We start from the raw sequence: 56,850 nt of genomic DNA on the forward strand, positions 1-56,850 counted from the left end.
ACAAAACGACCTGCGCGATGTCTTCCGGTTCCATCATGGCGTTGCCATACGGGCTCGGTGAGTTCGCGGTGCGCTTTGCCATGGATACTTCCTGCTCCGGCGTCAGCTCGTCGCCCGCGAAGCCGAGCATGGGCGTTCGCACCGAACCCGGACCGACACTGTTGATGCGAATGCCGGTGCGGCGGAGTTCAGGTGCCATGGTTCGGGTGAAATGCACCAGCGCCGCCTTGCTAGCGGCGTAGACAGCGCAACCCTCGACCCCCAGCTGTGCGGCGGCCGATGCGATGTTGACGATGGCGCCGCCGTCACCGCTCTTACGCATGAGCGGCAGCGCCGCCTGCACCATCGAGATCGCGCCGAGAGTGTTGACAGCGAACATCAGGTCGACGTGCTGCGTCGGCATTTCCTGCAGCGGCGCGCGAAAGAAAACGCCCGCGCAATTGACAAGGACGTCAAGCCGTTCGTGCGTTTTCTCGACGGCCAGAAGTGCCGCGGTGATCGAAGCTCTGTCGGTCACATCGCAGGTGAGGGCGGTTGCGTGGCCGCCACTCCCGGCGATGTCGGCGCAGACCGCCTGCATGGCGCTGGCTGGTTTTTCTGAGAGCACGAACACATGCGCGCCATTCTTCGCCAACAGCTTGGAAGTTGCGGCGCCGATGCCGCTGGCGCCGCCGGTGACGATCGCGATCTTATCGTTCAGCATTCAGGCGTCCTCCCGGATGCGGCCCGCCAGATGGCCCTCGCGTATGGCGATGAGCAGGTCGCGCGGCGCCTGTGCGTCGCCGATCAGGTGCAGCGCATATGCCGGTTTTTGGCGCAGCCCTCCGCCCAGCGCGCGATACAAGTCCGTTTGCGGTTCGTTGTAGGTGACGAGGACGACCGTGTCAGCGGGTTCGCGCCAGACTTGTTCGCCATCGATGTAGCCGACCTCGCAGGCGTCGGCGCCGATCGATACCAAGCGCGCGCGCACGTGCAGCGTAAAATCGCCTTGCCGTAGCCGGCCCAATGCAGGATCGCTGCGCACCATGGCCTCGATGTGGGGCGCGAAGGAGGAATGGCGCGTCACGAATGTGACTTTCAAACCCTGTGTGATCAGATGCTCCGCCACCGCTATCGCTTCGTAGTGTCCGACATCGTCCAGCACGACGGCGCTCTTCCCAAGCGTGTCGCGCGGACGCTGAAACACGTCGTGCGAGGAGAGCACGTGGCCGCGGTCGAAGCCTGGCACTGGCCGTTCTGGACGCTGCACTTGGAAGCCGTCCATGCGGGGTAACGAGCCGGTGGCGATGATGACGACATCTGGCTTCTCTGCCAGCACGTCTTCCGCTTCGACATAGGTGGACAGCCGCACGTCGACACCAAGCGTGTAGATCTCTTGCTCGAGCCAATAGATGATGTCGCCGATAGTCTGCAGCTTCGGCGCTTGGCGCGCGATTTGAATGGCGCCGCCGAGCGCGGCCTGCGCTTCCAACAGCACCACCTTGTGACCGCTGAGCGCTGCAAGACGGGCGGCCTCCAGGCCGGCGGGACCGCCGCCGACAATGACGACTTTGCGCGGCGATTTCGCGGGCTTGATCAAATCTTCCGAGAGCGTTGCCTCGAACCCGACGGCGGGATTGACGGTGCATAGCATGCGCTGCAGCGACGTGCGGATGCCGGCGACACAGCCTTGATTGCAGGCGATGCACGGGCGCACGCGGTCGGCTTTGCCGGCGACGGTCTTTGCGATCAGATCGGGCTCAGCGATCATGCCACGCACGAAGCTCACCATGTCGGCGCTGCCTTCGCGGATGGCTTGGTCGCCTTCTTCCAAGGTCCGGTAGCGCCCGGCGATCATCGTCGGCACCGTTGCGCGCGCGGCGATCGGACCGGCGGAGGAGAGCATGTAGCCCACGGGCATATCCATGGCGCCCAGCATCGAAGCGATGGAATAGGGGCTGCCCATGGAAGCGCTGACATAGTCAACGTGCCCTTCGGTGCAGAGCCGCGCGACGACTTCGCCGGCTTCCTCAAAGGTGAACCCGCCGGGGACGTTGTAGTCGGAAATGCGGATGCCGATCGGAAAATCGGGGCCGGCGGCTTTGCGGAGCGCGATCAGAATGTCGCGCGTGAGGCGCATCCGGTTTTCGAGCGAGCCACCGTATTCATCGTCGCGCTTGTTAGTGAGCGGGCATAGAAATTGGTGCAGCAGATAACCGTGCCCGGCGTGAAGTTCGACGCCATCGAGGCCAGCGGCTTGCACGCGCAACGCGGTCGCGACGAAGGCCTCGGTAATCTCCTCGATCTGATCGTGCGTCATCGCAAACGGCGTATTCACGGCGCCGAGCGGACACGGAACGGTTGACGCCGAGAGTGGCGCGCGCCCATCAGCGGGCGCCCAACGGTGGCCGCCGTGCCAGAGTTGCACGAACATCCGCGCGCCGTGCTTGTGGTGTGCGTCCCCGAGCGCGGTGAACCCCGGAATAATGCTGTCATCCCACGCCGCCACGGTGTGCGTGTAGGACGACGGATGCACCACCGTGGCTTCGAGGATGTTGAGGCCAAGGCCCGCTTTTGCGCGCGCCTCGTGGTAGGCGATCAGATCCTCGGTTATGCCGCCTTTGCCGTAGCTGGTGCCGTGGGCCGCGCGCGCGATGCGGTTCTTGACCTCAAGCTTGTTGATGCGGATAGGTTCGAGGATGTGAGTGAGCGCCATGATTTCGCGCCTCAGGCTGACCAGACGATCTTCTGCGAAAGGAGAGAGTCGATTTCCGCGGCGTCGAAACCAGCTTCCGCGAGGAGTTCGGTTGGACCAGCGTCGCCGATGGGGGAGAGGTTCACCAAGTCGGGATGGTTGGAGAGGCGCGGCGCCGGCGCGGATACCTTTGCGGCGCCCGACGTCTGCACGGTTCTGCGTTCGGCCAAATGCGGATCGTGCGGCAATTCATCGAAATCGAGCACCGGGGCGCCGCAGGCTTCAGCGTCGGCGAACAGCGCGGTCCATTCCGCTTGCGTGCGCGTCTGGATGACAAGGGCGATGCGCTGCTTCAGCGCCGGCCACTTTGAATGATCCATCTGCGCGGGGACTGAGGAGTCGACATCGGTCAGCCCCAACACGTTCAGCATCGATGCGTAGAATTTCTGCTCGATAGCGCCGACCGAGAAATAGCGGCCATCCGCGCACCGATAGACCCCGTAGAACGGCGCAGCGCCCGAGAGCAATTGATGGCGCTTGTCGCCGTCCCAAAGACCGAGCGCCATTTCACCGAACATGCCGTTGAGCATGTAGGCGGCGCCATCGGCAATGGCGGCGTCCACCACTTGGCCACGGCCCGTCGTCTCGCGCTCGTGCAGCGCCAACAACACGCCAATCACCAACGGATAGGAGCCATTGGCGAGATCGCCCAACAGAGCAGGCGGCGCAACCGGCGTCGTTTCGCCAATCGTGCCGAGCGCGCCTGAAATCGCGAGATAGTTGATGTCATGCCCAGCGCGACGCGCATACGGGCCGGTTTGGCCCCAACCGGTGAGGCGGGCGTAGATCAGGCGCGGATTGGCCTCCAGCAACGCTTCGGGTCCAAGCCCCAGCCGTTCCATCACGCCGGGGCGAAAACCTTCGACCAACACGTCGCTGTGCTTTGCCAATCTGCGCGCGACGGCCTGTCCTTCCGCGCTGCGAAGATCCAGGCCGATCGATTGCTTGCCTCGCGCCATCGCCGCCGCGGGATCGAACGGCATGGGATCAGGACGGCGAATGCTCAGCACCTTTGCGCCGAAATCCGCGAGCATCATCGTTGCGAAGGGGGCTGGGCCCAATCCAGCCAAGTCGAGAACGCGTACGTCCTTGAGTGGGCCGCGCGAAGGCAGCGGCTTTGTCACGCGCGCGCCGCGCGCGGTTCAGGCGCATCGCTGACCAAAGGGATTACCTCGCGCCCGAGAATTTCGACCATCTCCACATATTCTTCGCGCCCCACGCCGCCCATGTCCATCTTGATCAGATTGAGGTCGCTGCCGACGAGGGCGGAGACCTCAAGCAGACGTTCCGCAAAGCGTTGTGGTCCGCCGACGATGGCGGGACCGGCGGACGTGAGGAAGTCGTAGTCGAACGCCGCCGTCAGATAGGCTGGCGGATTCGGGTTGACGCTCCGGATCACGCGCTGATTGAACGCATGATAACCTTCGTACCGTGGCTCGAACCGTTTGCGCGCAATGGCGTCGTTCTTTGCGACCCAGCCGTGCCAACAAGCGCCGACTTGAGCCGCGTGTTTATGCCCAGCGGCGGCGAACGCTTCGCGGTAGACGTCGGCCATGGGCGCGAACTTGTCGGGCCGGCCGAAGGCGCTCGGCAGCATGAGCTTTAAGCCAAGCCGGCCCGCGAGCTTGGCGGTGTCGGGCGACGAGCCGCCGCCAACCCAGAACGGCAGCTCACCTTGCTGCAACGGCGTCGGCTGCAGGCGTTGACCGTTGATCGGGGGCCGGAACGCGCCGATCCAATGCACCGGCTCACCTGGCCAGAGCTTGCACAGGAGCTCCATCGACTCGCTGAAACGGGCAGGAGAATCAGACACCGACTGGCCAAACAGTGTGTAGGTGCCCTCAAAGAAGTTGCCGCGGCCCGTGACGAGATCGAGCCGGCCGCCCGAAATAACGTCCACGGTGGCGTAGTCCTCGGCCAAGCGGAAAGGGTCGAGATTGGCGGCCAACGCCACCGCTGTGCCGACGCGCAAATTGGTTGTCCGTTCGGCGATGGCGCTGAGCAGCACTGGTGGGGCGGAAAACGTGTAATCAATACCGTGGTGTTCGCCGATATAAATCCCGTGCAGGCCCACCCGGTCGCCAACTGCGGCGGCCTCGATCGTCATGCGGTACCGTTCTTGGGCTGAGAATGGGCGGCCCGTAACCGGGTCGTCCATGATGTCGCCCAAGGACATGAGGCTGACTTTCATACCCGCCTTCCCGCGCTGTTACCCGCGATGTCTTACACTGTATGTTTTATGGAGGCAACCACAGGCCATAAGGATTGGCGGGATGCCCGCCTCAACGGGTTCCTAGCCGCAATATTAGCCGTTGCCAGGCTAATTCGTACGATGTTAGTTTATCCAACACGGTTTTGTTTCGCGGGCCGAGCAAAGGGAGCCGAAATGATCCATCACTTCGCAATCGCCGTGAAGGATTTCGACACCTCACACCACTTCTACACCGAGGTCATGGGCTTCAAGCTTGTCGCCGGCGTGAAACGCATGGCGCCGGGCGGCGGCTGGACCAAGCACATGTTTTACGACATGGGCCGCGGCAAGTTCATGGCCATCTGGGACCTGAAGGGCATCGAAGGCGTACAAGTGCAGCCTGACGAGTGGCGCAGCGCGATCTCCAAGGGCCTGGGCCTGCCCGGTTGGATCAACCACTTCGCGTTTGAGTGTTCAGGCGAAGAGGAAATGCAAGAGCGTAAGCAACGTTGGCTCGACGCCGGCTATCACGTCTCGGAAACCGATCACGCCTTTATCCGCTCAATCTACACCTACGATCCGGACGGCAATTGGATCGAGTGGACCTACGATACGCGGCCGGTCAACGAAGCTGACCGGATTGAAGCTGAGGAAATCCTCGCGGACGATACGCCGTCAACGATCCCGGATTACGAGGGAACGTTCACGCGCTCGACGGCGCAAAAATACCGTGCGCCGCCGCGCCAACCGGCCAGATGAGCGTGACGAAGGCCGCCGAGAAGAAGGCGTCGTCGAATCGCCGAAGCGCGGAGTTGCTCGACCTTTACGAGCGCATGGTGCTCATCCGCGAAGCTGAGCGGATGTGCGGCGTGCTGTTTGCAGAAGGCGAAATTCCCGGCTTCATTCACTTAAGCGATGGGCAGGAAGCGGTCAGCGTCGGCGTCATGGCGTCGATGACCGCGGAGGACACCATCTCGTCCACGCATCGTGGCCACGGTCACGCCTTGGCGAAGGGATTGGCGCTCGACTCCTTCTTCAAGGAGCTGATGGGAAAAGTTGACGGCGCCTGCAAGGGGCGGGGCGGCAGCATGCACGTCGCTGACTTGTCTGTCGGGATGTTGGGTGCGAACGGCATCGTGGGCGGCGGCGTTGCGATCGCGGTTGGCAGCGGCCTGGCCCACAAGCTGCGTGGCGGAGACGCTATCGCGGCATCTTTCTTTGGCGACGGAGCGCTGGCGGAAGGCGTGTTCCACGAATCCCTCAACATTGCTTCGTTGATGCAGATTCCGGTGCTGTTCGCGTGCGAGAATAATGGCTGGTCGGAGTTCAGCCCGACCAGCACGCAAATTGTGTTCTCGCTCGAAGATCTCGCGGCCGCGCACAAAATCGACTACCGCCGCGTCGACGGCAGCGACCTCGAAGAAGTCTCGGCGGTTGCATCGGAAATTATCGACGCCATGCGTCGTGACCGGCGCCCCAGAGTGCTTGAGTGCATTACGGTCCGCGCGCGCGGGCACTTCGAGGGCGACGCGCAACGCTATCGCGGCGCTGGACCGGCGCCCGTCGATCCGTTGGCAAAAACCCGCTTGTTGTTGGAGGAGGCCGGCGCGTCAGCCGGCGACCTCGATCAATTGAGCGAACGCGCACGCACCCAGGTCGCGGCTGCAATCGAGGCCGCGCGCCGCAGCGATGAGCCGACGCTGCAATCGGCGGCGGAAGAAGTTTACGCGCAAGGGGTGAAGCCATGAGCGCGAGCGCCGTTCGATTGGGCCACGTCATCAACCGGGCCTTGGATGATGCATTGGCCCGCGACTCGACCGTCGTGCTGATGGGCGAAGACATCGGCAAAGCCGGTGGTTCGTTTGCCGTGACGCGCGGCCTTCAGGAAAAGCACGGGCGTGCGCGCGTCATCGACATGCCAATTTCGGAGAACGCCATCGCGGGCATGGCCGTGGGTCTGGCGCTGAGCGGCTATCGGCCCGTTGTCGAAATCATGTTTATGGATTTCATCGCCCTGGCGATGGATGCCGTCGTCAACCAAGCCGCGAAACTGCACTTCATGTTTGGCGGGCAGGGCGCGGTGCCGCTCGTCATCCGCACGCAACATGGCGGCGGCCTGAACGCCGGCCCACAGCATTCGCAGTGTCTGGAGGCGTGGTTCGCACACATACCCGGTTTGAAAGTTGTGTGCCCGGCGACTTTGGACGACGCGTATGCGCTCCTGCAGGCGTCGATCGATGATCCCAATCCCGTGATCTTCATCGAGCACAAGTCGCTCTATGCGATGAAGGGCGAGTTGTCCGCGCCGCCGCCTGAGGCGCGGCTCGGCGTTGCGAACATCGTTCGCCCAGGGACGGATGTAACGATCGTGACCTACGGGGCCATGGTTCAAAAAGCACTGGCCGCGGCGGATCGGCTCGCGCAGGAGTCCATCGACGCGGAAGTGATCGACCTTCGCACTATCCAGCCATGGGACGAAGCGACCGTGTTGGAATCGCTTTCGCGCACGCATCGGCTTGTGGTGGCGCATGAGGCGGTCGAGGCGTTCGGCGTCGGTGCCGAGATCGCCGCGCGGATGGCGCACGTTGGTTTTGACGAACTCGACGGTCCGATCGTGCGCGTAGGCGGCGCCTTCATGCCGGTGCCTTTCGGGCGCGGGCTGGAAGCGGCGTATCTCCCCGGCGAAGCACAAATCGTTGAAGCCGCGCGGTCGACCTATGGATAGTGCGCAATCCTTGGATGCCGAGCTTCCCATCGTGATGCCCAAGCTGGGGCTGACGATGCAGGAAGGCGTGCTAGCGGAATGGCGCGTCGAGCCTGGCGACGAAGTCGTTGCGGGCCAGATCATATTCGTCGTCGAGACCGATAAGATCAGCAACGAGATCGAAGCGCCCGCGGCAGGACGCATTACGCGGCTGCTGGCGGAGACCGGCGCGACGATCGAGGTCGGCGCACCGGTTGCGCTTTGGACCGGGCAGGCGCAGCGCGCCGCCGATGCAAGCAGTGCGGCGGTGCAAGCTTCGCCGCGCACCGGCATTGAGCGCGCTCCGTTGCGTACGGCCGCCGAATCCGGCGGGCGCTTGCTCTCGACACCGATTGCCCGGCGCATGGCCGCGCTGCACAACATCGCGTTGGCGAGTGTGACGGGCACAGGCCCGCGTGGGCGCATCCAGGCTCGCGATGTCGAATCCGCAATTGGTCAACGCGGCGCCATTGTGACCGCGCAGGTTGCACGCATTCGGCCCGATTTGACGCGCGAACAGGAGATGCGCCGCCTCATCGCTCAGCGTTTGTCGCGGAGTAAGGCGGAGATACCTCACTTCTATCTCTCGGCGGACGCCAAGTTCGATGCGTTGGCTGCGCTACGCGAGGATTTGGGAAGGGACCCGGCCGCGCCGAAACTGAGTGTGACGGCGCTTTTTGTCGCCGCCATCGCGCGGGCGTTGGCGGAACATCCTGATGCCAATGTCGTATGGCGCGGCGACATTGCCACGCCGCTGGCCGCGATCGGCGTGGGCGTTGCGGTCGAAACGCCGCTTGGCGTCATGGCGCCGGTGCTGCAAGACGCCGATAAGCTTGCGCCGCGCGAGCTCGCGGCGGCGATGGCGGGCGCGATCGAGCGCGCGAAGGCGGGAAAGATGCGCCCTGGCGATGCGGCGCCCGCCGCGATCAGCATTTCCAATGTCGGCATGTTTGGCGTGCGTTCCCTCACGCCGATCATCGATCCTGATCAGACCTACATTCTCGGCGTCGGCGCCCCGCAGCATGTTGTCCGGCCCGACGCGCGCGGAAAGCCAAGCGCCGTCCGCGAAATTACGCTGACACTCGCGTGCGATCACCGCGCCGTCGACGGCGCGCCCGCGGCGCGGCTGCTGTCGACAATCGTCAGCCTGATTGAAAGCCCGTCGCGTCTGCTCATTGCGCGCGCTGGCGCTTAGGGCTTGTCCGCGAACACCCAGTAGAGCGGATCCTCGGGCACGGAACCGCCTTGCGTCTTGATCTTGGCGTACGGACCATTGACCCAATCGGCAGTGCTCGGTCGCATCGAGTACATGTCGCACGTGAGCGTGCGCTCGATGATGCGCCATTCTTCGCCGCGCTTCTCGAAGCGGTCGAGATAGCGGCCGTGGATGATGAAATCCTCCCGCCCGGTCACGACAGTGCGTTCGTGCGCCGCGATATAATAGGTTTCCGCGTGCGCCGCGCTCGGGCTCGCGAACTCCACAAGGATGTTGCCGAGCATGTGATGCGTGCGCATGTCGGCGGTGAGCGCCAGAGAGAAATCGAAGAAGTCCGAGACCGGTCCTGAAAAGCTTAGGTGATTGTCAATGGCCTCAGGCCAGTAGGCGGTCGCTAGAATAGCCCGGTCGCGCCGATCCATGCCGCGCGAATAGCGCATGAGGCATTCGCGGATCGCTTCTTTGTCCAGCAATTGCTGCAGCGCGCTGTGCTCTTCGGTCGCCATCTTATCCTCGATTATTCGATGAACCGGACGACTTCGCTCAAATCCGTGCGCGTCGTGCGGAAGCTGTTGGCGGGATGATCGGGGTCTTCATAGCCAAACGAGACTGCGCACACGATCTTTCGGTTGGCCTGAATGTCGAAATAGTCACGAACAAAATCCGCGCAACCCGCCAGTGCCGCTTGCGCAATCGTGGCCAAGCCAAGGCTCTGCGCGGTCAGCATCAGGTTGGCCAGATAACTTCCGCAATCGATGGCGCCGTAGATTCCCAAATCCTCCTCGGTGGTGAGAATCATAACGTGCGGCGCGCCGAAGAGGCGGAAGTTTTCCAGGACCTGACGGCCCGAACCTTCGCGATCGCCCTGAACGACACCCACGCTGCGGTAGAGCGCCCAGCCGGTTTCGCGCTGACGCTCCTTGTAGACGCCGACATAACGAAGCGGGAATGGGAAGTCCGGTTCCTCGCGACGTTCGCGCTGATCGGCCCAGTTCGCTTGCGACGCGTGCGCGTAGAGCGCGTCGCGGAACGCGTTGGTGGCGTCGCCCTCGGTAACGATCACTTGCCAAGGCTGCGAGTTGCACCACGAAGCCGCGCCCTGGGCAGTGCGCAGCATCGTCTCGATCACCGCTCGCGGCACAGACTGCGGAAGGAAGCCACGGCAAGAGCGGCGCGCCGCGATGAGCTGCGCCAAGACTTGCGCTTCCAGACCGTTAGCCGCGCGGTCGCTTGGGAGTGGCTCAATCATACCATATAACATACAGTGTTTGCGGCAACGGGCGATAGCGCAGCAACTACTCCCGCACGGCCTGAAGCGTTGGAGGCGTTGATCAGCCTATCAGTGAGTGGTAACGGATTGAGGCGGAGGACTAGATCAAGTTGACGGCTGCAGGCGACACTCCTCGCGAAACCTGCCGGGATGCGCGCCTCGGCATGCTGCGGCACGTCATCGAAGACCTTCTCAGCATTGAACCTGCGGGTGCGGATCGGTTTCGGGCGGCCAAGCAGTCGGACGTGTTCGATCGCGTCTATGGTGGCCAGATGCTCGCACAGGGGCTCAGGGCGGCGGCGGCCACCGTTGATGGCGCCCGCCCACCAAACTCGGCGCACTGTTACTTCCTTCGCTTGGGCGACCCAACCGTCCCGCTTGAGTTTCATGTCGAGCGCGTGCGCGAGACGCGGACATTCTCCAACCGCTTGGTGCGCGCTCAACAGAATGACCACTGCGTGTGCCTGATGATGTTTTCGTTTTGCGCCGCGGGCGAGGGATTGGAGCATCAGTGGGCCATGCCGGATGCGCCGGCGCCGGAGACGCTTGCGTCGCGTGATGAGCAGCTGATCGCGATCCACGGCGACGAACTGCCGTTGAACGCTGGCGTTCCTTGGCCGGTCGATATTCGCCACGTCAATCGACGGCCATGGGATCCAGAGATTGGCGAGGGGCGCAATCTGCTCTGGATGCGCGCGGACGACGCGCTGCCAGACGATCCGCTCCTGCACGCGTGCCTGCTCCTCTATGCGAGCGACCTTACCATGGCCGAGGCCGCAACGGCGCGACATCCGATCCGTTGGGAGGATCTCATCGCCGGACGCGGCATATTCGGGGCTTCGCTTGACCACAGTTTCTGGCTGCATCAGCCCGTCCGCTTCGACGACTGGCTGCTGCACGTGCAAGAATCTTCGCGGGGGGGCGGCGGGCGCGGTTTCACCACGGGCCGCTTCTTTGATCGCGGCGGTCGGCTCATAGCCTCCGTCGCGCAGGAAATCTTCATCAAGGAAACGACCGAAGGGAGTGGACGATGAGCGACAGCGTCCATGATTGGGTATCTTATCACGCAGGCCGCCGTCCGGACGCGCCGGCCGTCACGAGCGTGGAGCGTGGGCGCACCGCAACTTGGGGCGAGATGGAGGCGCGCGTGGCGCGCTTGGCCCATGTGCTGCGTCACGACATGGGGCTTGAGCGCGGTGACCGCGTCGCCACGATCGCAGAGAACGACATCCGCACGTTCGAGCTGCAATTCGCGTGCATGCGCGCGGGGCTCATCTTGGTGCCATTGAACTGGCGTCTCGCTGTCGGCGAGCTGGTCACGTTGATGCACGACGCCGAGCCCTCCATCATCGTCTACGATGATACGTGGAGCACGACCGCCGAAGCAGTGGCGGAAGCGGCGGACATCCAGTTGCGCCTTTCATGGGGTGATGCATCGGACGTCAGCGAGTACGAGGCGCTGATGGACGCCGGCGACGCGGGGATGCCTGGTGGCGTGCATGACGAGGCCGAGATCACGCACATACTCTATACGTCGGGCACGACCGGCTTGCCGAAAGGCGCCATGTGCAGCCACTGCTCACTAAAGCAGCACGCGATCAATCTCGCACACGCATCGCGCCTCGCCGAACGCGGCAACAACCATCTCAATGTCGTACCGCTGTTCCACGCCGGTGGTCTCAATACCTACACCAATGCCACGCTGTTTTGGGGCGGGCAGGTCACCACCGTGCGCCGGTTCGATCCCGCCGTCGCTTTGAAGCTGCTGACCGATCCGAAGGTCGGCATCACTCATATGTGCGGCGTGCTGCAAATGTACGAAATGATCACCGCCTTGCCACAGTTCGCGGGCGCCATGTTTCCGGCTTTGAAAACGGCGCTGTTCGGGGGCTGGGGACCGCAAACGAAATGGGTGCATGAGACCTGGCGCGCGCGGGGATTTTTTCTGCAACTCTCGTACGGTTCGACGGAGTGCGGCCCGATCGTCAGCGTTCTCGAAGCGGGCGACGAGCTCGCGTCGAAGAATTGCTCTGGTTCGGTTGTGGCAGGCACGCAGGTGCGACTGGTTGATCGCGAAGGCGCCGATGTTGCCCAAGGCGAGGTGGGAGAAATTTGGGCGAAGGGCGGCGCTATCACGCCAGGCTATTGGCGGCGCCCGCGCGAGGACTACTTCAGCGGTGACTGGTTCAAGACGGGCGATTGCGCGCGCGCCGACGAAGCTGGCCGGCTCTACATCGTCGATCGCTTGCGCGAAGTGTATCGCTCCGGCGGCGAGAACGTTTACCCGGCGGAAGTGGAGCTTGTCCTGGCGCAGGCGCCGGGTGTGAAAGAGATCGCGGTCATCGCCGTGCCCGATCAGAAATGGGGCGAAGTTGGCCTTGCGGTGGTGCAGTCTCACGAGGGCGCGAGCGTGACGCTTGAGAGTTTGCTTGCGCATGCCGCCGACAAGCTGGCGCGCTACAAGCAGCCAAAATACCTGGTTACGATCGAAGAAATGCCGCGCAACGCGACGCTCAAGATCGATCGCACTGCACTGAAGAACGCCCATGGCGGCGTGGCCGCCGTCGCGGCGCCCGCTAACTGAGCACGCGCCGTAGGTAGGGCAACACCGCGCCGCTGAACGCATCATTGCGGTCGCCTGCCACCATGTGGCCGGCCCGCGCGATCGAGGCGACTTCGGCGTGCGGCGCGTGGCGGCGGAATTCTTCGAGGCCGTCGGCGTCGACGACATCGCTTTCGGCGCCTCGCACCAGCAGTGTGGGCAGCGACGCCGGCAGGCGAGACAAGGCGTCGGTCAGGGCGTCTCCCACGGCGTGCGTCGGCGCCGCGTTCATGATCGCTGGATCCCAATGCCAGCGGAGGCGGCCATCATCGCCGCTACGAAGATTCTTCATTAGGCCGGCGGGATCGGCGGGGCGTGTACGACCGGGATTGTACGCGCTCACGGCGGCGGCGACTTCGTCAAGCGTCGCAAAGCCCTGCGGATGACTTTGCATGAAGGTGCGAATGCGCTCGACGCCTTGCGGAGAGAAACGCGGCACAATGTCGACCAGCACCAACGCGCTGAGCAGCTCTGGCGCTTCCGCCGCGGTCAATAGTCCGCTGACGCCGCCCATTGAGGCGCCCACGACCGCCACTGGTTTTCCAAATGTGCGGAGCACGGCTTGAAGATCGCGCGCGTGAGTGGTCAGTTCGTAATCGCCTTGATCGGACCAGGCGCTGTCGCCGTGACCGCGCGCGTCATACGTCATGGCGCGAAAGCCGGCGGTGGCAAGTTGTGTGGCGACACCGGTCCACGCGTGTCGTGTTTGGCCGCCGCCGTGCAGCAGCGCGACGAGCGCTCCATCGGCGGGGCCGCGTATCTCGCCGGCGAGGGACAGCCCGTCCGGCGTCGCAAATGGGATCAGTTCGCTCTCGCTCATTGGGCCGCGTTCAGCCTTTTCGACGCGCGGCGAAGGCGGCGAACGCTGCGCTTGCTTCGGGCGAGGCCAGTTGCGCGATGAAAGCGTCGCGCTCGCTGGCAATGGAAGCGGCGATGGCGCCCGCGTCGCGCATCAGCGCTTTCGTGGCCGCGATCGCGGCCGGTGGCTTCTTCGCCAAAGCGTGAGCGGCGCTCAGGGCTTTCTCGTTCACCTGGTCGGCGGGGACGGCGGCGTTGGCCAGCCCGAGAGCAGCGGCTTCCGCGCCGCTCATCGCTTCGCCGAACGCGAATAGCGCGAAAGCGCGCGCGTGCCCGATGCGCGCCGGCATCAAGCGCGCCGATCCCGCCTCGGGCACAAGCCCCAGATCGATAAACGGGAGCCGGAGCGCGGCGTCGTCGGCGACATACACAAGATCGCAATGCAGCAGCATCGTTGTGCCGATACCGATGGCTTTGCCGCGCACGGCGGCGACCAGCGGCTTTGGGAACGTGCTGATCGCTTTGAGGAAGGGCGAGGTGTTCGATTGCGAAATGTCGGCACCGGCAGCGACCGTGTCGACGAACATGCCGATATCGTTGCCGGCGCAAAAATCGGGGCCATCGGCGTTGATGAGCGCGACATGGATATCGCCGTCCTCCGCCGCGCGCTTCAACGCATCGGCGAAATCGCCGTACATCGCATCCGTGATCGCGTTCTTTTTGTGTGCGCGATTGAGCGTGATGACCATCACGTGATCTGAGGTCTGGACTTGAATGTCGCTCATGCGTTGCTCCGGGAGACTTAGCGAGGCGGCAGGGTTGGCGCTTCGACGATCGCGCCGCGCGAGAGGGAGGAGCCGCCGTCGCAATCATAGATCGCGCCCGTGATGTAACGTGCGCTGTCGCTGCTCAAGAAAACGGAGAGGTCGGCGATGTCGCGCTTGGTCCCGTAGTCTCCGAGCGGAATGGTGCGCTTCAGGGCGGCGACAGATTCTGGTGTTGGCGTCAGACGCGACATCCCCTCGGTTTCCGCGATCGGGCCCGGCGATATGGCGTTCACGCGCACGCCGGCAGCGCCCCATTCCATGGCCAGACACTTGGTCAGCATGTTGATGCCGGCCTTGGCTGCGCACACGTGCGACTGAAAGAGAGAAGGGTGCACGGCTTGGCCAGCGGTGATGGAGATCACCGACGCGCCGGGCTTGCGCAAGAATTCGTAGCTGGCGCGCAAGACGTGGAACGTGCCGATCAAATCGATATCGACGACTGTGCGAAAGGCGTTGGGCGACATGCCGATGGCGGGCGCCATGAAGTTGCCGGCCGCGCCGGAAATGACGATGTCGATGGCGCCGTGTGTTTCGTGCGCGCTGCGCAGCGCTTGCTCCACAGCGGGATAGTCGCGCACGTCGGCTGCTGCGCCTGCCGCTTCATATCCAACGGCGCGCAGCTCGGCGACCGCAGCGTCGACCTTCTCGGCCTTGCGGCTGATGATGAAAAGGCGCGCGCCGGCTTCGCCCAATCCGTGCGCGATGCCCAGATTGATGCCGCTCGAACCGCCCGCGATGAAGGCGTTTTTTCCTTTCAGCACACCTTTGGCGAACGTGCTCATCGGTGGTCTCCTCCTGTTGCGCGGCGCTTCTCTGCTTCCTCGAACACCGCGCGCGCCCGTGAAGCGGAATCGGGTGCGCGAATGACTGGTCCGTCGGCGCGCATGGCGGCGACGCCGCTAGCGATCGTTTCTGGCGTGGGCGCCATGTTCCAAAAGCCGTCCAGCTCGCCGATGACACTGCGGCTGACGCGGCCACCATAGGCCTGGAAGATTTCCCCGTTCTCCGTGCAGCTCCCGTGGCAAAGCCAGAGCGCGACAGGGGCGGCGAGGTCGGGATCGAGATTACGCTGGAGCATTGAGACAAAAGCGGGTTCGCGCGTGTCGTCTTCAAGCATACGCGTGTAGCCGCCTGGACTGATGGCGTTGGCGCCAACGCCTGTGCCGCGCACGGCGGCGGCGATGGAAAGTGTCAGGCCTTGCACCGCGCCCTTGGCCGACGCGTAAGCCGCGCTCGTCGCCGCGCCATAGAGACCTTGGATGGAGCAGGTGTTGACGATCCTGCCCGCGTTCGCGGCGAGCATGGACGGCAGCACGGCTTTGCAGATGTTGTAGGCGCCGCCGCAATGATTGCGCCAGACGCGCTCGAATTCCTCAAGCGTTGTGTCCGCGAACGCCTTCGGCGGAAGGAAGATACCGGCATTGTTGATGACCGCGTCGACGCGTCCGTACTCCCGCAGCGCGTCGTCGATCAGGGCCGACGCTTCCTCCGGCGATGCGACGTCCGATACGTCAGGCGAGGCAGCGCCGCCTTCGGCGATGATTTCATCGACCACGGCCTGCGCTGGCTCTTTCGAGCGGCCCTTACCTTCGCGGTCGACGCCCAGATCGTTGACCAGCACGTGCGCGCCGCGGCGGGCGAGTTGAAATGCATAGGCGCGGCCAAGCCCGCGCCCAGCGCCCGTCACGAGCACGACCTTCCCGTCGAACCGGATCCGAGCGCTCAAAACCATCCTCCCGGAGCCCTGGGCGGCGCTCCTTGACGACGATAACAGTACAGCGTTAGGTTGGCTAGTGTTTGGAGGGCTTCATGCCCGCTGAAGAAGCGCGGATCGAGTACGCGCGCGTAGTCGCGGAACTGGATTATCCGCTCGAAGCGGTCTGGCGCGTCGTTTCCGCCTTCGGGGGCGTCGAGCGCTGGATTGCTGGCGTCGATAGCTGCGCGGTGGAGGGAAGCGGCGTCGGTGCGGTGCGCGTTGTCGGCTTAGCCGGCCGCACCGTTGGCGAACGCCTGGATCGCCTGGATCAGGCTGAGCATACGATCGTCTATTCGGTGCTTCCCCCGCACGCGATGCCCGCGGAGAACGTGCGCGGCACGATCCAGTTGCGCGCCGTCTCGCCGGGAACGACAGCCGTCACCTGGCGCTCGGACGCAACGCGCATCGACGGCAATCCTGCGGCACTCAGTGCGCGGATCGAAGCTTTCTACCGCGCTTCGATAGAAGGTCTTCGGCGGCTTCTCGCGGAAGGCTGACGCCGTCACTGATCGCGGATGCGAAAACCGCCATCGATGTTGAACGCGGCGCCGGTGACGAAGCTTGCCTCGTCCGACGCGAGAAAGACCGCAGCTGCCGCGATTTCCTCTGGCGTTCCGATCCGGTTCATGACTTGCAGGCCGCTGAGGCGCAGAAGCGCTTCGTCCTCGCCGCCCAATGCGGCAAAGCCGCTGCGTAGCAACGGAGTGTCGACAACGCCGGGGCAGATCGCGTTGCATCGGATGGGGAGATTTTGCTCCCCGCAATAGAGCGCGACGCTTTCGGTGAGATTGAGGACGAGCGCCTTTGAGGAGCAATAGGCGACCTGTCCCGATGATGGGCGTTGGCCGCGCACCGAAGCGACGTTGACGATCGCGCCGCCGCTCGCCCGCATGCGCCGCACAGCGTGCTGGCAACCAAGAAATGGCCCGAGGCCGTTGACCTCGTGAACGCGCCGCCAATCCTCCTCGCGCGCGTCCGCGATTGAGCCGGGGACATTGATTCCGGCGTTATTGACCAGCACCGCGAGTGGTCCGTGCCGCCGTTCCAGTTCGTCGATGGCGCCGCCCCAATCGGCGTCGCGCGTGACGTCGAGGCGAACGTGAAAGGCCGCGCCACCGAGCTCTGCTTCAAGGTTGCTCGCGGCAGCGGTGTCGATATCGGCGATAGCGACGTGCGCGCCTTCGGCGGCGAAACGTTCCACGATGGCGCGCCCGATGCCGCATGCTCCGCCTGTCACCAGCGCCGCCTTTCCAGCGAGACGCTTCATCAGCGCGGCGTGAATCGCACGCGCAACTCGCGATACCCGTAGAAAATATAGCTCGGCGCCATGTCAAAATTTTCTTGCAGGATCTCAATATTGAAGCGCTGGAACGCACGCTTGAAGAATTCCGAGAGTTCGGTGCGCGCGAGGATGTGGCCGATGCAGAAGTGCATCCCAGGGCCGAAGGCGAACGAGTCGCGCAAATTGGGGCGATCGACGTCGCTCCGGTAAGGGTCGGCGAAGACGCTGCTATCGATGTTGGCGCCGACATTCATGATCCACACAAGGTCGCCTTTGCGAATGGTTTGGCCGTGCAGTTCGATGTCTTCCTTGGCGAAACGCGTCATGCATTTCACCGTGCCTGGATAGCGCAACAACTCCGTCACCAAGTTGAATGCGGCATCGGGATCAGAGCGCAGCCGTTCCTGCAATTCCGGATGCTTGACAATGTGAACGAGCTGCGTGCCGAGAGAATTGGCGGTAGTTTCGGCGCCGGCGACGACAAGGCCGTGAAGCTGCGCCAGCGTTTCATCATGATCGAGTTTGTGTAGCCCGTCGCGGGCATGCACTAGCATGGAAATTAGATCGTCGCCGAGGTGCTTTTCGCGCACAGCGATCAATTCGTTGAAGACTTCGTTCAGCGTACGGATGGAACGCTCGAGTTTTAACAAGAGCTCTGGCGTGACTTTGGCCGCTGCGCTCGCACTGGTGAAGTCCGACGCCAAGCTGAAAAGGAGCGGGCGATACTCGTCCGGAAGATCAAACATCCGCTGCATGATCGTCGTCGGCAGAACTGCGCCTACGACCTTGGCGAAGTCGAACTCGCGTTCCGCTTCGCAGGTGTCGAGCACACGATCGACGACCTCGCCGATGAAGCTCTCCATTTTCTTGACCGAACCGCGGTCGAACGCCTTCAGCATCAGGGACCGAATCCGCATGTGTTGTTCGCCGTCGAGCCGGTTGACGAGCAGGCCGGTGTATTTGCGCACGCCCTCCAACTGGGCGACGACCTCGGGAGGCATGTCGCGAAACAATTGGCTGACGCGGGCGGCCGAAAAGCGCGGGTCGGCGTAAGCGGCCTTGACGTCGGCATGGCGCGAGATGATCCAGCCGCGCTGGTTTTCGCTCCAATAAACCGGCGCTTCTGTTTGAAGGCGCGCAATGTTGCGCCATGGGTCGGCGAGAAAGGCTGGGTCGGCGAAGCTGACGTCGCGCACGCCGTCCTGGGTGTTGAGGGTCTCAACGGCCATTGTCATCTCCCATTGCCGCCGCCGGTCTTCGCCGGGCGGTTGGCCAGCCCCGTCCGCTGGGGCGGCTGGGAGCCGTACAGTGATAGATAAACCCGCCTCGCAGGCGTTTGCAATGGATTCCTCAGCGTCGGCGCGGAATTGACAGCCCCAAGAACGGGACATACCGTACAACGTACGATAAGTGACACGCCAACAGGCGCGGGGAGAGATATGAGCGGAAGCGAAAAGCCCCGAGTATTCCCCGCCAGCGATGAGGTGCCGCACGACATTGGCGAGCATCCGTTCTGGCAGGAAAGCGTCTTCTTCACCTGGGGCGACCACGAACGTGGCGTCTACGGCTATCATCGCATTGGCCAGGAGCCCAACGCGAATGACGGCAAGGGCTATGTAACTTCGTGGAACGGCATCGCGACACGCGAGGGCTCCCGCTATTGCCGCTACCTCTTGGCGCCGATGCGCGCGCAGGACCGTCACGCGAAGGGCTTTCTCGCCACCGATGCGTTCAAGATGGACTACGAAGACGGCAAGACGCGCTGGCGCATCGAAGATGCGGATTGCTCGTTGGATCTACACGCCACCGATTTCACACCGCGGTTCGACTTATACAAGGACGGCGGCACCGTCGTGAACGATTACGCTCAGGGGCACATCGAAGTCGCCGGGCCCGTGCGCGGTACCGTACGGCTGGGCAAAGAGCACTTCGACATCGATGGCCTGGTCTACCGCGATCATAGCTGGGGCAAGCGTATTCGCGGCACCTTGCTGAGCCACCGCTGGATCGCCGGCACGATCGGCCCGGAGCTGACGTTCAACGCAACATCATGGCACGGCATCGATGGCAGTTTGCTGACTTACGGCATCGTGTGCCGCAACGGCGAAATCACTTATGCGCGCGAGGTCGACATTCTCGTTCACATGGAGATCGACGCTTACACCCATCGCGGCGGCATGCTGCGTATGGTGCTGGAGGACGGCGACGTGATCGAACTTCATCCCAAGATCGTCGACGGTTTTCTCACCGAACACCATCAATCCGCGGTCATCGACGCCATGTGTGAAGTTACGTGGAACGGGCGCAAAGGCTTCTGCGACCTAGAAATCACCACCAATCCACGGGGCGGCGAGCGGCCTGTCAGCGCGCTGGTGCGGGCGACAAAAACGCAAGGTCTGTCGAAACGGGATTGGACCCTTTAGAACAGCGGCGCCGGGAGGCCCACCAATGGGGAACGACGCTGATCGTCCGGGCGATGCATCGCAGGCACGCTACATCGACGGCGTCTTGTCCGAGCTTGACCGCTGGGTGTGGCCCGAACTGAAGAGCGATCAGAGTCTTTTCTATTATCGGTCGATCCGCCGCGTGCTCGCGGCGTTCATGGCCGAGGCGCCGGCCCAGCCAACAGTGTTCGAAGCGCCGATCGAACCCTTCCACGATGACGTGACGAAGCTCTCGGATCGCGCGCTCCATGCGGCGGCGCGCGAGGAAGGGGAGCGCCTGGACGCGGCGCTTGCGCGTGTGGACGCGCGCTTGGCGAAAGTGGACGCTGCCGAAGACGGCATCACCATCACGCAGGAGGCGCTGCAGGCATGCCTGCGCGCGATCGGCTATCCGCAGGCGCGTATTGAGCGCATGCGGGTCGTAACCGGCGGGCGCTCCAAACAAACCATCCTGTTCAGCGCCGAAGGGCTTGCCGGCTTGCCGCGCGACCTCGTCATGCGGCGCGATATTCAGACGGGCACACTCGGCACGGCCGTTGTCGATGAGTACGCGCTTCTGAAAGCGCTTCACGCCAATGGCGTGAACGTGCCCGAGCCGTTCGTTTGCGTGGAAGATCGGTCGCTGATCGGCACGCCCTTCTTGCTGATGCGCGCGGTGACGGGCGCGACGGCAGGCGAGGCCGTCATCGCGCCATCCGATCCGGCGCAAGTGCTCGCGGCCGCCCGCGCACTGGCGCGCATTCATCACGTGCCGCTGAGTGAAGTGCAGGCGCTGCCGATTTTCGCCCGCGCTGCGACGTCTAGCGATCCTTTGCAAGAAGCGCGATCGCTCTACGATGTTTGGCGAAACCAGGCGCGCGGCCAATCGCCGATCGCGGAAGCAGCATTCCGCTGGCTCTTGGCCAATGCCCCGCACGTCAGCGCCCGACGCGCGCTCGTGCACGGCGACTACAATTTTCACAACCTTCTCTACGATGGCGCCGAACTCAGCGCGGTGCTGGATTGGGAGCTCTCCCATCTCGGCCATCCAGCGGAAGATATTGGCTACATCAAACAATGCGCCGAGCAGACCGTGTCGTGGGATGCCTTCATGGCCGCGTATCGTGAAGCTGGCGGCTTCGAGGTGTTGGAGCGCGACATCAAGGTGTTCGCGTTGCTCACAACGCTGCGGCTAATGACGTACATTTTGCGCAGCCGGGCATTCTTCGAGGCGGGCAACACTGACAGCATCCAGAAAGCTGAAGTTAGTGTCCACTTCATGCCGCGTTTGCTGCAGCAGCTCTCGATCGAATTGCGCGACCTTATGGGTGGCGCGGCGAAAGAGGAGGGGCGCCCGTGAGCCCGACGCAAGTGGTGCTGGCCTTCGTCGATGCGTGGAACAGGCTCGATTTCGCCGAGATCTACCGGCTCATGGCCGACGACATCTTTTACCACAACATCCCACTCTCACCTTGTGTCGGGCGCCAAGCGGTCAAAGCCTACATGGACGCTTGGCCTGTCGATCAGTGCGAATGGGTCGTACATCACATTGCCGCGAACGGTCCGGTGGTGCTGACCGAGCGCACCGACACGTTCGTCAAAGACGGAAAGCAGATCGTCGTTCCAGTCATGGGCGCTTTCGAGATCGAAGATGGCGTGATCAAAAGTTGGCGTGACTATTTCGACCTCCGCGCGATCAAACCAAAGGCTGGCACATGAGCGACGCGACAGCCCTCGGCGCGCCGCTTGCCGCGCGCGATATCACCGCGGGCGCCTACAAATGGTATGTCGCGGCGACGTTGTGTGCGGCGCACGCCGTGTCGATGGTCGACCGCTTCGTCATGGTCCTGGTGACGGAGCCGGTGCGCGCCGCGCTTCTGCTGTCGGACACCCAACTGGGTCTGCTGCAGGGCACCGGTTTCGCCATTCTCTATTGCGCCTTCGCCATTCCGCTGGGCTGGGCGGCCGACCTTACCAACCGGAGAAACTTGATCGCCGCCGGCATCACGCTCTGGAGCGGCGCAACCATCGCAGCGGCCTTCGCCAATTCCTTTGAAATGCTGTTTGCGGCGCGGCTGGTGGTGGGCTTCGGCGAAGCTTGCCTCATCCCAGCCGGCATGTCGTTGCTGGTGGCGTATTTCCCGCGCGAGAGCTTGGGGCGCGGCGTTGCCGTCTTTGGGTTGGGCGTTAATATCGGCCTAGGCCTCGCCTTCATCGGCGGCGGCGCATTGTTGGCGTTGTTGTACGCCAATGGCGGCCTGACGGTTCCGGGCCTCGGCGCCCTCACGCCTTGGCAAGGCATCTTCTTCATTGCCGGCGCATCGGCGGCGCCCGTGTTGCTCATGCTGCTTTGGCTGCGCGAACCGGCGCGCGCGGACGACGGCGCGCGGGGCCTCGGGGAGAGCTTCGCCAACCTTCGCGACGGCGCCGCGCACCTGTGGCGCAACATCGACGCCTATGGCCCGTTTTTCATTGTCGGCGCCTGCACATCCACGATGGGATACGCGGTGACCAGCTGGTCCTCGAGCGTGCTGGTACGGCTTCACGACCAGGCGCCCGCGGACGCCGGCATGATCGTCGGCCTGGTGAGCGTCGTCGGCGGGCCGATTGGCACGCTGACCGGCGGGTGGGTGCTCGATGCGTTGAGCGCGCGCCGCGTTGTAGGGGCACCGCTCGTGCTGATGGCGGCCGGCGCGCTTCTGTGTTTTACGGCCGTGATCGGTTTCAGTACGGCGCCCAGTCTGACGTTGGCCTGCGCGTCGCTGCTGCTTTATTCGTTTGCCACAACGGGCGTCTTGCCGGGACTTTATGTTGGCATGCAGATGCTGACGCCTGACCGTTTTCGCGGCGTGGCTGCTTCGCTCAACATGATGCTTTACACCTTCATGGGGCTTGGCGTGGGCCCGACCGCGATTGGGTTGCTGAGTGACCGCATGGGGGGCGACGGCGCCGCACTGGGCACGGCGCTCGTTATTGTGGCCGCCGCACTTGCCGTGGTCATCGTCGGGACGGCGTTCGCGACCCGCAAGGCGTTTCACGCCAAAGTGCTCTAGCTGGATTTTTCAAACGCCATCAGCATTGACCGGCTGTGATCGACGAACTGCATCTCGTCAGCAGTGGCGTCGCGCGCGACTTCCGGACTGGCGCGCGTTGCGTGCATTTGTTCCAGCGACTCGAACATGACACATCCGACGCCGTCATACGCGTTGACGCTGGTGAGCCCGCTGCTCTGTAGCACGGCAACGATCTCCGCAGGCGCATCAGCGTGCAGCTGCTGGTATCCGGGCGCGGCGATGCGGCGCCCGAAGGGCGCGTGACCGATGCGCCATCGCTCCGCGAAGGCCGCCTTTGACAGCGCTGCGTGACGCTTGACCAGCATGGTGACGATCACCGGCCCAGAGTCCGGCTTTATGATGTGTTCGGCGCCGGCGATCGCAACGGATGCGTTCAAATCCAGCGCGGGTGCGAGCCGCGTGATCAGCGCCGCGAACTCCTGCGCGATGCGTTCGAACCCGCCGCGAAGAACGATGAGCGCCACGTGCGGTGAAGGCGCCAACGGCAGCGCGCCCGTGCCGTCCGGCGTGGGTTTGGGAAGCTGAAGCGCGAGGCGAGCGGCCGTTTCGACAGACGAAGGCCGAGCCTCACGACGCCAATTCGCCAGAGCGGCGAAAATGTCATCCGTCGCATCTTGCGATCTGGGCGCCGCGAAAAGCGTCGCTAAGGGCTGATCCGCGACGAGAGGGGTCGTAGCAGAAACCTTACGTTGAACTGCAAAGCTGAATTAATCTGTGATGGCACCTACTTAACGGCGTTATGAGGCCAAAACACTGCGATTCAAAGCCATTCTAACGAAAATGTTGACCATGTTACAAAACAGCGTTAGTTTTACCCTTCAGAGCACGCGCGGATTGGCTGGTGGCGACACATGCCGGCCGAAAGAAATGACGTGCCGGGGAGGGAAGCAGAATGCGAAACGGTGTGAGGTTTTGCGCGCCTGGTGCGCTGCTGGCGACAACGGCGCTGTTTACGGTGTGCGGTGCGCCGACGGCATTGGCGCAGGAGACGCCGACGGAAACGACGACGACCGAAGGCGACATCGTCGTCACCGCCCAGCGACGCAATGAACGTTTGCAAGACGTCCCGATTGCGGTCACTGCGCTCAACGCCGAACAGATCGAGAGCCAAGGGCTCCTCTCCACACACGATCTCGCGCAAGCCGTCACCGGTTTGACCATTACGGAGAGCGGCGCCTACGTGCAGCCGTTCATTCGAGGTGTCGGATCCACGGTCACCAATCTCGGCGAACAGGGTAGTACGGCGACCTACGTTGATGGCGTCTACATGCCTGCCGTGCACGGCCAGTGGTACGACATGGCCAACGTCGAATCGATCCAGGTGCTGAAGGGTCCGCAAGGCACGCTGTTCGGCCGCAACGCCAACACCGGCGCCATCATCATCACCACGCGCGCGCCGCAGCATGAGTTCGAAGGTGCGGCCGACGTTAGCTACGGCAACTACAATTCGTTCGGCTTCCGCGGCTTCCTCACTGGTCCCATCTCGGAAACGACGGCGTGGTCGCTCTCAGCGAACTTCGACTCTCACGATGGCTGGATTCGAAACCTTTTCCGTGACGGTGAAACCATTGGCGGCGGCCAGCGTTACGCGGTTCGCGGCAACCTGCTGATTGAGCCTACGCCCAATGTCGACATTCTTCTCTCGGCCGACACGATGCGTCAGCAAGATCCAACGCCGATCCTGATTCAGCCCATCAATGGCTATCAAGGCTACGTTCCGGGCGATCCCGGCATTGCAGGTCTCACGCCCGAAGGTCCTTACGACTTTATCGGCAACGAGAATGTCGATTTCATCAGCGAACAGGACGGTATTTCCGCGCGCGTCATTTGGGACATTGACTCTGTCACGCTGCAATCCATCACCGCGTTCCGCACGTATGGCTCCCGGTCCATCGAATATGATTCCGACACGACGCCGTTCCGCTACAGCGCAATCAACAGCACCGACGAAGGGGACAATTTCACCCAAGAGTTCCAACTTAATTCGAACGGGACAGGCCCGTTGAACTGGGTCGTCGGCGCGTTCTACATGAAGCAAAACGCCAACTACGATCCGCTGCTCATTCGTTCCGGTGTTGTGAACACCTTCATCACCGCCCAGCAAGTCACCGAAGCCAGCGCTCTCTTCGCCGACGGGACATACGATTGGGGAACGTTCGAATTGACGCTCGGCCTCAGATACAGCACCGAGGACAAGTCCTATGACGGACAGCGCAATGGTGTTCAGCTGGTGACTGATGCGTCAGCGTCATGGGAGGCGACAACGCCACGCGTGGTTCTCGCATATCACCCGAATGACGATTTCCTGCTCTACGCTAGCTATTCGCAAGGGTTCAAGAGCGGCTCATTCAACGCGAACGGCCTGTCTACGCTTCGCGTCAATCCGGAAACCGTGGATGCCTACGAGATCGGCCTGAAGATGAATCCTATGCCAGGGTTCACGTTCAATACGTCGATCTTCAGCTACCAGGCGATCGACATGCAGGTTCAGGCGCTTGATCCAAATACCAACCTCATCCGCATCACCAATGCCGCTGAAATGGAATCCTACGGCGCCGATATCGAAATCGGCTGGCGCCCGATTGACCCTCTGTCGCTGAGACTTGGCGTCTCGTATCTGCACACAGAATTTACGGATTTCCCGAACGCTCAAATTTTCGTGCCCAACCCCGGCTTCACTGACGGGCGCAACATGCCGATCCTTGCCGACGTCACAGGAAATGAGAATGTGCGCTCGCCGGAGTTCACGATCAACTTGGCTGCAGATTACACGTTTGATCTCGCGAGCGGCGGCAGCGTGGTGCCGTCCTTCAATATCTACCACTCGTCTTCGTTCTTCTGGGAAGTCGGCAATCGGATCGAGGAGCCTGCCTACACTTTGATCAATGCGCAGGTGACTTGGAACTTGCCGGGCGATCAAGTCGCGCTTTCGGCTTGGGGACGCAATCTGACCGACGAAGTGCACTTCCGGAACGTGGCCGCAGCAGCGCAAGCTGACCGTCAAGCCGCTGACGAGCCGATGATGTATGGCGTGAGCGCGGGCTTCCGCTTCTAACTACGCTGCGGGCGTCGCCGGCTTCGGCGTCGCCCGCGCTTTAGCGCTCAGCCGTGTTGCGCCACGCAAGCAGGCCGGTCTGCACCAGCCAAGGCATCTCCCGCCGTGCGCGTTCTTCGTGAGCGCTGATCGCCGCTTCATGGTGCAAGCTGTTGGCGATATCATCGATGCCTTCAAGCAGGCGCGTGCGCCGCTGTTCATCGACAGCGAATGGAATCTCTCGGTCGCCGGTCGTGATCGTGAGCGCCTCAAGATCCACCGTGAATGTCGCTCGCGCGGGATCGCGCGCTCGCTCCATCAGATCTTCAACAATGGCCCGATCGAGTTCGATCGGGAGGATGCCATTCTTGCAACAATTGCTGTGAAAGATGTCGGCGAAACTCGGTGCAATGATGCAACGGATGCCGAAATCGAGAAGCGCCCAGGGCGCATGTTCGCGGCTTGAGCCGCAGCCGAAATTCTCAAGCGTGATGAGAATCTTCGCTTCGCGCCATGGCGCACGGTTGATCACAAAGTCCAGCCGTTCTTGGCCGAGCTCGTCAAAGCGCTGATTGTGAAAGAGGGCGCCGCCTAAGCCTTGCCGCGACACAGTCTTGAGGAACGGCGCCGGCACGAGCATGTCCGTGTCGATGTTGGCGATGGGGAGGGGCGCGGCGATGCCCGTCAAGCGCACGAACGGCGTCATCACGCAAGCTCCCGCACATCGGTGAGGCGCCCGCGAATGGCCGCGGCTGCCGCCATCGCCGGTGAGACCAGATGCGTGCGCCCGCCGGGGCCTTGGCGTCCTTCGAAGTTTCGGTTGGACGTCGATGCACACCGTTGACCAGGCGCCAAGCGGTCGGGGTTGAGGCCGAGGCACATCGAACAGCCCGCATCGCGCCATTCGAATCCGGCCTCGACGAAGATGCGATCCAATCCTTCTTCTTCGCCTTGCGCCTTCACGGCGGCTGAGCCGGGCACAACCAACGCGCGCACGCCGTCGGCGACATGGCGGCCCTTCGCGATCGCGGCGGCCGCGCGCAGATCCTCGATGCGGCTATTGGTGCAGCTGCCGATGAACACAACGTCGATCGGCAAACCGTTCAAGGGTTGCTTCGCTTCAAGGCCCATGTACGCGAGCATGCGCTGGATTTGCGCGCGGCGCGCGGGATCCTGCTCCATGGCTGGGTCCGGCGTTTGCCCGGCGATCGTGGTCACCGCTTCCGGGCTGGTGCCCCACGTCACCATTGGCGCGATGTCGGCGGCCGCTAGCGAGACGGTACGATCGAAGACGGCGCCGCGATCGGACGGCAACGTCCGCCAATATGCCTTGGCTTGATCGAACGCCGCCCCATGCGGCGCGCAGGGTCGGCCCTCGATCCAAGCAAATGCTTTTTCGTCCGGCGCGATCATGCCTGCGCGGGCGCCGGCTTCGATCGACATATTGCAGATCGTCATCCGCCCAGCCATGTCGAGCGCGGTGATCGCTTCGCCCGCGTACTCGATCACGCATCCAGTCGCGCCCGCGGTGCCGATCTTTCCGATGATTGCGAGGATGATGTCCTTTGCCGTGACGCTGGCGCCGAGCGCGCCGTCGATCCGAATGAGCATGGTCTGCGATCGCTTTTGGATCAGCGTCTGGGTCGCCAGCACGTGCTCGGCTTCCGATGTGCCGATACCGAAGGCCAAAGCGCCGAACGCGCCGTGCGTTGAGGTGTGGCTGTCGCCGCAGACGATGGTGGCGCCAGGGAGGGTAAGACCCTGTTCGGGGCCAATGATATGAACGATGCCGTGGCGTGCGCTAGTGAGGCCGGCGTAGGGAAGGCCGAAGTCGCGCGCGTTGCGCTCCAGCGTCTCGACTTGAAGGCGGCTGGCGGAATCGTCTATGGCGCCGAGGCCACCGGCGCGATTTTGCGTTGGCACGTTGTGATCGGCGACGGCAAGCGTGAGATCGGGACGGCGGACACTGCGATGAGACGCGCGCAATCCGTCAAATGCCTGAGGGCTCGTCACTTCATAGAGCAGATGCCTGTCGACATAGAGTAGCCACTCGCCGCCGCCGAGATTCGCGACGGCGTGCGCGTCCCATACTTTCTCGTAAAGTGTACGCGGTCGTAACATCAGCCCGTTTCCCGCGCTTGCGCCATGAGCACGGCTTGGCGCACGCGCCCGCCCGAGCAAGCGTCCGGAAGTGCTGCGCCATCCCGCGCGACCGAAATGAGCGCCGCAACGTCGATGCCGGTGCGGACGCCCATTTGTTCGAATGTCCAGACGACGTCTTCTGTCGCGACGTTGCCGGTTGCGCCCGGCGCAAACGGGCATCCGCCGAGGCCAGCGAACGAGGCGTCGAAGACGCGCACGCCGGCATCGTAAGCCGCCAGCACATTCGCCACCCCCAGTCCGTACGTGTCGTGCCCATGAAAGGCCCATCGCGAAACGAGCGGCAATCGCGTCATCGCAGTTTCGAACAGCGAGCGCACCCGATCGGGCGTGACGCGACCGGTCGTGTCGCACAGCGCAACTTCAGCGTCCGGGCTGCTCTCGACCAAGTGCTCCAGCAAAGCAAGTGTCTGTTCGGGCGCGAGCGGGCCGTCGAAGGGGCAGTCGAACGCCGTCGCGACGTTGAGGCGAATGCGAGTCTGATCGCCGACAGTCTTCGCTAGCGTGGCATATTCCGCCGCGGAGTCCGCAGGGAGGCGCCGGACATTGTTGAGATTGTGCTTTTCGCTTACCGAAAGCACGAACGCGATATGGCGCGCGCCGGCGCCGATGGCTTTCTCGGCATAGCGTACATTCGGTGTGAGCACCTGTACGTCCAAGCCCGGCAGATCGCGGGACGCCGCCAGTATCTCCGCTGCGTCCGCCATTTGCGGCACGGCTTTGTCGCTGACGAAGGCGGTGGCCTCGACACGCCGCACGCCCGCGGCGTGGAGCCTGGCGATCATATCGATCTTGGTCGCGGTGGGAATAAAGGCCGCGATCGCTTGAAAGCCGTCGCGCGGTCCAACGTCGACGATCGAAACGGCGCGCTCGCTCATCACACCACTCCGTCCGCGCGCAGGGCGTCGATTGCCGCGTCGTTCATAGCCAGCAATTCATGTAGCACTTCGCGTGTATGCGCACCGAGCGGCGGGCCAGGCCACCGCACGCCGTTCTCTCCGTCGATGCGCGGGACGATCCCCACATGCGTTACGGGTCCGTCAAACGCTGGATCGTCGACGCTCTGAATCATGCCGCGATGCAGGTACTGAGGATCAGAGGCGCAATCCGCGGCAGTGTAGACTTTCGAGTTCGGAATATCTGCCTGCGTGAGTTTGTCGATCAACGCAGATGTACCGTAACTGCGCGTCCAGTCCGCGATCAGCGCATCCATGGCCGCGACATTTTCAACGCGCTCCTGATTGCCGCGAAAACCTTGCGCGCCAACGAGCTCCTCGCGGCCCATCAAGCCCATCAACTTCGCAAACAATGGTTCGGAATTGGCGGCGATCAAAACCCAGCCGCCATCGGCGGTCGGATAGGCGTCAGAGGGCGCAGCCGTCGCGATGCCGCCGCCGGTCGGTTGCTTGATCTTTGCGAGCGCGCCGTACTCGGGCAGCATGCCTTCCATCAAGCTGAGCACACTTTCAGTGAGCGCGACGTCGATTGTGTGCGCGCTACGATCGCCATCGCGGCCCTCTCGGCGCCAGAGCGCAGCCAGAATGCCGATTACGGCGTAAAGCCCAGAGATTGAATCGCCGATACTGACGCCAGCGCGAACAGGGGGGAGGTCGCTCGCGCCGGGGCGATGGTTGGTGAGATGGCGGAGCCCACCGATTGCTTCGCCGATCGCGCCGAACGCCGCGCGGTCGCGGTAGGGGCCGCTTTGTCCGTATCCGGAAATGTGCGCGATGATGAGATCTGGACGGTCGCGTCGCAGTGTCTCTGGGCTTAATCCCAGTTTGTCGATTTGGCCGGGACGGAAGTTTTCGATCAACACGTCGCATTGCGCGGCGAGCGCGTGAACGATGCTCTGCGCCCGCTCTGTTTTCAGGTTGAGCGTGATGCAGCGCTTGTTACGGCCGTGGACGGACCACCACAGCGACTTGCCGTCGATTTGCTCACCCCATTGGCGGACGGGGTCGCCTCCGGGCGGTTCAACCTTGATCACGTCGGCGCCGAGGTCGGCCAAAATTCGCGCAGCGAAGGGCGCGGCTACAAAATGCCCGATCTCCAGGACTCGCACGCCGTGCAACACGCCCAGTCGCCGGTTGATGGTCATGTCCGAACCTGCCCAGAGGTTATCATCGAAGCGTTCAAGCGATATTGGCCAGCTGGGGCACAACTTCGGCGCCAGCCAATTCCACCATCGCAACATATTCCTCGCGCGGCACGCCGCCCATATCCATCTTGATGATATTCAAATCCGCGCCGAGCACAGCGTGGAGACCTGCAAGGCGATCGACGAACTGGGCTGGGCTGCCAACGATTGCGGGCCCCTCGGTCGTGAGCAATTCATAGTCGAAAGCCGCTTTGGCGAAAGCCGGCGGATCGGGATTGACCTTGTGCAGCATGTCTTGGTTGAACGTGTGATAGGCGCGGTAACGCGGCTCGAACCTTTTGTGCGCTTCGGCGCTGGTGGGAGCGACCCAGCCGTGCCAGCAGGCGCCCACTTCCGGCTTGTGCTTGTGACCCGCCGCCGCGAACGCCTCGCGGTACATATCGGCGACGCGTACGAAGTTTGATGGTTTTCCGAACGCGCTTGGCAGCATCAGCTTGACGCCGAGACGCCCGGCCAATTGCGCGGTCTCAGGCGAACTGCCGCCGCCGATCCAGAACGGCAGACTATCCTTCTGCACCGGCGTCGGCTGCAATTGCTCGCCGGTAATTGGCGGGCGGTATGATCCCTCCCAGTGCAGCGGCTTGCCGCACCACAGTTTGCAGAGCAGCTCCATGGCTTCGGCGAAACGCGCGGCGGATTCCTCGAGCGGCTGTCCCATCAACTCGTAGGTCTTGGTGAAGAAGGTGCCGCGTCCGGTGGCGATCTCAACGCGCCCGTTGGAGATCACGTCCACGGTTGCGTAGTCCTCCGCGATGCGGAGCGGATCGAGATTGGCAGCAAGTGCGACGCCAGGCGTGAGCCGCAAGCGCTTAGTGCGCGCTGCGATCGCCGCTAGCAAAACCGGCGGCGCTGAGAACGTGTACCCAATGCCGTGATGTTCGCCGATGCTGATGCTGTGGAAGCCGGTCCTGTCGGCTGCTTCGCAAGCCTCGATCGTCATGGCGTAGCGTTCGGGTGCGGAGAATTTCCTCCCCGTGATCGGGTCATCGACAATATCGCCGAGCGACAGAAGACCGAGTTTCATGCCGCGCTCTCCATAAACAGACACCGTTAGATAACCTGAAAAGGTTGGTGCCGTCAAGCGGACCGCCGGCGGCAGTGGGCAGAGAAGGGCGTCGGTTGTCTGGATTACGAAACGGAGTTAGGTTTGTGTTTTGGTGTTGAGCAGGAAGCCACCCCTTTGTTCTCGCAGAAACTCCACGCCGACGGCGTTCTCGAGGTCGTCATCGACCGGCCGCCGGTCAACGCCTTCAACATCGGGATTGCTCACGACTTGGCGCTGTGCCTCGAAGGCGTGGCGGGGCGGGATGATGTGCGCGTCGTCGTGTTGCGCAGCGATGGCAGGGGCTTTTGCGGTGGCGGCGATGTCAAGGAAGTCGAGTCTCTCAGTGGCTTCGAGGGCATTCTCGGCCAGTCCTCGGGATCTTTGCGGCTGAGCCTTGCCATATTGATGTGCGCGACACCTGTGGTGTGCGGCGTACACAATTATTGCGTCGGCATCGGCGTGCTGGCGGCTGGCGCGAGCGATGTTCTTGTGGCCTCTCGCGGTACGCGGTTCGTCCTGGCTGAAGTGGACAACGGCGCGACGGCGGGCGCTGTGCAAGCCTTGAAGTTGATGCCCGAAAAGCGAGTGCGCGCTGCCATGATGACGGCCGAGTCGGTGCTTGCTGAGGAACTGCAGGCGCTCGGTTCGATCTACAGTCTCGTTGAGGCGCACACGGACGTCGCCGATGAAGCGCGGGCGATCGCGTCGCGGATCGCGCAGAAGAATCCAGCCACGATGCGCCGGCTTAAGCGGTCGCTCAACAATACGACCAAGGCTCACGAGCTGGAGGCGGCCTATCGGGCTGAGATGAGCTACACTTACGAACTGAACATCATGGGTGTGGCGTCAGAGGGTCGAACAGCCTTTATTAAAGGCGATCGGGCCAGTTATGGGGCAGACGCCCCGCATCCGCCGTCGCGCAAAGACGGCGGTAAGCAATAGCATCAATCGCGGGTTTTCGTGTCCTTCTTAGGTTTTGGTGGCGGCGCGCTTTTGCCGGTAACCGCCTCATATTCGGCTAGGATGGCGTCAAGCGCGGCGCGCGCCATCACTTCGAACACGCGTGCGCGGCTGATGTCGCGGTGTTGGCTGACGTGAAACAAGAACGGATACTGCGTTTTCCAATTGTCGGTGCCTTCGTCGGCCTCGACCGCCGATTCATAGATGGCGCACCCAAGCGGAAGCGCCTCAAGGCCTTCGAGGATCGGCATGATCGCGCCCGGCGGAACCCCTTGCACCGCGAGAAGGCCGGCCGTCGCGTTGTGTTCGGCGAGGCCAATGCGCAGAGGGTGACGGCGCATCAGGACGGGGATCAGATTGGGATGCGCGAGCAGGGCTCGCCAGTAGGAGATCGCGTTCTTGATGAACCACTCACGCCAGTCCGTGTCGGTCGTGTTGGGCGTGCGGATATCCGAGAGCGCCAGCTCGCACACGCCGACAAGGATGTGTTCCTTGCTTTTGAAGTGGTGATAGAGCGAAATGCCGCGCACGTTCAGCTCGTCTCCAAGGCGGCGAATGCTCAGCGCTTCGAGGCCTTCCTCGTCAATAATGCGCAGCGCCACTTCGAGGGTTCTGCGCCGTGAGATGAGCGCCTGTTTTGGCCGGCCCATAATGTCTCCTTGTCGACATCCGCGAGGTCTAAATCAACGGCCGCTAGGTTTAATACCAAATGGTTTGCAAGGAAAGTGGCAACGCCTTGAACGCTGTTGCAATAGAAAACAACCACTGTTAGGATTAAGCCCACTACCAGCGTGGCTGGGTGTGTGTTTTCAGTTTGGCGCGCTCTCCAAGGGAGGCAGGCGTTGCGTACGGACCGCAGGAGAGACGCGGCAGCCGATTGGCCCGCTCACTACGGCAGGACCAAGCCGCAGGCGATCGCCTTGCGCAATCATGAGTCGAATGAGACTCGCACCTGGGCGCAACTCGATAAGCGCGTCGGCAAGCTCGCGCACGTGCTGCGTAACGACCTTGGCCTCAAGCCCGGCGATCGCGTCGTCAATCTCTCAAACGGCGATATTCGCCATTTCGAATTGCAGTTCGCCTGCGCGCGCGCGGGCCTGATCTGGGCGCCGCTGAACTTTCGGCTCACCACGACTGAACTCGCCGGGCTCTGTGAAGACTTGCAGCCGGGCCTGATGGTGACCGATGACGCGTGGAGCGCCGCGGCGCGCGAAGCGTCGAAGATGGCTGACGTGCCGCGCACGCTGACCTGGGGCCCAAACCGCGAATTGGATGAGATGGTCGAACGCGCGCCCGTGTTCGCCGAGCATGAGGAGATCGACCCCGAAGCCCCGTTGCTGATTCTGTTTACATCCGGCACGACTGGAACACCAAAGGCCGCCGTCATCACTGTGGGCGGGCTCGTTTGGCAGGCGTTGAACCAGGCGCAATTCTGCGGCAACGCCGAGAGCGGCAGTCACGTATTCCTGCCGCTGCCCCTCTTTCACGCCGGCGGTTTGAACAGCCAGGCCAATCCGATTCTCTATTTCGGCGGCCAGGTCACCGTCGCGCCGCGTTTCGATCCGGACGTCGTCGTCAAGTTTGCGGGCGATCCCGCCAACAAAGTCACCCATCTCGGCCTCGTGCCGATCATGTATAAAATGATGTCGGAGAGCCCGGCGTTCGCTGGTGCTGATTTTCGTTGCGTACGCAATTTACTGGTTGCCGGCGGACGGCTTCCCGACGCGCTGCGCGAAACGTACGCGGCGAAAGACGTTCAGTTCATGTCGCAGTATGGCGGCACAGAAACTGGTCCGACGATCACATCGCTGGATGGCGCGCGCGTCGACAAACTGCGCGCCGGCTCCTGCGGACAACGCGCGATCCACGTGCAAATGCGCCTAGTCGACGAAACGGGCAACGACGTCGAGCAAGGCGAACCCGGCGAGGTGTGGGTCAAAGGGCCCGCCGTCATCAAACGCTATTACGGCCGCGACCCCGAGAAGGATTTTCCGGAGGGGTGGTTTCACACCGGCGATGTCGCGTGGGAAGATGACGAAGGCTTCCTGTACATCGTCGATCGCGTGAAGGACATGTACAAGTCCGGCGGCGAGAACGTCTATCCGGCGGAAGTTGAGCTCGTGCTCGCGTCGCATCCGGCCGTCGCCGAAATCTCTGTCATCGGCGTGAGCGACGAGCAATGGGGCGAAGTCGGCCTCGCTGTCGCGGTCGCGCGGCAGGGGCACACGCTGACTTTGGAATCCTTGTGTGCGGTCTGCGAGGGCCGCTTGGCGCGATTCAAGCGGCCAAAGCACTTGGTCGTGGTCGAGGAATTGCCCCGTAATGTCACCGGCAAAGTCGCCAAGCACATGCTGCGAGAGATGTTTCGCGGCAGTCGCAGCGCTTAGACGGCGAGGGAGAACTAATGTCTGAAGCCGTCCGTTACAGCCGCAAACCGTACCTCATTGTTCATCGTGAGGAGCGTGTCCGCAAGGACGTCTACGGGTCGATCGACGACGCGGTCGTATTGCAAGCGCAACTCATGCGCGGCGAGGCGCCATCGAAGACGGTGCTGATCGCGATGCACCCGATTGGCGCGCCTGCCTATCTGCCGATCTTTCCGCAACTGGCGCGCGCCGGCCACCACGTCATTGCTTGCGCGTCCCGATATTCCAACGGCGACGCCGCGCTTGAGATGGAAAACGTCGTGCTCGATCTCGCCGCGTGCGTGCGCGATGCGCGCGAGCGGTTGGAGTACGAAAACGTCGTGTTGATCGGCTGGAGCGGCGGCGGTTCGCTCATGGCCGGCTTCCAGGCCGAAGCGCAAAAACCGGTAATCAAGGCGACGGCTTCGGGTGAGTCCACGCCGCTCGCCAACGCCAAGCTACTGGCCGGTGACGCGCTCGTGCTGGTCGCTTCGCACAGGAGTCGGCACCATCTTCTGACCGGTCAGCTCGACGCCTCGATCATCGACGAGTTCAATCCGGACAAGAAAGATCGCGCTCTCGATCTCTACGACGCCGCGAACCCCGCGCAGCCGCCTTACTCGAAGGACTTTCTCGCGACCTACCGCGACGCGCAATTGCGGCGCAACCGTCGCATCACGTCGTGGGTGAAGGAAAAGTTGGCCTCGCTGAAGACGGCTGGACGTCCGCACGACGAGCATTGCTTCGTTGTGCACGGCACGATGGCGGATCCACGGTGGATCGATCCTACTGTCGATCCGAACGGACGGCGCCCGAATTGGACATACCTCGGCGATCCACGCGTCGTGAACAACAGCGCCGCGGGGCTTGGCCGCTACTCATCCTTGCGGAGCTGGCTCTCGCAGTGGAGCTTTGACGATGCTCAGTTCGACTCCGTCGGCTCCGGTCCGCGCATCACGGTTCCAAGTCTTGTGCTGACCGCCAGCGCCGACGACGCGTGTCCGCCCGCGCATACGGACGCGATGTTCGACGCGCTCGGCGCCAAGGACAAGCAGAAGCATCAGATCGATGCGGCGAACCACTATTTCTCTGGGCCTGATGGCCGCTCACAGCTCGGCGAGGCCGTCGAGTTTATTTCCGCGTGGCTGGAGAAGCGCGGCTTCGGTATTTAGCAGGCGATTGGTTATGAAAAACACGTTCATAGTCGGCATTGGCGGCACGCTACGCTCGGATTCATCGAGCGAGCGCGCGCTGCGTTTCTGTCTGGATAAAGCCGCCGGCGCGGGCGCTCGCACGGCGATGTTCTCGGGCGAAGACTTGCGCGCGCCGTTGTTTGAGCCGGGGCAAGCAATAGCCGACGGATCGATGCGCCGTCTGGTGGATGCATTGCGGCAGGCGGATGGCGTCATCATCGCGTCGCCCGGCTATCACGGCAGCATCTCTGGATCGCTCAAGAATGTTCTCGACTACACCGAGGAAATGGCGCGCGACGAGCGTCCTTATTTCGAGGGCCGCGCCGTCGGCTGCATCGTGTCCGCCGGTGGTTGGCAAGCCGCCGCCGCCACGTTGGCGGCGCTTCGCGCGATCGTGCATGCGCTGCGCGGTTGGCCGACGCCGCTGGGTGTGCTGCTCAATTCTGCGGAGCCCGTATTTGAGGCTGACGGCCGTTGCCGGTCCGCCGAGACGGCCGGCGCGCTCGGCATCATGACCCAACAAGTGCTCGACTTTGCGTCGACCCGCCGCGCTGTGTTTCCTGACGCGCGTGTTGTCGCGAAACGCGTAGCGACAGCCGGCTAGGCGGGTGAGGAGCGCTCCGTGACGGATCTGCGCGGCAAGGTAGCCTTCGTCACCGGCGCTTCGAGCGGGTTGGGCGCAAGATTCTGTGAAGTGCTTGCGAAGGCCGGCGCGCGCGTTGCACTCGCGGCGCGCCGGGCCGACCGGCTTACGGATTTGGTTCAGAGCATAACCTCGCAAGGCGGCCATGCCGTAGCGGTCCCACTTGATGTCGCTGACGTGTCGGCCATTGGCCCCGCCCTCGACGTTGCCGAGAAGGCGTTAGGCCCGCTCTCGATCATCGTGAACAACGCAGGCGTTGGCGGCGCCGGCTTAGCGCTCGACATTCCGGTGGAGACCTTCGACGAAACATTCGCGGTGAATGTGCGCGGCGTTTATTTCGGCGCGCGAGAGGCGGCCAAGCGCATGCTCGCCAATGGCGTGGCCGAAGCCGGACAAGCGCGCATCATCAACGTAGCGTCGATCGGCGCCTTCGCCAATCTCGGCGCGCTCACGACCTACTGCGCCAGCAAGGCGGCGGTGGCGTCGTTGACCAAGGGCTTGGCGCGTGAGTGGGGACCGAAGGGGATCGCCGTGAACGCGCTGTGTCCCGGCTTCATCGAAACTGAATTGAATAGCGCCTGGATCCCGACAGAGGCGGGTCAGAGGACGGTCAATCGCTTCCTCCGCAAGCGCGTGATGGAACTTCAGTCCTTGGACGAAGCGTTGCTGCTCTTGGCCGGCCCCGCGGCCGCGGCAATCACCGGAACCTTGCTGACCGTCGATGACGGCCAATCACTTTGAGGCGTTGCGATGAATGTCGTCATCATTGGCGCTACCGGCAAAGCCGCAGCGCGGCTCATCTCTGAATTGACGCGCCGCGCGCACGCCGTCCGCGGGCTGGCGCGCCATGTTGAAGGCGCCGACATCGGTATTCCACTCTTGCAAGTGGACGCGAATGACCGTGCCGCGCTTGCGCACGCCGTGCGGGGCGCCGATGCCGTGTTTCTCTCTGCGCGTTTCGTTTCGGTGCAGTCGGCACCAGTGATTGGCGCGATGCAAGATGCGGGTGTCCGGCGCTTGCTCGTGGTTGGCGGCGCGGGCTCGCTCGAAGTGTCGCCCGGCGTACAGCTGCTGGACACGCCAACGTTTCCAGATGTGGCGCGGCCAGAATCCCAGGCGGGCCGCACGTTTCTTGCCGCGCTCAAGGCCAGCGACCTCGATTGGACCTTCCTTTCGCCGCCGCTGTCGTTCGGACCCGGTGATCGCACCGGCACATATCGTTTGGGAGGCGATCAACTGATGCGCGACGACAGCGGCGCGAGCGCGATGTCGTACGAGGATTTCGCCAAGGCGCTCGTCGATGAACTCGAAACATCCGCGCACACGCGCCGGCGTTTTACCATCGCCTACTAGGAGGCTCGTTTGACGCCCATCACTGTCGGCGCCGCCGAAGACGTTGACTGGGACGATTCGGCGGACGTCGTTATCGTCGGCTATGGCGGAGCGGGCGCGTGTGCCGCGCTATCGGCGCGGGAGAACGGCGCAGACGTCCTGATCGTCGATCGCTTCGGGGGCGGCGGAACGACGGCATTCAGCGGCGGCGTGATCTATGCGGGTGGCACGCGGTTTCAGCGCGAAGCCGGTTATGAGGACAACGCCCAGCAGCTCCGCGATTATCTGGCGATTGAAGTCGGGCAGGTGGTGAAGCCTGAAACACTGGCGCGATTCTGCGAAGGCAGCGCCGCCGACGTTGAATGGCTCGTGAGCCACGGCGTCGAATACGCCTCCGATGTCTTCCTCGAAAAGACGACGTTCCCGCCCGAGGGCAAGTATCTCTACTTTTCCGGCAACGAAAAAACGCCGGCCAACGCAGTGCGTACACCGCCAATACCACGCGGACATCGCGCTGTCGGCGCGGGCTACGGCGGTCAGTATTATTTTGCGGCGCTTTCCAAAGCGGTGGATCGCTCAGGCGTGCGCGTGCGGCGTCACGAGAAAGCGAGCAGCCTTGTCGTCGATCGCGCCGGGCGCGTGGTGGGGGTCGAAGTGATGAGTGTGCCGGAGGCGCATCGCGCTGAGCACCAGGCGCTGCACGCGAAAGCGAGCCCGTCGCTGCCGCATAACAACAAGGCGGTCGAGCGTTTGCGCCAAGCCGCCATCGCGCTGGAAGAGAAAGTGGTCGAGCCCAAGCGCATCCGCGCGCGCCGCGGCGTGGTGCTGACAACCGGCGGGTTCACGTTCAACCAGGACATGTTGCGCGGCGTCGATCCGAGTTTTGCCCGGCATTACCTCAAACTGCATAATCTCGCCACGCTCGGCAATGACGGCGCGGGTGTGGCTCTCGGCCAATCCGCCGGCGGCGCCATCGGGCGGATGGATCAGCTCTACATCGCCCGCAACATCGCCCCGCCGGAAGCAGCGGTCGAAGGCGTAATGGTGAACCAAGAAGGCCGGCGTTTTGTCAACGAAGACGCGTACACCTCCGCTGTTGGTGGCGCGATCGCCAAGCAGAGTGATTGCCGTGCGTGGCTGATCCTGTCGCCGAAAAGCTTCTGGACCGCCGTGCGTCAGGCGATGTTCTGCGGCTGGCATCGGTTCAAATTCTTCGGCTTGCCGAGCCTGATCAATTTCGCGCTCGGCGGCACCAAACGCGCTTCAAGCATCCGGGGCATCGCACGCGCTTGCGGCGTCAACGAAGCGGCACTGCGCGCGACACTCTCGGCGCACGATCGCGCGATTGCCGAACAGCGCACCGATCCCGGCGGCAAGAACGAGGCATACTGCGCACCAATGGGTGAGGGGCCGTTCTATGCGATTAGTATGTCGCTTTCGAACGGCTTTGCGCTGACGCCATTCATGACGCTCGGCGGACTGAAGGTCGATGAAGAGACTGGCGCCGTGGTGCGCGAAGACGGCGCCCCAGTCGCTGGACTCTACGCCGCGGGGCTCTGCGCCGTTGGGCTGCATTCCAACGGCTACATCAGCGGTATTTCGCTGGCTGACGGCGTGTTCTCTGGCCGCCGCGCGGGCCGCTCCTGTGCACTAAGCCCATCACGCGCGGGGCATCCGTTGCCCGAAACGCTACCATTGTGACCGACACGTTATTCGCACCGCTGTCGCTCCGGCACGGCCGTCCATTGCGGCACCGACTGTGGTTGGCGCCACTCACCAATCTACAAAGCAACGATGACGGCACGTTATCGGATGACGAGCTTCGTTGGCTGACCTTGCGCGCGAGCGGCGGCTTTGCGTTGGCGTTGACATGCGCCTCACACGTGCAAGCAATCGGCAAAGGCTTCCCTGGGCAGTTGGGCGTGTTCTCCGATGCGCACCTGCCTGGGCTTTCCCGACTGGCGCGCGCCATCTCCGCGGAGGGTGGACTTTCCGCAGTTCAGTTGCAGCATTCGGGCATGCGCGCGCCGAGAGGACTTATCGGAGGCGCGCCTGTCGGCGCGTTCGACGACGCGAAAACCGGAACGCGCGCACTCTCAACCGGTGAGGTCGAGCAAGTCGTAGAGGACTTCATTGTCGCCGGTCTTCGCGCCCAGTGCGCGGGTTTTGACGGCGTGGAAATCCATGGCGCCCACGGCTATCTGCTTTGCCAATTTCTTGATCTCGGGCGCAACACCCGTGCGGATAAGTACGGCGGGTCTCCGGAAAACCGCGCGCGCATGTTATTTGAGATCATAAGCGGACTACGCGGCCGTGCGGGCGCTGACTTTCAGATTGGCGTGCGGATCTCGCCGGAACGCTACGGCGTCGATTTTCACGAAGCGCGTGCGTTGGCGGCGAGGCTTATGGCGAACGACGCCGTGGACTATATTGACTTGTCGATGTGGGATGTACGCAAGGCGCCCTCCGACGCCGCCTCTCAAGTCAAGCCCCTGCTTGACTACTTCATCGACCTCGAGCGCCATGGTTGCCGTTTGTGCGTCGCCGGCAAGATCATGGGCGCGGCCGATGCGCGATGGTGCCTGGAGCAGGGCGTGGACGCGGTTCTGATCGGGCGCGGCGCAGTGCTGCATCACGATCTTCCTCGCCGCATCGAGAGCGATCCGACCTTTGTCGCCGCGCCTAGACCAGTTACGCGCGACTACCTTCGCGCCGAGGGCTTGGGCGAACGCTTCGTGGACTACATGGCCAGTTGGAAAGGCTTCGTAGCCGATTGATCGCCGCGCGAGAAGTTATTCCTCGCCGCGCCGTTGCGATTGCCGTGCGTGCCGCAGGACGTAGGCGCGGATGTTTTCCGCCTCGCGCGGTGTCAGCACATCTCTGAACGCGATCATACCGTTGTCTTCTAGCGCGCCATCAATGACGACAGAGCGCCAGAGTTCTTCGCTGCGCAGCGCGCCAGAGCGGCGGAGGTCAGCGTTGTAGGCAACCGACGCATTGCCGCCGTGGCACGTCGCGCACGTGCGATTGTATTCGGCCATGCCCAAGTCCGCGTTACCTCTGCTGGTAATGCCGGTGACATCGATCGGTGCGGACGGCGGCGGATCATAGGCCGGCGCCTCTGCTGTGCCGCCAAGGCGGAACACTAAGAGGCGGCCCGGCATACGTGGGCGGTCGGGGACAACGCGTCCGACGATGGCTCCAGCGCCGCCGAAGCCAACCATAATCGCGATGTATTGCTGGCCATTGATCCGATAGCTGATCGGGGGCGCGATGATGCCGGTACCTGCGTCGTAGGACCAAACTTGCTCACCGTTCGTTGCGTCATACGCCACCAGGTGACCTTCGGCGTTGCCCTGAAACACGAGATCGCCGGCGGTGACGAGCGTACCACCGTTCAAGAAGTATGGATGCTCGACTGTCCAGCGCGCGCGGCCGGCCACCGGATCCCAGGCCACTAATTGCCCCGTTGTCGCCGCGCGAATGGCCGCGAGTTGATCTTGCGGGAATTCCGGCAGCTGGATCGCCACGTTTTGTCCGACCGGCCGGCGCTGGAAGTTCGGATCGCGCGCATATCCGCCGCCCATCAATTGCACCGGAATGTACACGAGCCCAGTGCGCGGGCTGAATGACATGGCCTGCCAGGAATGCGCGCCGAATGGCCCCGGCTGCAGCAACGCCGTGCCGGTTTGGTAATGCGCATTCTCCGCCAAAATCGGACGGCCGGTTTCCATGTCAACGCCAGTGGACCATGTGACGGGCGCATAGGGCGTCGCGGAGAGGAGTTCGCCGGTTCGCCGGTCGAGAACATAAAAATAGCCGTTCTTCGGCGCTTGCATGAGCACGTCGCGCTCTTGGCCGTTGATGGTCAGCCGCGTCGCAATCATGTGCTGCGTGGCCGTGTAGTCCCACGAATCTGACGGCGATGTCTGGTAGTGCCAGACGTAGGCTCCGGTGTCCGGATTGACGGCGACGATCGACGACAAGAACAGATTGTCGCCTTGACCGCCCGAGCGGCGATAAAAGTCGAACGGACTTCCGTTGCCGGCGCCAATGAAGAGCAGGTTGGTGTCGGGATCGTACGTCATCGAATCCCACGCGGTGCCGCCGCCGCCGCTGATCGTCCATTCGCCGGGGGACCAGGTCTGCTGCACGACGTCGCGCATGACGTCGTCAGACGCCGCGCCGTCGGCGCGCCCTTCCGGGTTCGGCGTCAGATAGAAGCGCCAAGCTTGCTCCCCGGACGCCGCGTCATATGCGGTCACGTAGCCGCGCACGCCGAACTCAGCGCCGGCATTGCCGATGACAATTTTGTCCTTCACGACGCGTGGCGCGCCAGTAATCGTGTAATGCCGTCCCGGCACGCTATGATCGACGGTGTCGACCGACCAAACCAACTCGCCCGTGCGCGAATTCAGTGCGATGAGACGCCCATCCAGCGTACCGACAAAGACGCGATCCCTTCGCAGGGCCACGCCACGATTGACCGCGTCGCAACACGCGTCCGCCAACGCCTCGCGCGGCACCTGCGGATCATAGCTCCACAACAACTCGCCGGTTTCGGCGTCCAGGGCGTAGACGACGGACCATGCAACACTTGTGTAAATCACGCCGTCCGCTTGGATCGGGGTCGCTTCCTGCCCGCGGTCGCTCTCGAACTGGTAGTGCCACGCAAGCCCAAGCTGGGCGACATTCTCGCGATTGATCTGATCGAGCGGACTGTAGCGTTGCTCTTGATGATCGCGGCCGTGTAGAGCCCACTCATCAGTCGAAGCTTGTCCGCACGAGGCGAGGATAAGCGCCGTGCTGGCCAGTACCGCCGCCGCAAGTTTCTTCATGACCATCCCCCGGGCGGTTCAGATTGGCGCTGTGGGCTCTTCGTTGAGAATAACGGTCTTGCTTTCGAGATAAGGAAGCAGGCCAGATCGACCGCCCTCTCGCCCGATGCCAGAGCGCTTGAAGCCGCCGAAGGCGATGCCGAAGTCGCTGCGAAAGCCGTTGTGCCCCACAGTGCCGGACCGCAATTGGCGCGCGACTTTCATCGCTCGATTCACGTCCGCGGTGAACACCGAGTTGTTGAGCCCGAAGTCAGTATCGTTAGCGATGGCGATGGCGTGATCCTCGTCGCGCGCCGGAATTACGCAGATCACCGGGCCGAAAATTTCCTCGCGCGCGACCTTGGCCTCGTGCGGGACATTGGCGAAGAGAGTCGGTTGCACGTAATAGCCGCGGTTCAGGCCTGGCGGGCGCGCGCCGCCTGTGGCGAGCGTCAGTCCTTCGTCCTTGCCGCTGGCGATATAGCCTTCGACACGATCAAGCTGCCGGCGCATTGCCAGCGGTCCCATCTGCGTTTCAGGGTCGAGCGGATCGCCGACGCGAATCTTCTTCATTGCCGAGACGAGTCCGTCGACCAATTCGTCATGCCGACGCTGTGGGATCACGACGCGGCTCAGGGCCGAGCAGAATTGCATGGAAAGCGAGCTGAGTTGCGGAACGATCGACTCGATCACGATATCGAGCGGAGAATCGTCCAAGACCACCGCCGCCGATTTGCCGCCGAGCTCCAAAGTGGCGCGCGCCATGCGCGACCCGCAAATAGAGGCGACACGCTGGCCAACCGCGCTTGAGCCGGTGAAGCTGATCTTATCGACATCGGGATGGCGCACCAACGATTCAGATTCCTCGCGGTCGGCCATCAGCAAATTGACGACGCCTGGCGGCAAGCCAACTTCCTCGAAGATCTCGCCCAAAAGTGTCGCGGCGAGCGGCGCCTCCGGCGACATCTTCGCCACCACCGTGCAGCCGGCGAGCAGAGCCGGGGCGATTTTTGAGCCAAGCATCATAAGCGGCGCGTTCCACGGGATGATCGCGCCAACGACGCCCACGGGCTCGTGAATGAGAAGGCCGACCGCGCCGCCGGCGGTTGGCGTGTGGCGCTCCACAAACTGGAATGTGGAGGCGAGATTGGCGTAGTCGCGGAAGAGCGTGGCGCCGACTATGCCCATAAACAAACCGTGCGCCGCGAGACCGCCGACCTCGTGAGTCCAGATCGAGCCGAATAACTCTTTCTCTGCTTCGATCTTGTCGGCGATTTTGTGTAGGTAGGCAGCGCGTTCGGCGTGGGAAAGTCGCGGCCATTCGCCGTGATCGAACGCCTCGCGGGCCGCGGCGACCGCGTCGTCGATGTCCTGCTCCGTCGCGCAGGGGACAGTCGCGTACACGCTCTCGTCCGAGGGCGTAATGATGTCGAACATCCGCCGGCCGACGGGCGTCACCCACTTGCCGCCAATGAAGAAGCGGCCCTGCTTGATCCGATTGAGCCTGCTGCCGACGCTCATGAGGCCTCCCTGGTCCTCCGACTTAGGGAGGAGCTCAATTTGCGGGAGAAACTAACGGCGTATTGTTCTTGTAGCAAGACTCATTTGTATTCCGAGCACCTCGCTGCGGTGTAGTTTGCCTTACAATCAGCGACACGCTTCAAATCACTCCGGTAAAGCGCGCCGCGCCTGCCTTCCGGTCCCCGAGGAATTCGGTTCACAAGCCTAACGCTGTATGATAATAATCTCGCATCAAGACGTCGGGGAGGCGTCTGGGCGGGCGCGAAAGGCCTGCCTGAGAACAAAAACCGGGAGGGAAAGTGTTATGGGTTTCAAGGGGATGATGCTCATCGGAGCAGCCAGTTTCTGCCTCGCTTCACCTTCGTTCGCGCAAACAGCTCCGGCTGCTCCAGAAGACCCGGGCGGCCTCGAAGACATCGTCGTAACCGCACAGCGTCAGTCGCAGTCGCTGCAAGACGTGCCAATCGCGGTCACCGCGGTCACCGCCGACGAATTGGAATCGCGCGGCATGACCGACACGCTCTCGGTGGCGATGTCGGTGCCCAATCTGTCGCTCCCGGAAAACGGCGTCTCGGTGACGCCCTTCCTTCGTGGCGTCGGATCGAACCAATCCAATCCGAACGACGAGCCGTCGGTCGCCACCTACGTAGACGGCGTCTACATTGCTTCCCCGACGGGCAACATCTTCAGCTTCAACAACATCGAACGGATTGAAGTTCTGAAGGGCCCGCAAGGCACCCTGTTCGGACGCAACGCAACGGGCGGCGTCATTCAAATCGTCACGCGCGATCCGCAACAAGAACCGCTGTTCGACGCTAGCGTCGGCTATGGCGACTACGACACGACGGAAGCTTCGCTTTACGCTTCAACGGGTTTGGCGCCGAACTTCGCGGTCGACTTCGCCGTCCTCTACAACAACAACAATGAAGGTTACGGCCGCGACATCAACCGTGACGCCGATATCATGATGCGCGACGAATTGGCCGCGCGGACCAAGTTTTTGTGGACGCCGGGCGAAAACACAGAATTCCGCCTCGCACTCGATTACAGCCGGCTCGATTCCACCGGCACCGATTATCAACTCGCGCAGGGCGTGATCGGCGCCGACACCGTGTCGACCTACCCAGGCGAACGCCGTACGTCTACGGATTTTGCCAATACTGGCGACAACGAAGTGTACGGCGCGTCACTCCGTTTCGACCAAGACTTGAATTTTGCGCGTTTCGTCAGCATCAGCGGGTATCGCCATGTCGTCGGCGATTTTCACCTCGATCAGGATGCGTCGCCTACGCCGATCGTCCAGGCGTACATCAATCAGTTCGCGGAAAACTATTCGCAGGAATTCCAACTCCTGTCTCCGGAAGGATCGACGATCGATTGGTTGCTCGGCGCCTATTACTTCGATGCTGACTTCGCCTACACGCCGTTGGCGATCGAAGGTTTTGCGGCGGCGCCGTTCACGCGAGTGGAACTGTTCGGCTCGCAAAACACGGAATCGCAATCCGTCTACGGGCAAGTGACTGCACCGATCATGGCGGATACCAACCTGACGGTCGGCTTGCGCTACACGATGGAAGATCAGTCAACCGACGCATCGGTTGTCGGCGACGGCGGGACAGTCCTGCCTTGGGGCGTTCTTGCGCAATCACAAGACTTCGAAAAACTTACGTGGCGGATCTCACTCGATCATCAGTTCTCACCGACCATGATGGGCTACGTCTCGTACAATCGCGGTATCAAGAGCGGTGGTTTCAACATGATCAACGCCGGCACGCCCGGCTATGACCCGGAAATCCTGGACGCCTATGAAGTCGGGCTCAAGAACGAGTTCTTTAACGACACTGTTCGGCTGAACATGGCGGCGTTCTTCTACGACTATGCCGACATCCAGATTTTCAATATCACCGGTGGCGGTGCGGTGCTCACGCAAAACGCGGCCGCGGCGGAATTGTATGGCTTTGACGCCGATCTGGATTGGCTTGTGAACGACCGGTTGACGCTATCGGCCGGACTTGGGCTCTTGCACAGCGAGTATACGAGCTTCCCGGACGCCACCTTCACACCGCCGTCGCCGCTTGACGGTCCGCAAACGACGGGTGATGCGACCGGCAATGAGCTCGTCAACGCCCCGGGCATCAGCGCCAATCTGTCGGCGGACTACGTGATCCCGACCAACAGCGGAGAGTTCCGTCTTGTCGGCGCCGTTTCCTATCGCGATGACACGTACGTTTCGCCGGACAACCGCCTGACGATCCCCGCTTTCACCGTGGTCAACGCCACTTTGGGCTGGACTGCGCCGAGCGGGCGCTGGGGCGCGCAACTCTGGGCAAGAAACCTGTTCGACGAAGCGTATTACGCGAACCGGACAGAGCAGGCGCTTGGCGACATCCAATATCTCGCCCCGCCGCGCACTGTCGGCGTCACGCTCAACGTGCACCTCGAATAGTTGTCTGAGACCGGCGTCGAAGGTGTTCGGCGCCGGTCGCAGCGAGAGATTGTGAACGATGGTCAAAGTCACTTACGTTGAGCACGACGGCGTTCGCCACGAAGTCGAAGCACGGCCGGGCCTGACACTGAGAGAGGTCGCGATTCAAGGCGGCATCAATGCGATTGAAGGCGAGTGCGGCGGCGCCTGCGCGTGTGCGACGTGTCATATCTACGTTCCTGCTGATTGGCAGCCGCTCACGGGATCCGCGTCAGCGAATGAACTCGCTATGCTCGAGTGCGCCAATGATCCGGACGACCGTAGCCGGCTTGGGTGCCAGATCACGTTGACGGCGGAGATGGACGGGCTGACGGTTTTGACCCCGCGCAGCCAGAGGTAAGATCAGTCGATCGGAGAACGCAAAGATGACCGGATCGAAGGTGACCGAGACAAACTACAGCCATCACGATCCGGAGTTCGCCCAGGATCCGTATCAGGTCTTTGCCGAGGTTCGCGGCAAATGTCCTCTAGGGCACTCCGAGCAGCTCGGAGGTTTTTATTTTCCGACAACATACGATGGCGTGAAGCGCGTCTTCTCCGAATATCAGACCTTCAGTTCAGCGGAGGGCGCCGGTCTGCCGCCGCAAGTCGTGAAGTTCTTTCCAGTCGATCTCGATCCTCCGGTCCATACGCGCTGGCGGCGCGTGCTCAATCGATTTTTCACGCAGGAGGCCGCCGAAGCGGATCGTCCTCGCATACAAGGTATTGCCGATCATTTGATCAGCGCCTTCGCGGCGCGTGGCTCAGCGGATTTCGTCAATGAGCTGACGCGGCCATTTCTTGCAATGACGACGCTTCCGGTCGTCGGCGTGCCCGACAAAGACAGACCGATGCTTTCGGAAAAGCTGTTGTGGATGGTGCACAACCGCCTGTTCGACTTCGAAGGGTGGGTGAAGCGATACGGCGAGATCGAGGCTTATTTGACGGGCTTGATGGGCGAGCGCCGTTCCGCGCCTGCGAGGAACGACCTGCTGCAATGCCTAGTCGATGAAGAGTTCGATGGCCGCAGGCTGACAGATTTCGAAGGCTATCAGGTTTTGATCCTGACTCTGTTCGGCGCGCTCGATTCCACCAGTTCGGCGATGAGCGGCGCGCTCTATCACCTTGGCGTTCATCCCCAGGACAGAGCACGTCTGCTCTCCGGCGAAGTGCCGTGGAGTGTCGCGATCGAAGAATTCTTGCGTTTCACGACGCCGATTCAGGCTCTGCGTCGAACCGTGACGGTGGAGGAAACTGAACTCGACGGAGGCGTGGTCAAGAAGGGTGACTTCGTGTTGGCGCTCAACGGCGCGGCCAATCGCGATCCGGCCAAATTCTCCGATCCAGATCAGTGCATCATTTCTCGCGATGCGCGCGAGCACATGTCGTTCGGTAGCGGCGCTCACGTTTGCATCGGCCGACACTATGCGCGTGTGATGATCGAAGTTTGTCTCAAGACCGTCTTGGGCCGCATCGGGGACTATAAAATTACCGATGGGTTCGTCCCAGACTACACCTCGAGTGAGGCGCGCGCGCTCAAGACGCTGCCGGTGAGCTTCACGCCGCGGCCGGCATAATGACTGACCGCACTGCTGCCACGCTGAGGGAAGGCGGCGCGTTGGGCCACAAGCTATCCCCAATCGAAGAGATCGTAGACGAGGCCCGCAACGGGCGCATGTTCATCCTGGTCGACGATGAGAGCCGCGAGAATGAGGGCGACCTTGTCATTCCCGCGCAGATGGCGACGCCTCACGCCATCAATTTCATGGCGAAGCACGGGCGCGGGCTGATTTGCCTCGCATTGGCGAAGCCCCGTGTGGAGCAACTTGGCCTTGCCCTCATGACGCAAGACAATCGCTCTCTGCATGAGACCGCGTTCACCGTATCGATCGAAGCAAAGCACGGTGTTTCAACCGGCATCTCCGCGGTCGACCGGGCGCGCACCATCGCTGTCGCGATCGATGCCTCTCAAGGCGCGGAAGCTATCGTCACGCCGGGGCACATTTTCCCGCTCGTGGCGCGCGACGGTGGCGTGCTGGTGCGCGCTGGGCATACCGAAGCGGCCGTCGATATTTCCCGGCTCGCCGGACTCAACGCTTCCGGCGTGATCTGCGAAATCATGAAGGACGATGGCTCGATGGCGCGAATGGCCGACATCGTGCCGTTCGCTCGCCAACACGACCTCAAGATCGGCGCGATCCGCGACCTCATCTCGTTCCGCCTGAAGCGTGACCACAACGTGGAGAGGGTGGCGGAGGCGAAATTTGAAAGCCGGTACGGCGGCGAATGGCGGGCGATCACGTTTCGCAACAAGGCCATCAACACCGAGATGCTCGCGCTGGTGAAGGGACGCGTCGATCCCACGCGACCGACCCTTGTCCGGATGCACGTGCTGGATGTCTTCACTGACATGCTGGGCGCAGAAGGGCCTCGCACCGATCTTCTGCATCGTGCAATGGACGAGATCGGCAAGGCGGGCGCGGGAGTTGTAGTGCTCATCACCCAGCAGATGCCGAACCTTTTGACGCTGTTTGTGCGCGGAAAGGCCAACGGTGAGAAAGCGAGCGCCGACTTGCAGGCGTTGCGGGACTACGGCGCGGGTGCGCAAGTGCTTGCGGAGCTTGGCGTCCACGACATGATCTTGCTCACCAATTCGCCGCAAACACTGATCGCGCTGCGAGGGTTCGGACTTAACATCGTCGAACATCGGCGCGTAAGCGTGTGATCAGGTCTGACAGATTGTTGGAGGGCCCATCGCCTCAAGCATCGGCGCGAGTGTCGCCAACTGCAGTCTTAGATTGCGGAAGACGCCAGTATGCTGTTCGCAAGCTTGCGCGCGTCGTTCTGAGAGAGGACGAAGTTCAGCGGCAGGCCGTCCGCAATGTCGAAGTTCAATATGATCTGACTTTCATACGCTGCAACTCCCATGCGCTCGGGGATGATCGCTTGCGCTGGGGTAGCTTTCGCTGCCTGCAGTCTTCCCGCGGCCACAAGAGCTGTTGAAATGAGTTTAGTCAGCAAGTGAGCCTCGAAGGTCAGTGTTGTAAGCTCAGTTCCGCTGCTCAGCTCCATTACAAGTCGCCGTGCATCAAGATCGATAGCGGCTCGATTGATGGCTTCGGCGTGGAAGGTGTCTACGGAAGATATATGATCCACATCGGTCACCAACTGCCCGGAGAAGCGGGCGAACGCGTATTCAACATAGCACCGCTGCCGTCCGTCGCCAGCAGGATCAGCGACAGTAGTGGAACGCGCTACTTTGCCGATGCCTTCAGCAGATTGCCGCGCAGCGTCAGCAGATCGCTCTGCAACCGCACGAACGTGTCGTAGTCGAGCCCCGTCGCTTCGATCACGCGCTCACGGCCGCAGAAGGCTTTCTCGAAGATCGCCTTGCCTTCCTTAGTCAGCGCGATCCGCACTTGGCGTTCATCCACGGTGTCGCGCGTCCGCGTGACATAGCCCACCGCTTCCAACCGCTTCAGCAGCGGCGTCAGCGTGCTCGATTCTAGGAACAGCTTCTCGCCCAGCTGGCTCACGGTCTGGTCGCTCTCTTCGTTGAGCGCGATCAGCGTGACGTATTGCGGGTAGGTGATGCCGAGTTCATCAAACAACGGCTTATAGGCCCGCCCAAACGCTAGGTTTGTCGAGTAGACTGCAAAGCACAGGAAGTCGGTCAGCGAGCCCGCCAACGCCTCTTTCGGCTGTTTTGCCTTACCAGTCATAGACTTAAGTCCTTACCGCGGCCCGGTGCGCCGCTTCCTGTAGATAAGTCGCGAACAATTTAATCGCAAGCGATTGACATGCGGCTAATGGCTCGCTAATTAGATCGTACGCGATTAAATCGTGGGATAATCAAATGGAGATGGTGAAATGTCACGCAGCCAAGACTTCAACGTCGTTCTGGTTCATGGCGGCTTCGTCGACGGCTCCGGTTGGGCCGGCGTCTACAAACAGCTGCGCAAGGAAGGCTTCAAGGTCTCGATCGTGCAGAACCCGACCACGTCGCTCGCCGACGATGTCGCCGCCACCAAGCTGATCCTCGACGCGCAAGATAAGCCCGTGATCCTCGTCGGCCATTCCTACGGCGGCGTTGTTATCAGCGAAGCCGGCAATCACCCGAACGTCGCGCGCCTCGTCTACATCGCCGCGTTCGCGCCCGATAAAGGCGAATCCGTCGCCAAGCTGATCGCCAACCCGCCACCCGGCGCGCCGGTGCCGCCGATTCTGCCGCCGCGCGAAGGCTTCCTCTTCCTTGATCGCGACAAATTCCACACGTCCTTCGCCGCGGACGTTGAACCGGCGGAAGCGGAATTCATGGCCGACAGCCAAGTGCCGTGGGGCGTCGACGCGCTCGGCGGTGAAGTCACCACGCCAGCATGGGCCTCGAAGCCCAGCTTCTATCTCGTCGCCACCGACGACCGCATGATCCCGCCCGACGCGCAACGCTTCATGTCGAAGCGCGCCGGCGCCAAGGTCGTCGAAAAGCGCGGCAGCCACGCCATCTACGTGTCGCTGCCCAAAGTGGTCGCGGAAATCATCGCTGACGCGGCAAAGGCCGTTTAAGCCGCAAACCAACATGAGAGCGCGCGGCGAGCCTTTGCGGATCGCCGCGCATCTTCGTTCCCCGGATTGGTGCCGCGTTATCAAATTGACATAGTGTCAAAATGACGATACGTCGGTTAATAAGGGCGCGTTAAAGCGCTAAGGATCAAGGGGAGGATCATGGCCAAGTATGGAGCCCTCGCGGGCGCGCTTTTGTTCAGCGTTTCACCGCTGGCCATGTCGGCTTACGCCCAGGAGGCTGGTGTCGAAGAGGAAATCGTCGTCACGGCGCAACGCCGTGACGAGAACATCCAGGACGTTCCGATCGCCGTTAGCGTCGTTGACGCCGATCGGCTCGAAGCCATCGGCGCGACCGACCTTACGGGGCTGAACCAGCTCGCGCCGGGTCTGCACGTCCAGAACATCAACGGCTTTTTCATCCCGCGCATTCGCGGTCTTGGCACGGTGGCGGTGGCGCCAGGTCTTGAAAACTCGGTCGCAGTCTATGTCGACGGCGTCTACTACGCGTCGCAGCCTGGGGCGCTGCTCTCACTCAACAACCTTGACCACACCGAAGTGCTGAAGGGCCCGCAAGGGACCCTGTTCGGCCGCAACGCGACCGGCGGGCTCATCAACGTCATCACCCGTTCGCCGTCGCAAGATTTGACCGGATCGCTCAGCGCCTCTTACGGCAATTACGACACCACGACGTTGAGCGGCTACATTACGGGCGGGATCTTGCCGGACGCAGCTGCTGATCTCGCCGTGCGCTATTCATCGCAGGGCGATGGGTACGGCACAAATCTCACCACCGGCAACGACGTCAACCGTCTCATCAACGACTATGCGTTGCGCTCGCGCCTTCAAGTGACGCCAACCGACGCCACCACCATCACGCTGAGCGCAGACTATTTCTATCGCGAGACCAGCAGCATTGGCGGCCATCCCATTCCCGGTACGACGCCGTTTCTCGGGATGGGCGGATCACCCTACGCGGGCGGTCCATACGACATGCAGCAAAACGTCGATCCGTATTCCGAGTTGGAGGGCGGTGGCGCCAGCCTGACCGTTGCGCAGGACTTGGGTTGGGCGCGGCTCACGTCAATTTCGGCGTACCGGACCGACAGTTTCCTCATCGTGTTCGATCAGGACGCGACCGACGGGCATTTCCAAGAGCTCAACCACGGCATGCAGCGCGACGAGCAATTCTCTCAAGAAGTGATGCTGCAATCGAACGAGGACGCCCACATTCAGTGGACGCTCGGCGCCTATTATTTGAAACTCAACGGCCAACTTGATCCGTTCGAGCAATACTTCGCGTTCTTCCCCAATCCATCGGGCATCGCGATCACCGAATCCGATCTCACAGCCGAGTCAGCCGCGCTCTATGGACAAGCGACATTGCCCCTCTCCGACCGCACGAATCTTACAGTGGGTGCGCGTTACATGGATGAGAGCGTGGAGGATTCGGCGCAAACCAACTTTGTCGGCTTTCCGCCTTCTCCGCTTGTTTCCGCCGAGCGCGACGACAGCGCCTGGGCTTGGCGCATCTCGCTCGACCACCAGCTGACAGACGACATTCTGCTCTACGCGTCCTACAATCGCGGCTACAAATCCGGTGGCATCAATTCGCCGTCGCCGACAGACTTCTATCTGCCTGAAGAAGTCGACGCCTACGAGGTCGGTTTCAAGTCACAATTCTTCGACCGTCGCGCCATCTTCAATGCCGCTTTCTACTATTATGACTTCCAAAATCTGCAGGTCTTCAATTTCGCGACCGCGCCGCCAACGATTATCAACGCGGCCGGCGCGGAAATGTATGGTGCCGATTTCGACTTCTCGTGGCGCGCAACCAACAATCTCTCACTGTCGGCAGGTTTGAGTCTCATCCACCACGAGTTCACCGATTTCCCGGGCGCGCCGTCCTTCGTGCCCAGCACCATCCCGCCTTTCGGCAACACGGTGTCGCTCATCGATGCGAGCGGCAACAAACTGCCATTCACGCCGAATGGCACACTCAATCTGGGCGCACACTACGAGATTCCAACCAGCGGAGGGAACTGGTTCGCCGATGTCGACTATTACTATAACGACGGCTGGTTCGGCGCGCACGACAACGTCTTTGAGCAGGATGCGTATTCGCTAGTGAATGCCGGTGTTGGCTGGCGCTCGGCTAACGATCGTTGGGGCGTCCGGCTCTGGGGCGCTAATCTTGGCGATGAGGAAGTGGCCACCGCCCTGCAAGCCAATGCGTTCTCGACGCTGACCAATACGAGCGCGCCGCAGACCTATGGGATCACGCTCGACACCCGATTCTGACGGAAGAGGGCTCAACCACATGGTGACCCCAAAGCTCGACGCGGAATTTGTCCGTCTTCACCGCATGCCAGATCCCGATCTGGCCAAGGTGAAGACGGCGCGAAGGATGATGGCAATAGCTGCTCGCATGCGTGGGCGCCGCCGCTCAAGCGAGGTCACGTTCAACGATCAAGCGATCGAGGTCGGAGCGCGTAGGATCAACGTGCGCATCTATCGTGCGAACGGCGCCGAGCGGCCGGGCGTTCTTGTCTACTTCCATGGCGGAGGCTTTATTGTCGGCGATCTCGAGACCGAGCATGAGGTCTGCTTGAATCATGCTCGCGACGGACGCTGCGTTGTGGTGTCCGTCGACTATCGGTTGGCGCCGGAGTTTCCTTTTCCCGCTGCACACGACGATGGCTGGGAAGTGATGAACTGGGTGCGCAACAATGGTGCGCTCTTGAATGCCGACGTCGCTCGACTGGCGGTCGGTGGTGGAAGTGCAGGTGCGTCGATCGCAGCGGGTCTGGCGTTACGCGCGCGCGACGAAGGCTTTGCCCTTTCGCTCGTACTGTTGCAGCAGCCCGTCGTCGATAATCTAGGCCAGCACCGTTCGGCGCGAGAGTTCAATGACACGCCGTTCCTCAAAGCCAAGCACATCCCGATGGCGTGGGACGCTTATTTTGGCGCAACGACGCCAGAGGGTAGGGCGCTGACCTATGCCGCGGCGTTCGCCGCTGAGAACGTCGCCGGCCTGGCTGACACGCTCATTATCGCGGGCAATTGCGACCCCGCACGCGACGAGGCGATCGCCTATGCGCGGCGCCTCACGGATGCGGGCGTCAATGTTGACCTCCATCTCTTTGCGGGCGCGCCGCATGGCTTTGATCTGGTCGAGACAGCACCCGCCGCACGCGCTGCGATTGCGATCCGGGGCAAGGCGCTCGCCCGCGCGATTGGGGGCGCCGCTGAGGCGCGCGCGGCGTGACCATGGACGGGGCTGTCGCAGACATGAAAGCAGAGAACACTGGGGGCGGTGAACGCGGACAACCGCGTGACGCGACGCGCGGCGCACGCAATCAAGCGGACGCCGCGCGCCGTGTCGAAGACCGCACGCTTACCATCGACGGCGCCAGCATCGCCATCGGTCTCTATCGTTCACGCGGGCGCGGGAAGACGGGTGTGCTCGTCTATCTCGGCGGAGACGATGCTGAACTGGCCGGGTTGGCGAGCGAGGCTCATTGCCTTGTGGTCTCTTTTCAAACAGGCGCCGGCCACACTATCGATGACGGGCGGCGCGTCCTTGATTGGGTGCGTGCGAACGCGCGCAAGCTCGGCGCGGATGCGTCGCGCCTCGCCTTAGGCGCGACGGGCGTCGATGCCGGCGACGCGATCGCGATTGCGCAGACGCAAACGGCGGGCTCGCTGACGCTGCTGCTGCTGCGATCCCCGCGTCTTGATCTTGCGACCGTGGAGCCGGCGCTGTTGCCCTCGACCTTTGTGCAAACAGGAGAGAATGATGCCAATCCAATCTTTGACTTTGCAACGGCCGTTCTTGCCGCCGATGTCGAGCTTGAACTTCACATGGCTTCGCCGGCGATCAACCGATCTCAGACGCCGAACGGCGCTAAAGCGCCGGATGTGGCGCTAGCTGTCGGTGCGCTCAAACGTGCGCTGAAACTGGCGGCAAAGCGCATGAGCGTAATCCCGCTGGTTGTCACGGTGCTTGGATCGTTCTTCGCCTTTGCGGTTTCAACCTATCTCGGCGCTGATCTGCCTGCCGCTCTGGGGCAGGCGGCGATGGCTCTTGTCGTTCCGCTGACATTACAGGCGCTTTGGGCTCGTTGGCGTGGGCGGGGCTGATGCACGTGCGCTTGGCACACTCACGGCGCCGGAGCGCTGATAATGGCGCCGCGCAATGGCAAGGCAGGCATCGCCGGCAACGGCTTCCTGACAATGCGAACGGCCTTTGCTTCTTCGACGCCCAGCGCGCGCAGGAACATGAGACCAGCGGCGCGAAGATCGTCGGCGCTAAGATTTCCTTGCAGCGACCGGTGCAGCATCATGGTGGCGACACCATAGCCAAAATCAAGCGCGATGTCGGGAGAGGGCGTCTTGACCGCGCCGCTATCGATGGCGCGGGCGAGATCTCTGTCGGCCCGCTCACGCATCGTGTCGCTGATCGGCCCAACGAGAGGAATGATGCGCACCAGGATTTCAGCGCACGGCCGGTCGCTCGCGACCCGCAGAATTGCGTAGCGGAGATTGCTCCAGGTCCGCTCGGCCAGATCGGGGACCGCGTCGTAGTAGACCGATTGCTCGTGGGTGATCTGGCGCGCGATCAGCCGCGCCATTTCCTTCAAAAGGTCTTCGTAGGTGGCGAAGTAATTGTAGAACGACCCGCGTGCGAGACCAGCGGCCGTGCGAATGTCGTCGACGGTAACTTTCTCAATGCCGCGCGCGTCGAAGAGGTCAAAGGCGGCGGTGAGGATCTTAGACCGCGTGCGTGCACGCCGGGCCTGACCGGTGCGGGTGCGAAAATCGGCGGCTTCGTCTTGGGACAAGGATCCTGCTCTGATTGCGTCGGCGAGTTTCACAGGATTATATTGACGCTTTGTCAGTTTGCGAGCGCAAATCCCCAATTCGCTGCATTGCCCGCCCGGCGCGCGAGAGGACGCTAAATGGCAAAGTCAGTGAAAGGCTTCGACGCCATTGAAACTGCAAGCCGCGATAAGATTGCGTCGCTGCAACTCGCGCGCCTGCGCAAGACGTTGGCCCGCGTCTATGAGCGTGTTCCGTTTTATCGCGAAGCGTTCAAGCGGGCAGGCGTTCACCCGAGAGACCTGCGCGATCTCGGCGACCTCCGGCGTTTTCCCTTCACTATAAAGGACGATCTTCGGCAGAACTACCCATTCGGGCTGCTGGCGACGCCGCGGACGGACGTCGTCCGCGTTCACGCCTCGAGCGGCACCACAGGCACGCCGACGGTCGTCGCCTACACACGCGCCGATATCGCCACCTGGTCCGACCTCGTTGCGCGTTCGATCTATGCCGCGGGCGGGAGGCAGGGCGACATCGTCCATGTCGCGTACGGCTATGGGCTCTTTACCGGCGGACTTGGCGCCCATTATGGCGCCGAGCGCCTGGGCTGCACCGTCATTCCGATGTCTGGCGGGCAAACCGAAAAGCAAGCGAAGTTCATCACTGATTTGAAGCCTGACATCATCATGGTGACGCCGTCCTACATGGTAGCGCTGGGCGAAACGTTCCGCCGCCAGGGTGTTGATCCCAGAGAAACCAGCTTGCGCATTGGCATTCATGGCGCGGAGCCCTGGAGCAACGAAATGCGCCGCGAGATC

At 62.5% G+C, this 56,850-nt stretch carries 53 protein-coding genes (2 of these 53 cut by a window edge); 29 read left to right on the plus strand and 24 right to left on the minus strand.

The annotated features are described in order from the left end of the window. The 4 genes in view from DSM104635_RS02870 to DSM104635_RS02885 are tightly spaced (at most 11 nt apart) and all read right to left on the minus strand, a layout consistent with a single transcriptional unit that may run on beyond the window. Positions 1-703 carry the 5' portion of an SDR family NAD(P)-dependent oxidoreductase gene (locus DSM104635_RS02870; RefSeq protein WP_158764754.1) on the minus strand. Its footprint begins 92 nt before the window's first position, so 703 of the gene's 795 nt are visible here — the first part of the coding sequence; the start codon lies at positions 701-703; its stop codon lies beyond the left edge, outside the window. Next, a complete protein-coding gene (locus DSM104635_RS02875; RefSeq protein ID WP_158764755.1) occupies positions 704-2,695 on the minus strand; it encodes an oxidoreductase in 1,992 nt (663 codons plus the stop codon). An 11-nt stretch (positions 2,696-2,706) separates the two neighbouring features. Beyond that, positions 2,707-3,858, minus strand: coding sequence for a CaiB/BaiF CoA transferase family protein (locus DSM104635_RS02880; RefSeq protein WP_158764756.1), 1,152 nt, complete (start codon positions 3,856-3,858; stop codon positions 2,707-2,709). After that, positions 3,855-4,925 carry an LLM class flavin-dependent oxidoreductase gene (locus DSM104635_RS02885; protein ID WP_158764757.1) on the minus strand — a complete coding sequence of 357 codons (1,071 nt, stop codon included), beginning with the start codon at positions 4,923-4,925 and terminating at the stop codon, positions 3,855-3,857. The genes DSM104635_RS02880 and DSM104635_RS02885 overlap by 4 nt, the downstream gene beginning before the upstream one ends. A gap of 195 nt (positions 4,926-5,120) precedes the next feature. Between DSM104635_RS02885 and DSM104635_RS02890 the strand changes: the two genes are divergently transcribed. The 4 genes from DSM104635_RS02890 to DSM104635_RS02905 are packed head-to-tail and all read left to right on the plus strand — an operon-like array spanning position 5,121 to position 8,863. Beyond that, positions 5,121-5,684, plus strand: coding sequence for a VOC family protein (locus tag DSM104635_RS02890; protein WP_158764758.1), 564 nt, complete (start codon positions 5,121-5,123; stop codon positions 5,682-5,684). Then, positions 5,681-6,673, plus strand: a complete 993-nt coding sequence (locus DSM104635_RS02895) for a thiamine pyrophosphate-dependent dehydrogenase E1 component subunit alpha (protein ID WP_158764759.1) — start codon at positions 5,681-5,683, stop codon at positions 6,671-6,673. Before DSM104635_RS02890 ends, DSM104635_RS02895 begins: the two co-directional genes overlap by 4 nt. Beyond that, a complete protein-coding gene (locus tag DSM104635_RS02900; RefSeq protein ID WP_158764760.1) occupies positions 6,670-7,650 on the plus strand; it encodes an alpha-ketoacid dehydrogenase subunit beta in 981 nt (326 codons plus the stop codon). Before DSM104635_RS02895 ends, DSM104635_RS02900 begins: the two co-directional genes overlap by 4 nt. Positions 7,651-7,660: 10 nt before the next feature. After that, positions 7,661-8,863 carry a dihydrolipoamide acetyltransferase family protein gene (locus DSM104635_RS02905; protein WP_228445817.1) on the plus strand — a complete coding sequence of 401 codons (1,203 nt, stop codon included), beginning with the start codon at positions 7,661-7,663 and terminating at the stop codon, positions 8,861-8,863. Here DSM104635_RS02905 and DSM104635_RS02910 read toward each other — a convergent pair. Both DSM104635_RS02910 and DSM104635_RS02915 read right to left on the minus strand, forming a co-directional pair. Further along, on the minus strand, positions 8,860-9,390 hold the full coding sequence (locus DSM104635_RS02910; protein ID WP_158764762.1) for a nuclear transport factor 2 family protein: 531 nt from the start codon (positions 9,388-9,390) through the stop codon (positions 8,860-8,862). The genes DSM104635_RS02905 and DSM104635_RS02910 overlap by 4 nt on opposite strands. Before the next feature lie 11 nt (positions 9,391-9,401). After that, positions 9,402-10,133 carry a nitroreductase gene (locus DSM104635_RS02915; RefSeq protein ID WP_158764763.1) on the minus strand — a complete coding sequence of 244 codons (732 nt, stop codon included), beginning with the start codon at positions 10,131-10,133 and terminating at the stop codon, positions 9,402-9,404. 131 nt (positions 10,134-10,264) lie between these two features. On the opposite strand from DSM104635_RS02915, the gene DSM104635_RS02920 reads away from it, so the two are divergent. Then, positions 10,265-11,188, plus strand: a complete 924-nt coding sequence (locus tag DSM104635_RS02920; protein WP_228445818.1) for an acyl-CoA thioesterase — start codon at positions 10,265-10,267, stop codon at positions 11,186-11,188. Next, a complete protein-coding gene (locus DSM104635_RS02925; protein ID WP_158764764.1) occupies positions 11,185-12,738 on the plus strand; it encodes a class I adenylate-forming enzyme family protein in 1,554 nt (517 codons plus the stop codon). Before DSM104635_RS02920 ends, DSM104635_RS02925 begins: the two co-directional genes overlap by 4 nt. Here DSM104635_RS02925 and DSM104635_RS02930 read toward each other — a convergent pair. From DSM104635_RS02930 to DSM104635_RS02945, 4 genes are read right to left on the minus strand one after another with little or no spacing between them, the layout of a single operon-like run. Further along, positions 12,731-13,576, minus strand: a complete 846-nt coding sequence (locus DSM104635_RS02930; protein WP_158764765.1) for an alpha/beta fold hydrolase — start codon at positions 13,574-13,576, stop codon at positions 12,731-12,733. The two genes, DSM104635_RS02925 and DSM104635_RS02930, sit on opposite strands and share 8 nt — an antisense overlap. Before the next feature lie 10 nt (positions 13,577-13,586). After that, positions 13,587-14,339 carry an enoyl-CoA hydratase-related protein gene (locus DSM104635_RS02935; RefSeq protein ID WP_158764766.1) on the minus strand — a complete coding sequence of 251 codons (753 nt, stop codon included), beginning with the start codon at positions 14,337-14,339 and terminating at the stop codon, positions 13,587-13,589. 17 nt (positions 14,340-14,356) lie between these two features. After that, the gene (locus tag DSM104635_RS02940) at positions 14,357-15,163 is read right to left on the minus strand and encodes an SDR family oxidoreductase (protein ID WP_158764767.1); all 807 of its coding nucleotides are present in this window, start codon (positions 15,161-15,163) and stop codon (positions 14,357-14,359) included. Then, positions 15,160-16,107 (minus strand): SDR family NAD(P)-dependent oxidoreductase, encoded by a 948-nt coding sequence (locus DSM104635_RS02945; RefSeq protein ID WP_228445819.1) that lies wholly within the window; start codon positions 16,105-16,107, stop codon positions 15,160-15,162. The genes DSM104635_RS02940 and DSM104635_RS02945 overlap by 4 nt, the downstream gene beginning before the upstream one ends. Before the next feature lie 83 nt (positions 16,108-16,190). On the opposite strand from DSM104635_RS02945, the gene DSM104635_RS02950 reads away from it, so the two are divergent. Next, positions 16,191-16,634 carry an SRPBCC family protein gene (locus tag DSM104635_RS02950; RefSeq protein ID WP_158764769.1) on the plus strand — a complete coding sequence of 148 codons (444 nt, stop codon included), beginning with the start codon at positions 16,191-16,193 and terminating at the stop codon, positions 16,632-16,634. 5 nt (positions 16,635-16,639) lie between these two features. On the opposite strand, the gene DSM104635_RS02955 is transcribed toward DSM104635_RS02950, so the two are convergent. Beyond that, positions 16,640-17,404: an SDR family NAD(P)-dependent oxidoreductase gene (locus DSM104635_RS02955; protein ID WP_158764770.1), complete on the minus strand. Its 765-nt coding sequence runs from the start codon at positions 17,402-17,404 to the stop codon at positions 16,640-16,642. Then, positions 17,404-18,648 (minus strand): cytochrome P450, encoded by a 1,245-nt coding sequence (locus DSM104635_RS02960; protein WP_158764771.1) that lies wholly within the window; start codon positions 18,646-18,648, stop codon positions 17,404-17,406. Before DSM104635_RS02960 ends, DSM104635_RS02955 begins: the two co-directional genes overlap by 1 nt. 210 nt (positions 18,649-18,858) lie before the next feature. Here DSM104635_RS02960 and DSM104635_RS02965 point away from each other — a divergent pair, with 210 nt between their 5' ends. The 4 genes from DSM104635_RS02965 to DSM104635_RS02980 are packed head-to-tail and all read left to right on the plus strand — an operon-like array spanning position 18,859 to position 22,895. Continuing rightward, entirely contained in the window at positions 18,859-19,842 is a 984-nt protein-coding gene (locus DSM104635_RS02965; RefSeq protein WP_158764772.1) for a DUF7064 domain-containing protein, read from the plus strand. Positions 19,843-19,867: 25 nt separating this feature from the next. Beyond that, on the plus strand, positions 19,868-21,202 hold the full coding sequence (locus tag DSM104635_RS02970; protein WP_158764773.1) for a phosphotransferase family protein: 1,335 nt from the start codon (positions 19,868-19,870) through the stop codon (positions 21,200-21,202). Beyond that, positions 21,199-21,561, plus strand: a complete 363-nt coding sequence (locus DSM104635_RS02975) for a limonene-1,2-epoxide hydrolase family protein (RefSeq protein WP_158764774.1) — start codon at positions 21,199-21,201, stop codon at positions 21,559-21,561. Before DSM104635_RS02970 ends, DSM104635_RS02975 begins: the two co-directional genes overlap by 4 nt. Continuing rightward, positions 21,558-22,895 carry an MFS transporter gene (locus tag DSM104635_RS02980; protein ID WP_158764775.1) on the plus strand — a complete coding sequence of 446 codons (1,338 nt, stop codon included), beginning with the start codon at positions 21,558-21,560 and terminating at the stop codon, positions 22,893-22,895. The genes DSM104635_RS02975 and DSM104635_RS02980 overlap by 4 nt, the downstream gene beginning before the upstream one ends. Here the strand turns inward: DSM104635_RS02980 and DSM104635_RS02985 are convergent. Beyond that, the gene (locus tag DSM104635_RS02985) at positions 22,892-23,380 is read right to left on the minus strand and encodes an EthD domain-containing protein (RefSeq protein ID WP_158764776.1); all 489 of its coding nucleotides are present in this window, start codon (positions 23,378-23,380) and stop codon (positions 22,892-22,894) included. The two genes, DSM104635_RS02980 and DSM104635_RS02985, sit on opposite strands and share 4 nt — an antisense overlap. A 428-nt stretch (positions 23,381-23,808) precedes the next feature. Here DSM104635_RS02985 and DSM104635_RS02990 point away from each other — a divergent pair, with 428 nt between their 5' ends. Then, on the plus strand, positions 23,809-25,971 hold the full coding sequence (locus DSM104635_RS02990; RefSeq protein ID WP_158764777.1) for a TonB-dependent receptor: 2,163 nt from the start codon (positions 23,809-23,811) through the stop codon (positions 25,969-25,971). A 40-nt stretch (positions 25,972-26,011) separates the two neighbouring features. Here the strand turns inward: DSM104635_RS02990 and leuD are convergent, their stop codons facing one another. From leuD to DSM104635_RS03015, 5 genes are read right to left on the minus strand one after another with little or no spacing between them, the layout of a single operon-like run. After that, on the minus strand, positions 26,012-26,656 hold the full coding sequence (leuD, locus tag DSM104635_RS02995; RefSeq protein ID WP_158764778.1) for a 3-isopropylmalate dehydratase small subunit: 645 nt from the start codon (positions 26,654-26,656) through the stop codon (positions 26,012-26,014). Continuing rightward, a complete protein-coding gene (leuC, locus tag DSM104635_RS03000; protein WP_158764779.1) occupies positions 26,656-28,071 on the minus strand; it encodes a 3-isopropylmalate dehydratase large subunit in 1,416 nt (471 codons plus the stop codon). The genes leuD and leuC overlap by 1 nt, the downstream gene beginning before the upstream one ends. After that, the gene (locus DSM104635_RS03005) at positions 28,071-28,988 is read right to left on the minus strand and encodes a hydroxymethylglutaryl-CoA lyase (RefSeq protein ID WP_158764780.1); all 918 of its coding nucleotides are present in this window, start codon (positions 28,986-28,988) and stop codon (positions 28,071-28,073) included. Before DSM104635_RS03005 ends, leuC begins: the two co-directional genes overlap by 1 nt. After that, positions 28,988-30,211 carry a CaiB/BaiF CoA transferase family protein gene (locus DSM104635_RS03010; RefSeq protein ID WP_158764781.1) on the minus strand — a complete coding sequence of 408 codons (1,224 nt, stop codon included), beginning with the start codon at positions 30,209-30,211 and terminating at the stop codon, positions 28,988-28,990. The genes DSM104635_RS03005 and DSM104635_RS03010 overlap by 1 nt, the downstream gene beginning before the upstream one ends. 34 nt (positions 30,212-30,245) lie before the next feature. Continuing rightward, a complete protein-coding gene (locus DSM104635_RS03015) occupies positions 30,246-31,295 on the minus strand; it encodes an LLM class flavin-dependent oxidoreductase (protein WP_158764782.1) in 1,050 nt (349 codons plus the stop codon). 156 nt (positions 31,296-31,451) lie between these two features. Here DSM104635_RS03015 and DSM104635_RS03020 point away from each other — a divergent pair, with 156 nt between their 5' ends. Beyond that, positions 31,452-32,258: an enoyl-CoA hydratase-related protein gene (locus tag DSM104635_RS03020; protein ID WP_158764783.1), complete on the plus strand. Its 807-nt coding sequence runs from the start codon at positions 31,452-31,454 to the stop codon at positions 32,256-32,258. Positions 32,259-32,260: 2 nt separating this feature from the next. On the opposite strand, the gene DSM104635_RS03025 is transcribed toward DSM104635_RS03020, so the two are convergent. Next, a complete protein-coding gene (locus DSM104635_RS03025) occupies positions 32,261-32,926 on the minus strand; it encodes a TetR/AcrR family transcriptional regulator (RefSeq protein WP_158764784.1) in 666 nt (221 codons plus the stop codon). Between the two features lie 192 nt (positions 32,927-33,118). Here DSM104635_RS03025 and DSM104635_RS03030 point away from each other — a divergent pair, with 192 nt between their 5' ends. Genes DSM104635_RS03030 through DSM104635_RS03060 form a run of 7 tightly spaced genes read left to right on the plus strand, consistent with a single transcriptional unit; the run spans position 33,119 to position 40,626 of the window. Beyond that, positions 33,119-34,663, plus strand: a complete 1,545-nt coding sequence (locus DSM104635_RS03030) for an AMP-binding protein (protein WP_158764785.1) — start codon at positions 33,119-33,121, stop codon at positions 34,661-34,663. A gap of 17 nt (positions 34,664-34,680) precedes the next feature. Next, a complete protein-coding gene (locus tag DSM104635_RS03035) occupies positions 34,681-35,853 on the plus strand; it encodes an alpha/beta hydrolase (RefSeq protein ID WP_158764786.1) in 1,173 nt (390 codons plus the stop codon). A 13-nt stretch (positions 35,854-35,866) separates the two neighbouring features. Then, positions 35,867-36,478: an NADPH-dependent FMN reductase gene (locus DSM104635_RS03040; protein WP_158764787.1), complete on the plus strand. Its 612-nt coding sequence runs from the start codon at positions 35,867-35,869 to the stop codon at positions 36,476-36,478. An 18-nt stretch (positions 36,479-36,496) separates the two neighbouring features. Further along, positions 36,497-37,258, plus strand: coding sequence for an SDR family NAD(P)-dependent oxidoreductase (locus DSM104635_RS03045; RefSeq protein WP_158764788.1), 762 nt, complete (start codon positions 36,497-36,499; stop codon positions 37,256-37,258). Between the two features lie 9 nt (positions 37,259-37,267). Next, positions 37,268-37,870 (plus strand): NAD(P)-dependent oxidoreductase, encoded by a 603-nt coding sequence (locus tag DSM104635_RS03050; protein WP_158764789.1) that lies wholly within the window; start codon positions 37,268-37,270, stop codon positions 37,868-37,870. Positions 37,871-37,879: 9 nt separating this feature from the next. After that, on the plus strand, positions 37,880-39,550 hold the full coding sequence (locus tag DSM104635_RS03055; protein ID WP_158764790.1) for an FAD-binding protein: 1,671 nt from the start codon (positions 37,880-37,882) through the stop codon (positions 39,548-39,550). Next, positions 39,547-40,626, plus strand: coding sequence for an NADH:flavin oxidoreductase (locus DSM104635_RS03060; protein WP_158764791.1), 1,080 nt, complete (start codon positions 39,547-39,549; stop codon positions 40,624-40,626). The genes DSM104635_RS03055 and DSM104635_RS03060 overlap by 4 nt, the downstream gene beginning before the upstream one ends. A gap of 15 nt (positions 40,627-40,641) precedes the next feature. Here DSM104635_RS03060 and DSM104635_RS03065 read toward each other — a convergent pair whose 3' ends face one another. After that, a complete protein-coding gene (locus DSM104635_RS03065; RefSeq protein WP_228445820.1) occupies positions 40,642-42,687 on the minus strand; it encodes a PQQ-dependent dehydrogenase, methanol/ethanol family in 2,046 nt (681 codons plus the stop codon). 18 nt (positions 42,688-42,705) lie between these two features. Next, entirely contained in the window at positions 42,706-44,187 is a 1,482-nt protein-coding gene (locus DSM104635_RS03070; RefSeq protein ID WP_158764793.1) for an aldehyde dehydrogenase, read from the minus strand. A gap of 304 nt (positions 44,188-44,491) precedes the next feature. Here DSM104635_RS03070 and DSM104635_RS03075 point away from each other — a divergent pair, with 304 nt between their 5' ends. From DSM104635_RS03075 to ribB, 4 genes are read left to right on the plus strand one after another with little or no spacing between them, the layout of a single operon-like run. Then, positions 44,492-46,633 carry a TonB-dependent receptor gene (locus tag DSM104635_RS03075; RefSeq protein ID WP_228445821.1) on the plus strand — a complete coding sequence of 714 codons (2,142 nt, stop codon included), beginning with the start codon at positions 44,492-44,494 and terminating at the stop codon, positions 46,631-46,633. A gap of 58 nt (positions 46,634-46,691) precedes the next feature. Beyond that, positions 46,692-47,012 carry a 2Fe-2S iron-sulfur cluster-binding family protein gene (locus DSM104635_RS03080; protein ID WP_158764794.1) on the plus strand — a complete coding sequence of 107 codons (321 nt, stop codon included), beginning with the start codon at positions 46,692-46,694 and terminating at the stop codon, positions 47,010-47,012. Between the two features lie 25 nt (positions 47,013-47,037). After that, positions 47,038-48,228, plus strand: a complete 1,191-nt coding sequence (locus tag DSM104635_RS03085; protein WP_158764795.1) for a cytochrome P450 — start codon at positions 47,038-47,040, stop codon at positions 48,226-48,228. Next, positions 48,228-49,376: a 3,4-dihydroxy-2-butanone-4-phosphate synthase gene (ribB, locus tag DSM104635_RS03090; RefSeq protein ID WP_158764796.1), complete on the plus strand. Its 1,149-nt coding sequence runs from the start codon at positions 48,228-48,230 to the stop codon at positions 49,374-49,376. The genes DSM104635_RS03085 and ribB overlap by 1 nt, the downstream gene beginning before the upstream one ends. Positions 49,377-49,444: 68 nt before the next feature. Here ribB and DSM104635_RS03095 read toward each other — a convergent pair whose 3' ends face one another. Next, the gene (locus tag DSM104635_RS03095) at positions 49,445-49,816 is read right to left on the minus strand and encodes a hypothetical protein (protein WP_158764797.1); all 372 of its coding nucleotides are present in this window, start codon (positions 49,814-49,816) and stop codon (positions 49,445-49,447) included. Positions 49,817-49,905: 89 nt separating this feature from the next. Continuing rightward, positions 49,906-50,373: a MarR family winged helix-turn-helix transcriptional regulator gene (locus tag DSM104635_RS03100; protein ID WP_158764798.1), complete on the minus strand. Its 468-nt coding sequence runs from the start codon at positions 50,371-50,373 to the stop codon at positions 49,906-49,908. A gap of 148 nt (positions 50,374-50,521) precedes the next feature. On the opposite strand from DSM104635_RS03100, the gene DSM104635_RS03105 reads away from it, so the two are divergent. The 4 genes from DSM104635_RS03105 (at position 50,522) to DSM104635_RS03120 (ending at position 55,354) form a co-directional block, all read left to right on the plus strand. Further along, positions 50,522-51,214 (plus strand): alpha/beta hydrolase, encoded by a 693-nt coding sequence (locus tag DSM104635_RS03105; protein ID WP_158764799.1) that lies wholly within the window; start codon positions 50,522-50,524, stop codon positions 51,212-51,214. A 159-nt stretch (positions 51,215-51,373) separates the two neighbouring features. Next, the gene (locus DSM104635_RS03110; protein WP_158764800.1) at positions 51,374-53,512 is read left to right on the plus strand and encodes a TonB-dependent receptor; all 2,139 of its coding nucleotides are present in this window, start codon (positions 51,374-51,376) and stop codon (positions 53,510-53,512) included. 19 nt (positions 53,513-53,531) lie between these two features. Next, positions 53,532-54,479, plus strand: a complete 948-nt coding sequence (locus DSM104635_RS03115; RefSeq protein WP_158764801.1) for an alpha/beta hydrolase — start codon at positions 53,532-53,534, stop codon at positions 54,477-54,479. Positions 54,480-54,481: 2 nt separating this feature from the next. Beyond that, the gene (locus DSM104635_RS03120; RefSeq protein WP_158764802.1) at positions 54,482-55,354 is read left to right on the plus strand and encodes an alpha/beta hydrolase; all 873 of its coding nucleotides are present in this window, start codon (positions 54,482-54,484) and stop codon (positions 55,352-55,354) included. 20 nt (positions 55,355-55,374) lie between these two features. Here DSM104635_RS03120 and DSM104635_RS03125 read toward each other — a convergent pair whose 3' ends face one another. Next, positions 55,375-56,055, minus strand: coding sequence for a TetR/AcrR family transcriptional regulator (locus DSM104635_RS03125; RefSeq protein WP_158764803.1), 681 nt, complete (start codon positions 56,053-56,055; stop codon positions 55,375-55,377). 117 nt (positions 56,056-56,172) lie between these two features. Here DSM104635_RS03125 and paaK point away from each other — a divergent pair, with 117 nt between their 5' ends. Continuing rightward, positions 56,173-56,850 carry the 5' portion of a phenylacetate--CoA ligase PaaK gene (paaK, locus tag DSM104635_RS03130; RefSeq protein WP_158764804.1) on the plus strand. 594 nt of this gene lie beyond the right edge of the window, so the window shows 678 of its 1,272 coding nt (coding positions 1-678); the start codon lies at positions 56,173-56,175; its stop codon lies off the right edge, out of view.

This window comes from Terricaulis silvestris (genome assembly GCF_009792355.1).
Classification (GTDB): domain Bacteria; phylum Pseudomonadota; class Alphaproteobacteria; order Caulobacterales; family Aquidulcibacteraceae; genus Vitreimonas; species Vitreimonas silvestris.

Excerpts from the sequence above, each read along its gene's own strand:
- DSM104635_RS02875 (WP_158764755.1), bottom strand. The coding sequence starts at position 2,695 with ATGGCGCTCACTCACATCCTCGAACCTATCCGCATCAACAAGCTTGAG.
- DSM104635_RS02885 (WP_158764757.1), bottom strand. The coding sequence starts at position 4,925 with ATGAAAGTCAGCCTCATGTCCTTGGGCGACATCATGGACGACCCGGTT.
- DSM104635_RS02890 (WP_158764758.1), top strand. The coding sequence starts at position 5,121 with ATGATCCATCACTTCGCAATCGCCGTGAAGGATTTCGACACCTCACAC.
- DSM104635_RS02895 (WP_158764759.1), top strand. The coding sequence starts at position 5,681 with ATGAGCGTGACGAAGGCCGCCGAGAAGAAGGCGTCGTCGAATCGCCGA.
- DSM104635_RS02900 (WP_158764760.1), top strand. The coding sequence starts at position 6,670 with ATGAGCGCGAGCGCCGTTCGATTGGGCCACGTCATCAACCGGGCCTTG.
- DSM104635_RS02910 (WP_158764762.1), bottom strand. The coding sequence starts at position 9,390 with ATGGCGACCGAAGAGCACAGCGCGCTGCAGCAATTGCTGGACAAAGAA.
- DSM104635_RS02915 (WP_158764763.1), bottom strand. The coding sequence starts at position 10,133 with ATGATTGAGCCACTCCCAAGCGACCGCGCGGCTAACGGTCTGGAAGCG.
- DSM104635_RS02925 (WP_158764764.1), top strand. The coding sequence starts at position 11,185 with ATGAGCGACAGCGTCCATGATTGGGTATCTTATCACGCAGGCCGCCGT.
- DSM104635_RS02930 (WP_158764765.1), bottom strand. The coding sequence starts at position 13,576 with ATGAGCGAGAGCGAACTGATCCCATTTGCGACGCCGGACGGGCTGTCC.
- DSM104635_RS02935 (WP_158764766.1), bottom strand. The coding sequence starts at position 14,339 with ATGAGCGACATTCAAGTCCAGACCTCAGATCACGTGATGGTCATCACG.
- DSM104635_RS02940 (WP_158764767.1), bottom strand. The coding sequence starts at position 15,163 with ATGAGCACGTTCGCCAAAGGTGTGCTGAAAGGAAAAAACGCCTTCATC.
- DSM104635_RS02950 (WP_158764769.1), top strand. The coding sequence starts at position 16,191 with ATGCCCGCTGAAGAAGCGCGGATCGAGTACGCGCGCGTAGTCGCGGAA.
- DSM104635_RS02955 (WP_158764770.1), bottom strand. The coding sequence starts at position 17,404 with ATGAAGCGTCTCGCTGGAAAGGCGGCGCTGGTGACAGGCGGAGCATGC.
- DSM104635_RS02960 (WP_158764771.1), bottom strand. The coding sequence starts at position 18,648 with ATGGCCGTTGAGACCCTCAACACCCAGGACGGCGTGCGCGACGTCAGC.
- DSM104635_RS02965 (WP_158764772.1), top strand. The coding sequence starts at position 18,859 with ATGAGCGGAAGCGAAAAGCCCCGAGTATTCCCCGCCAGCGATGAGGTG.
- DSM104635_RS02970 (WP_158764773.1), top strand. The coding sequence starts at position 19,868 with ATGGGGAACGACGCTGATCGTCCGGGCGATGCATCGCAGGCACGCTAC.
- DSM104635_RS02980 (WP_158764775.1), top strand. The coding sequence starts at position 21,558 with ATGAGCGACGCGACAGCCCTCGGCGCGCCGCTTGCCGCGCGCGATATC.
- DSM104635_RS02990 (WP_158764777.1), top strand. The coding sequence starts at position 23,809 with ATGCGAAACGGTGTGAGGTTTTGCGCGCCTGGTGCGCTGCTGGCGACA.
- leuD (WP_158764778.1), bottom strand. The coding sequence starts at position 26,656 with ATGACGCCGTTCGTGCGCTTGACGGGCATCGCCGCGCCCCTCCCCATC.
- leuC (WP_158764779.1), bottom strand. The coding sequence starts at position 28,071 with ATGTTACGACCGCGTACACTTTACGAGAAAGTATGGGACGCGCACGCC.
- DSM104635_RS03005 (WP_158764780.1), bottom strand. The coding sequence starts at position 28,988 with ATGAGCGAGCGCGCCGTTTCGATCGTCGACGTTGGACCGCGCGACGGC.
- DSM104635_RS03010 (WP_158764781.1), bottom strand. The coding sequence starts at position 30,211 with ATGACCATCAACCGGCGACTGGGCGTGTTGCACGGCGTGCGAGTCCTG.
- DSM104635_RS03015 (WP_158764782.1), bottom strand. The coding sequence starts at position 31,295 with ATGAAACTCGGTCTTCTGTCGCTCGGCGATATTGTCGATGACCCGATC.
- DSM104635_RS03025 (WP_158764784.1), bottom strand. The coding sequence starts at position 32,926 with ATGGGCCGGCCAAAACAGGCGCTCATCTCACGGCGCAGAACCCTCGAA.
- DSM104635_RS03035 (WP_158764786.1), top strand. The coding sequence starts at position 34,681 with ATGTCTGAAGCCGTCCGTTACAGCCGCAAACCGTACCTCATTGTTCAT.
- DSM104635_RS03040 (WP_158764787.1), top strand. The coding sequence starts at position 35,867 with ATGAAAAACACGTTCATAGTCGGCATTGGCGGCACGCTACGCTCGGAT.
- DSM104635_RS03050 (WP_158764789.1), top strand. The coding sequence starts at position 37,268 with ATGAATGTCGTCATCATTGGCGCTACCGGCAAAGCCGCAGCGCGGCTC.
- DSM104635_RS03065 (WP_228445820.1), bottom strand. The coding sequence starts at position 42,687 with ATGAAGAAACTTGCGGCGGCGGTACTGGCCAGCACGGCGCTTATCCTC.
- DSM104635_RS03070 (WP_158764793.1), bottom strand. The coding sequence starts at position 44,187 with ATGAGCGTCGGCAGCAGGCTCAATCGGATCAAGCAGGGCCGCTTCTTC.
- DSM104635_RS03075 (WP_228445821.1), top strand. The coding sequence starts at position 44,492 with ATGGGTTTCAAGGGGATGATGCTCATCGGAGCAGCCAGTTTCTGCCTC.
- DSM104635_RS03080 (WP_158764794.1), top strand. The coding sequence starts at position 46,692 with ATGGTCAAAGTCACTTACGTTGAGCACGACGGCGTTCGCCACGAAGTC.
- DSM104635_RS03085 (WP_158764795.1), top strand. The coding sequence starts at position 47,038 with ATGACCGGATCGAAGGTGACCGAGACAAACTACAGCCATCACGATCCG.
- ribB (WP_158764796.1), top strand. The coding sequence starts at position 48,228 with ATGACTGACCGCACTGCTGCCACGCTGAGGGAAGGCGGCGCGTTGGGC.
- DSM104635_RS03100 (WP_158764798.1), bottom strand. The coding sequence starts at position 50,373 with ATGACTGGTAAGGCAAAACAGCCGAAAGAGGCGTTGGCGGGCTCGCTG.
- DSM104635_RS03105 (WP_158764799.1), top strand. The coding sequence starts at position 50,522 with ATGTCACGCAGCCAAGACTTCAACGTCGTTCTGGTTCATGGCGGCTTC.
- DSM104635_RS03110 (WP_158764800.1), top strand. The coding sequence starts at position 51,374 with ATGGCCAAGTATGGAGCCCTCGCGGGCGCGCTTTTGTTCAGCGTTTCA.
- DSM104635_RS03115 (WP_158764801.1), top strand. The coding sequence starts at position 53,532 with ATGGTGACCCCAAAGCTCGACGCGGAATTTGTCCGTCTTCACCGCATG.
- DSM104635_RS03120 (WP_158764802.1), top strand. The coding sequence starts at position 54,482 with ATGGACGGGGCTGTCGCAGACATGAAAGCAGAGAACACTGGGGGCGGT.